Source organism: Streptomyces prunicolor, from assembly GCF_045162825.1.
Classification (GTDB): Bacteria; Actinomycetota; Actinomycetes; order Streptomycetales; family Streptomycetaceae; genus Streptomyces; species Streptomyces prunicolor.
On record NZ_CP108676.1, the window covers coordinates 7,347,306 to 7,404,976 of the forward strand.

49 protein-coding genes, 1 tRNA gene and 3 pseudogenes (2 of these 53 cut by a window edge) are annotated in these 57,671 nt (G+C 68.7%); 33 read left to right on the forward strand and 20 right to left on the reverse strand.

The genetic code is table 11. The features are described from left to right. The 4 genes from OG588_RS33960 to OG588_RS33975 form a co-directional block, all read right to left on the reverse strand. A protein-coding gene (locus OG588_RS33960; RefSeq protein WP_405950574.1) for a DEAD/DEAH box helicase crosses the window boundary here: on the reverse strand, positions 1 to 406 show its 5' portion. Its footprint begins 4,412 nt before the window's first position; 406 of the gene's 4,818 nt are visible here — the first part of the coding sequence; the start codon lies at positions 404 to 406; its stop codon lies off the left edge, out of view. After that, positions 406 to 1,452, reverse strand: coding sequence for a hypothetical protein (locus tag OG588_RS33965; RefSeq protein ID WP_405950575.1), 1,047 nt, complete (start codon positions 1,450 to 1,452; stop codon positions 406 to 408). The genes OG588_RS33960 and OG588_RS33965 overlap by 1 nt, the downstream gene beginning before the upstream one ends. Positions 1,453 to 1,544: 92 nt before the next feature. Then, a complete protein-coding gene (locus OG588_RS33970) occupies positions 1,545 to 3,077 on the reverse strand; it encodes a hypothetical protein (RefSeq protein WP_405950576.1) in 1,533 nt (510 codons plus the stop codon). Between the two features lie 83 nt (positions 3,078 to 3,160). After that, positions 3,161 to 3,994 carry a hypothetical protein gene (locus OG588_RS33975; RefSeq protein WP_405950577.1) on the reverse strand — a complete coding sequence of 278 codons (834 nt, stop codon included), beginning with the start codon at positions 3,992 to 3,994 and terminating at the stop codon, positions 3,161 to 3,163. A 649-nt stretch (positions 3,995 to 4,643) separates the two neighbouring features. Here OG588_RS33975 and OG588_RS33980 point away from each other — a divergent pair. Beyond that, positions 4,644 to 5,267, forward strand: a complete 624-nt coding sequence (locus tag OG588_RS33980; protein ID WP_405953278.1) for a DUF732 domain-containing protein — start codon at positions 4,644 to 4,646, stop codon at positions 5,265 to 5,267. Positions 5,268 to 5,577: 310 nt separating this feature from the next. On the opposite strand, the pseudogene OG588_RS33985 reads toward OG588_RS33980, so the two are convergent. Continuing rightward, positions 5,578 to 5,691 (reverse strand): annotated as a pseudogene (locus tag OG588_RS33985) (inorganic pyrophosphatase); the annotation flags it as partial. Positions 5,692 to 5,864: 173 nt separating this feature from the next. On the opposite strand from OG588_RS33985, the gene OG588_RS33990 reads away from it, so the two are divergent. Beyond that, positions 5,865 to 6,602: a hypothetical protein gene (locus OG588_RS33990; protein ID WP_405950578.1), complete on the forward strand. Its 738-nt coding sequence runs from the start codon at positions 5,865 to 5,867 to the stop codon at positions 6,600 to 6,602. A 109-nt stretch (positions 6,603 to 6,711) separates the two neighbouring features. Here OG588_RS33990 and OG588_RS33995 read toward each other — a convergent pair whose 3' ends face one another. After that, positions 6,712 to 8,112, reverse strand: a complete 1,401-nt coding sequence (locus OG588_RS33995; protein ID WP_405950579.1) for a hypothetical protein — start codon at positions 8,110 to 8,112, stop codon at positions 6,712 to 6,714. A 262-nt stretch (positions 8,113 to 8,374) separates the two neighbouring features. On the opposite strand from OG588_RS33995, the gene OG588_RS34000 reads away from it, so the two are divergent. From OG588_RS34000 to OG588_RS34015, 4 genes are all read left to right on the forward strand, one after another. Then, entirely contained in the window at positions 8,375 to 9,766 is a 1,392-nt protein-coding gene (locus OG588_RS34000; RefSeq protein ID WP_405950580.1) for a tyrosine-type recombinase/integrase, read from the forward strand. A 324-nt stretch (positions 9,767 to 10,090) separates the two neighbouring features. Continuing rightward, positions 10,091 to 11,179 carry a dsDNA nuclease domain-containing protein gene (locus OG588_RS34005; protein WP_405950581.1) on the forward strand — a complete coding sequence of 363 codons (1,089 nt, stop codon included), beginning with the start codon at positions 10,091 to 10,093 and terminating at the stop codon, positions 11,177 to 11,179. Further along, positions 11,169 to 11,747: a hypothetical protein gene (locus OG588_RS34010; RefSeq protein WP_405950582.1), complete on the forward strand. Its 579-nt coding sequence runs from the start codon at positions 11,169 to 11,171 to the stop codon at positions 11,745 to 11,747. The genes OG588_RS34005 and OG588_RS34010 overlap by 11 nt, the downstream gene beginning before the upstream one ends. Next, positions 11,744 to 13,663 carry a hypothetical protein gene (locus OG588_RS34015; RefSeq protein ID WP_405950583.1) on the forward strand — a complete coding sequence of 640 codons (1,920 nt, stop codon included), beginning with the start codon at positions 11,744 to 11,746 and terminating at the stop codon, positions 13,661 to 13,663. The genes OG588_RS34010 and OG588_RS34015 overlap by 4 nt, the downstream gene beginning before the upstream one ends. Before the next feature lie 238 nt (positions 13,664 to 13,901). Here the strand turns inward: OG588_RS34015 and OG588_RS34020 are convergent, their stop codons facing one another. The 4 genes from OG588_RS34020 to OG588_RS34035 form a co-directional block, all read right to left on the reverse strand. Next, the gene (locus OG588_RS34020; protein ID WP_405950584.1) at positions 13,902 to 14,315 is read right to left on the reverse strand and encodes a PIN domain-containing protein; all 414 of its coding nucleotides are present in this window, start codon (positions 14,313 to 14,315) and stop codon (positions 13,902 to 13,904) included. Then, on the reverse strand, positions 14,312 to 14,575 hold the full coding sequence (locus OG588_RS34025) for a CopG family transcriptional regulator (protein WP_405950585.1): 264 nt from the start codon (positions 14,573 to 14,575) through the stop codon (positions 14,312 to 14,314). The genes OG588_RS34020 and OG588_RS34025 overlap by 4 nt, the downstream gene beginning before the upstream one ends. 197 nt (positions 14,576 to 14,772) lie before the next feature. Next, positions 14,773 to 16,290, reverse strand: coding sequence for a nuclease-related domain-containing protein (locus tag OG588_RS34030; RefSeq protein WP_405950586.1), 1,518 nt, complete (start codon positions 16,288 to 16,290; stop codon positions 14,773 to 14,775). 198 nt (positions 16,291 to 16,488) lie between these two features. Next, entirely contained in the window at positions 16,489 to 17,508 is a 1,020-nt protein-coding gene (locus tag OG588_RS34035; protein WP_405950587.1) for a DNA-directed RNA polymerase subunit alpha, read from the reverse strand. A 72-nt stretch (positions 17,509 to 17,580) separates the two neighbouring features. On the opposite strand from OG588_RS34035, the pseudogene modA reads away from it, so the two are divergent. Next, positions 17,581 to 18,036: pseudogene (gene modA, locus OG588_RS34040) on the forward strand (molybdate ABC transporter substrate-binding protein); the annotation flags it as partial. 10 nt (positions 18,037 to 18,046) lie between these two features. On the opposite strand, the gene eno reads toward modA, so the two are convergent. Beyond that, positions 18,047 to 19,330 carry a phosphopyruvate hydratase gene (gene eno, locus OG588_RS34045; RefSeq protein ID WP_405950588.1) on the reverse strand — a complete coding sequence of 428 codons (1,284 nt, stop codon included), beginning with the start codon at positions 19,328 to 19,330 and terminating at the stop codon, positions 18,047 to 18,049. Positions 19,331 to 19,430: 100 nt separating this feature from the next. Here eno and OG588_RS34050 point away from each other — a divergent pair, with 100 nt between their 5' ends. Both OG588_RS34050 and OG588_RS34055 read left to right on the forward strand, forming a co-directional pair. After that, positions 19,431 to 20,300: a winged helix-turn-helix transcriptional regulator gene (locus OG588_RS34050; RefSeq protein WP_405950589.1), complete on the forward strand. Its 870-nt coding sequence runs from the start codon at positions 19,431 to 19,433 to the stop codon at positions 20,298 to 20,300. A gap of 64 nt (positions 20,301 to 20,364) precedes the next feature. Continuing rightward, positions 20,365 to 21,435, forward strand: coding sequence for a pyridoxal 5'-phosphate synthase (locus OG588_RS34055; RefSeq protein WP_405950590.1), 1,071 nt, complete (start codon positions 20,365 to 20,367; stop codon positions 21,433 to 21,435). A 227-nt stretch (positions 21,436 to 21,662) separates the two neighbouring features. Here OG588_RS34055 and OG588_RS34060 read toward each other — a convergent pair whose 3' ends face one another. From OG588_RS34060 to OG588_RS34070, 3 genes are all read right to left on the reverse strand, one after another. Beyond that, entirely contained in the window at positions 21,663 to 22,319 is a 657-nt protein-coding gene (locus tag OG588_RS34060; protein ID WP_405950591.1) for an O-methyltransferase, read from the reverse strand. A gap of 118 nt (positions 22,320 to 22,437) precedes the next feature. Beyond that, the gene (locus OG588_RS34065) at positions 22,438 to 23,409 is read right to left on the reverse strand and encodes a PDR/VanB family oxidoreductase (protein WP_405950592.1); all 972 of its coding nucleotides are present in this window, start codon (positions 23,407 to 23,409) and stop codon (positions 22,438 to 22,440) included. A gap of 17 nt (positions 23,410 to 23,426) precedes the next feature. Continuing rightward, complete coding sequence (locus OG588_RS34070) at positions 23,427 to 24,497, reverse strand: Rieske 2Fe-2S domain-containing protein (RefSeq protein ID WP_405950593.1); 1,071 nt, start codon at positions 24,495 to 24,497, stop codon at positions 23,427 to 23,429. Between the two features lie 563 nt (positions 24,498 to 25,060). Between OG588_RS34070 and OG588_RS34075 the strand changes: the two genes are divergently transcribed. Continuing rightward, positions 25,061 to 26,461 (forward strand): nucleobase:cation symporter-2 family protein, encoded by a 1,401-nt coding sequence (locus OG588_RS34075; protein ID WP_405950594.1) that lies wholly within the window; start codon positions 25,061 to 25,063, stop codon positions 26,459 to 26,461. A gap of 108 nt (positions 26,462 to 26,569) precedes the next feature. Here OG588_RS34075 and OG588_RS34080 read toward each other — a convergent pair whose 3' ends face one another. The 3 genes from OG588_RS34080 to OG588_RS34090 form a co-directional block, all read right to left on the reverse strand. Then, the gene (locus tag OG588_RS34080; protein ID WP_405950595.1) at positions 26,570 to 27,250 is read right to left on the reverse strand and encodes a cysteine hydrolase family protein; all 681 of its coding nucleotides are present in this window, start codon (positions 27,248 to 27,250) and stop codon (positions 26,570 to 26,572) included. Between the two features lie 60 nt (positions 27,251 to 27,310). Continuing rightward, positions 27,311 to 27,649, reverse strand: a complete 339-nt coding sequence (locus tag OG588_RS34085) for a nuclear transport factor 2 family protein (RefSeq protein WP_405950596.1) — start codon at positions 27,647 to 27,649, stop codon at positions 27,311 to 27,313. 374 nt (positions 27,650 to 28,023) lie between these two features. Further along, positions 28,024 to 28,260, reverse strand: a complete 237-nt coding sequence (locus tag OG588_RS34090; RefSeq protein WP_405950597.1) for a hypothetical protein — start codon at positions 28,258 to 28,260, stop codon at positions 28,024 to 28,026. A 409-nt stretch (positions 28,261 to 28,669) separates the two neighbouring features. Between OG588_RS34090 and OG588_RS34095 the strand changes: the two genes are divergently transcribed. The 6 genes and pseudogenes from OG588_RS34095 to OG588_RS34120 all read left to right on the forward strand — a co-directional run bounded on the left by OG588_RS34095 (position 28,670) and on the right by OG588_RS34120 (position 34,198). Then, positions 28,670 to 29,641 carry a hypothetical protein gene (locus OG588_RS34095; RefSeq protein ID WP_405950598.1) on the forward strand — a complete coding sequence of 324 codons (972 nt, stop codon included), beginning with the start codon at positions 28,670 to 28,672 and terminating at the stop codon, positions 29,639 to 29,641. Between the two features lie 98 nt (positions 29,642 to 29,739). Beyond that, a pseudogene (locus OG588_RS34100) lies at positions 29,740 to 29,802 on the forward strand (hypothetical protein); the annotation flags it as partial. 760 nt (positions 29,803 to 30,562) lie between these two features. Beyond that, entirely contained in the window at positions 30,563 to 31,180 is a 618-nt protein-coding gene (locus OG588_RS34105; RefSeq protein WP_405950599.1) for a nucleoside deaminase, read from the forward strand. 126 nt (positions 31,181 to 31,306) lie between these two features. Next, positions 31,307 to 32,515 (forward strand): molybdopterin molybdotransferase MoeA, encoded by a 1,209-nt coding sequence (locus OG588_RS34110; RefSeq protein WP_405950600.1) that lies wholly within the window; start codon positions 31,307 to 31,309, stop codon positions 32,513 to 32,515. 91 nt (positions 32,516 to 32,606) lie between these two features. Beyond that, complete coding sequence (locus OG588_RS34115) at positions 32,607 to 33,293, forward strand: M24 family metallopeptidase (protein WP_405950601.1); 687 nt, start codon at positions 32,607 to 32,609, stop codon at positions 33,291 to 33,293. A gap of 59 nt (positions 33,294 to 33,352) precedes the next feature. After that, entirely contained in the window at positions 33,353 to 34,198 is an 846-nt protein-coding gene (locus OG588_RS34120; protein WP_405950602.1) for an MOSC domain-containing protein, read from the forward strand. A gap of 158 nt (positions 34,199 to 34,356) precedes the next feature. Here OG588_RS34120 and OG588_RS34125 read toward each other — a convergent pair whose 3' ends face one another. Both OG588_RS34125 and OG588_RS34130 read right to left on the reverse strand, forming a co-directional pair. Further along, entirely contained in the window at positions 34,357 to 34,575 is a 219-nt protein-coding gene (locus tag OG588_RS34125; protein ID WP_390157079.1) for a hypothetical protein, read from the reverse strand. Positions 34,576 to 35,244: 669 nt separating this feature from the next. Further along, positions 35,245 to 35,316 (reverse strand) — tRNA-Arg (locus OG588_RS34130). 197 nt (positions 35,317 to 35,513) lie between these two features. Between OG588_RS34130 and OG588_RS34135 the strand changes: the two genes are divergently transcribed. The 7 genes from OG588_RS34135 (at position 35,514) to rho (ending at position 45,175) form a co-directional block, all read left to right on the forward strand. Then, positions 35,514 to 35,987: a response regulator gene (locus OG588_RS34135; protein WP_405953279.1), complete on the forward strand. Its 474-nt coding sequence runs from the start codon at positions 35,514 to 35,516 to the stop codon at positions 35,985 to 35,987. A gap of 268 nt (positions 35,988 to 36,255) precedes the next feature. Further along, entirely contained in the window at positions 36,256 to 37,587 is a 1,332-nt protein-coding gene (nrtL, locus tag OG588_RS34140) for an ArgS-related anticodon-binding protein NrtL (protein ID WP_405950603.1), read from the forward strand. A gap of 63 nt (positions 37,588 to 37,650) precedes the next feature. Beyond that, a complete protein-coding gene (gene lysA / locus OG588_RS34145) occupies positions 37,651 to 39,042 on the forward strand; it encodes a diaminopimelate decarboxylase (protein ID WP_405950604.1) in 1,392 nt (463 codons plus the stop codon). A gap of 155 nt (positions 39,043 to 39,197) precedes the next feature. Then, entirely contained in the window at positions 39,198 to 40,490 is a 1,293-nt protein-coding gene (locus OG588_RS34150) for a homoserine dehydrogenase (protein WP_266862315.1), read from the forward strand. Positions 40,491 to 40,496: 6 nt separating this feature from the next. Beyond that, a complete protein-coding gene (gene thrC, locus OG588_RS34155) occupies positions 40,497 to 41,555 on the forward strand; it encodes a threonine synthase (RefSeq protein WP_405950605.1) in 1,059 nt (352 codons plus the stop codon). Between the two features lie 257 nt (positions 41,556 to 41,812). Further along, positions 41,813 to 42,742 (forward strand): homoserine kinase, encoded by a 930-nt coding sequence (gene thrB, locus OG588_RS34160; RefSeq protein WP_405950606.1) that lies wholly within the window; start codon positions 41,813 to 41,815, stop codon positions 42,740 to 42,742. A 384-nt stretch (positions 42,743 to 43,126) separates the two neighbouring features. Next, entirely contained in the window at positions 43,127 to 45,175 is a 2,049-nt protein-coding gene (gene rho, locus OG588_RS34165) for a transcription termination factor Rho (RefSeq protein WP_405950607.1), read from the forward strand. 131 nt (positions 45,176 to 45,306) lie between these two features. Here the strand turns inward: rho and OG588_RS34170 are convergent, their stop codons facing one another. Next, positions 45,307 to 45,906, reverse strand: coding sequence for a hypothetical protein (locus OG588_RS34170; RefSeq protein WP_405950608.1), 600 nt, complete (start codon positions 45,904 to 45,906; stop codon positions 45,307 to 45,309). Positions 45,907 to 46,485: 579 nt separating this feature from the next. Between OG588_RS34170 and OG588_RS34175 the strand changes: the two genes are divergently transcribed. From OG588_RS34175 to OG588_RS34220, 10 genes are all read left to right on the forward strand, one after another. Beyond that, positions 46,486 to 47,811: a phospholipase A2 gene (locus OG588_RS34175; RefSeq protein WP_405950609.1), complete on the forward strand. Its 1,326-nt coding sequence runs from the start codon at positions 46,486 to 46,488 to the stop codon at positions 47,809 to 47,811. 147 nt (positions 47,812 to 47,958) lie between these two features. Continuing rightward, positions 47,959 to 50,766, forward strand: a complete 2,808-nt coding sequence (locus tag OG588_RS34180) for a S8 family peptidase (RefSeq protein ID WP_405950610.1) — start codon at positions 47,959 to 47,961, stop codon at positions 50,764 to 50,766. 314 nt (positions 50,767 to 51,080) lie between these two features. After that, positions 51,081 to 52,217: an LCP family protein gene (locus tag OG588_RS34185; protein WP_405950611.1), complete on the forward strand. Its 1,137-nt coding sequence runs from the start codon at positions 51,081 to 51,083 to the stop codon at positions 52,215 to 52,217. A gap of 184 nt (positions 52,218 to 52,401) precedes the next feature. Beyond that, positions 52,402 to 52,626 carry a 50S ribosomal protein L31 gene (rpmE, locus tag OG588_RS34190; RefSeq protein WP_328679043.1) on the forward strand — a complete coding sequence of 75 codons (225 nt, stop codon included), beginning with the start codon at positions 52,402 to 52,404 and terminating at the stop codon, positions 52,624 to 52,626. A gap of 105 nt (positions 52,627 to 52,731) precedes the next feature. Continuing rightward, complete coding sequence (gene prfA, locus OG588_RS34195) at positions 52,732 to 53,808, forward strand: peptide chain release factor 1 (RefSeq protein WP_366098241.1); 1,077 nt, start codon at positions 52,732 to 52,734, stop codon at positions 53,806 to 53,808. A gap of 44 nt (positions 53,809 to 53,852) precedes the next feature. Continuing rightward, positions 53,853 to 54,698, forward strand: a complete 846-nt coding sequence (gene prmC, locus OG588_RS34200) for a peptide chain release factor N(5)-glutamine methyltransferase (protein ID WP_019073183.1) — start codon at positions 53,853 to 53,855, stop codon at positions 54,696 to 54,698. Between the two features lie 55 nt (positions 54,699 to 54,753). Continuing rightward, positions 54,754 to 55,401, forward strand: coding sequence for an L-threonylcarbamoyladenylate synthase (locus OG588_RS34205; protein WP_019060715.1), 648 nt, complete (start codon positions 54,754 to 54,756; stop codon positions 55,399 to 55,401). Next, on the forward strand, positions 55,398 to 56,066 hold the full coding sequence (locus tag OG588_RS34210; RefSeq protein ID WP_043683118.1) for a low molecular weight phosphatase family protein: 669 nt from the start codon (positions 55,398 to 55,400) through the stop codon (positions 56,064 to 56,066). The genes OG588_RS34205 and OG588_RS34210 overlap by 4 nt, the downstream gene beginning before the upstream one ends. 233 nt (positions 56,067 to 56,299) lie before the next feature. Beyond that, complete coding sequence (gene glyA / locus OG588_RS34215; RefSeq protein WP_405950612.1) at positions 56,300 to 57,538, forward strand: serine hydroxymethyltransferase; 1,239 nt, start codon at positions 56,300 to 56,302, stop codon at positions 57,536 to 57,538. 129 nt (positions 57,539 to 57,667) lie between these two features. Next, on the forward strand, positions 57,668 to 57,671 hold the 5' portion of the coding sequence (locus OG588_RS34220; RefSeq protein ID WP_398852522.1) for an MraY family glycosyltransferase. The gene runs 1,316 nt beyond the window's last position; 4 of the gene's 1,320 nt are visible here — the first part of the coding sequence; the start codon lies at positions 57,668 to 57,670; its stop codon lies beyond the right edge, outside the window.

Here is a 57,671-nt window from a genome sequence, read left to right on the forward strand (position 1 = left end):
ACGGCAGGAAGGTGGATTTGCCGGAGCCGGTGCCGGCCACCACGACCGCGACCTGACGACTGGCCAGTTCGGTGAGTAGCTCGGCGATCTCCTCGTCGCGGATGCCGAAGGTGTCCGGCGGTGCGGGGACAAAGCCGTCAATATCGCGCTCCCGGTGGGGTCGCGCGGGTCTGTCGAGTCGCCCGAGCCGGCCGGCCTTGAGCCCGCCTGCCGGGACCGGCAGCCCCGGATCGAGGTCGAGGTACTTCACCGCCAGCCGGGAGATGGCTCGGCTGTGCCGGCCGCGACACGCCAGGCAGCGCTCGGGCGGTGACTGGCCGCGGACGAAGGCTTCCTGCCGCGAGCGGTCGGAGTAGAGCAGTTCGCCTCCGCATTCCTTGCAGACCACCTGCCAGTCGCGTGGCATCAGAGGCTCCCGGTCTCGGTGGGCAGTGCAGGCCATGGTGTGCCTGAGAGGGTGCCGTGGCCGGCCAGGTAGAACGGGCGTACGCGTAGGTCCGTGGTTGCTGTGACTTCGGCGACTGCCCGGTAGAAGCCGATGACGGCGGGTTCAAAGCCGGTGTGGTGCATCAGTAGATCGCTCACGCCAGATGCGGCGAGCCGGTGCAGCCTGGGTACGGAGTCGCGGTGGCAGTACGCCGCCACGTCCGCGAAGGACCGTCCCGGTACTGACACCAGGCGGTTGCGGAACCAGTAGCCCGCGACCTCGGTATCAAGCTCGGTGTGCCGCATGCTCATCAGCCCGAGGGTGAGAGCCCGGCCCCGGCCCGGCGGTCGGACGGGCAGAGGGCCGAATGCGAACGGCCGCGTCTCGGCGGACTCGGTGGCGAACAGCAGTCGCAGCCGACCGTTCGGCGCAGCCGGATGGTGGAGTTCGCGCAGCACCTCGGTGAGCACCTCATGCTTGGCCTGGGCGCCGATCGGCAGCGGCTGCCCAGCACGCAGCGCGTCGCAAAGCTGTCGGCGCAGCGTGGCGGCAGCCCGCAGCCGCGCCGGATCGGCGGCGAATACTTCGTCGGCTGTCCGTGGCAGGCCCCGTACTGTGGTGGCCAGCTCGGGGTCTGAGACTAGGTCGCGAACGGTCGCGGGCCGGTCGGGCCGACTGGCCGCTCGGGTCACCGCGACGGCGTCCGGGGCGATCGGCGCGAGCGTGATCACCAGGCCCGCCCCTGCGCCAGCCATCCGTCGCAGCGCGGCGTCCACCGCCTCGGCCAGCGGCCCGGACCCGGCCAGGGCCGGCCTCACGGCAGCCGCGAAGTCAGCGATCCCCTCCGGCGGCACCACAGTGGCCGACTCGATACCCTCCAGCCAGGCCAGCAGGTCGTTGGCGTCCACGTGTGCGATGGGTTCGCCCTGGATGCGTGCAGCACGCTCCACGGTGGCGCAGGCGATGCGGTAACGCGTGCGGTCGTCGACGCCCGCCTCGCCCGCCTTGATCCGCCGCCGCATCACGGCCGCGATGTCAGCGGAAGACCGGAAACCATACGGATCGGATCCTGGGCAGCCGGGCCACAGGCCGCTCCCGACGGCCCACATGGTTGCTATCACTGACGCGTCATCCTCGCCCGGTCTAGTCGCTTTGCGATGGCGACGTCCATGGTGGTCGTGTATTCCGGCGCCGCCAGCACGCAGATCCCGGCGCGGTCCGCGGCCGTGAGGAAGTCGGTGAGTTCACGGTGGCGGGCCGAGGCGTCCGCAGGCACGAGCAGCACCTCGCCGAGGTGGCAGCCGCGCAGCGCGGCCGGGCCGACCACGGCCAACAAGTCCGCGTCCACGGCGAGGGTGCGTATGACAAGCCGCCTGTCGGCCAGCGGTGCGGGACCGGCCAGCACCGGCCAGTCGGCCGTCACCGGGCCACCGTCGACGGCGGTGAACGCCACAGGCTCCGCGCTCGCGTCGCGGCCCGGTACGCTCCGCGCGCCGCCGAAGTCCACCTCGATCGAGCGGACCGTGTCGTCGTCATCCGACGCCGACGGCTGGTCGCCTCGTTGGAGATGCCGGTACAGCGTGGAGAGCATCATCGCGCCGCGCACCACCTGCTGGTCGGCGAGGTAGCGCAGACGGTCGGTGACCAGGACCGCGCCGGTCAGCACCCGGACCGGAGCGCAGGCCCGGCGTAGCACCGCCTCGGCGTCCAACGCCGGCCACGTCTGGGTAGCCACCGCCGCACACACCGCAGCTGGCGCCACCCCAGCGGACGGCAGCAGGGCGCGCAGCGAATCGGGGAGTCGGGTGGCCGCAACCAGCAGGCGTTCGCCGGTCTCGTGGTCCCACCGGCCGGAGCGTTCATCCAGCGCAATACCGCGGGACCGCGCCCACTCGGCGAACGGCAGCGGCACAGGCTGACGCCGGGACTCGATACGGAACGGGTGGTAGCCGTTCTGCCCATCGGTCCGCACCCGTCGCACGAAGTTGACCGCGAGGCTCCCGCCGGCCTGGTAAGACTCAACCAGGATGGTGGTCATCGCCCAGCGGGCCGGGGCGCCCTCGGCGAAGGAAGACAGGGTGGCGGTGGCGCACACCGCAACATCGTGCTCGTTGGTGTCCCGATTGTGCCGAGTCTGCAGTAACGCGACCACCACGTCTTGGGAACACAGACGCCGCGTCGACCACTCGTCGGGCCGCAGCAGAGTATCGGCCTCCGTACTGTCCCGACGGCCGAAATACTCGGTGACGGTCATCGCGATGGCATGCAGGTCCCGCTGCCACTGGGACAAGAAATTGCGCAGATTCGACGCGGCCCGGACCCGCAGTTCCGGGCGGTCGAGGTCCACCAGTACGACCGTGCCGGGACCCGCCGGGCCGACGCTGAGGCAGTGCAATTGCCGGTCGGGCAGCACTTCGAGGGGCAGCAGATCCGTGCCGAAACCGGGTTCGGTCAGCCGCAGCAGCATCAGAACGTCCAGCGCGTCCTCGGGTGCGTTAGCCGGTACGTCGGTGGTCCGCCGCCCGAGCCCCAGCAGCGCGCGACCATACCCACTCGGGGCGCCGCACTCGGTGACCCAGGCAGTCCAGGAAGCGGGCAGCCTGTCGGCGAAGAACTCCTGGACGACGGCAACGTCGTCGGCAGTCGCCAAGTCGCGTTCCGTGCTGATCAGCGGGTCGCGGGTCAACCACACCCAGGGGCTGGCGGGCCTGGACCGCGGCGGGTGGGCGGGCGTCACGGCTGCTCGTCGTCGAGAGCGGCGTCATCGCTCGGGAACGGCGCCGGCATGTCGTCGCGGTGGCGGGCGCAGACGGTGACGATGTCGTCCAGCACAGAGATAGGTTCACCGACCCGCACCATCGTCAGGTCATCTGCGATCTCGAAGAACTGGGCCAGCTTGGCGACCAAGTCCACCTCGATGACTATGGAGTACGGGTTGCCCTCGATGGGGCTGAGCAGGTTCGCTCGCTCCCTCGCATACGTCATCGCGCGCTGCGCCTGGCCAATGCTCGGTGAGCGGAGGTTGCCGTCGGCCAGCACCTTGCTGGATCGCTCGGAGTAGACGGCTTTGCTGTTGACGGTTGCCAGCCTCCCATCGGGAGTGACGACTACAAAGTCTTCGGCATTCATCCTGGTCGGCTCGCCGACGATGTCCCTGATACCGCCCTTCATGAGGGCCTGGGTCGCCATCACCTCATATCGCTGGCTCTGCAGCACCCGCAGTGCCACCTGCTCGCCCAGATTGCCCGCCTGCTCGTGTTGGTTGTTCGCCAACCAGTCCCGTAGCCGCTGGTCCACCGCCTGGACCGCCGCATCGTTGATCGCGGCGCGCCGGGAGGATGGTCCCTTCTTCGCAACGGCCAGGTCCTTCGGGGCCCGTCTGCTGGTCGCAGGCTTCTTGGCCGCCTTGCTGGGCGGTTGACGTTTCCGAGTTGGCGGCGCGGTTGGTTCTGCGGGCTTGGCCGGAGAACCGCCCTCGGCCGTCATCTGGACGCCGAGCCAGTCCTGATACCGCCCATTCAGCAAGGCATTGACCACCAGTGCACCGATCGGTTCGTCACACCCCATCTGGCCCCCCGTTCACCATGTTTCACGAAGTATCACCCCAAGAGGCCCTCCGTACACCGGTTTTCCACAGAGGTCTGCTCGGGACTGTCGGTGGGACGGGGAAGCGCCGCTTCTTCGATCTCGACGGCCATGGCTGGCAGGTCAACACGGAGGGGGAGACGTGCCACACCGTCGGCACCAGGCAGCCTCGGGTGTCACGGCGATATGTGGATCTGCGTGAAACTCTTAGGATGATCGCCTTCGGCCAGTGGGGGCCGTGAGGTGACAAGGGGAAACGCCGATCATGTCTGACGTGCGACCGAGACCGGACGAGGCAGGACCATCCCCCAGCGCTCGTGGCGCCGTCGAGCCCACATTGACGACCGGCGCCCGGCACCGCCGATGGTGGGTCGCCGGGGCCGGGGCGGCCGTTCTTGCGCTGGTCGCCGGCGTTGCCATGGTCGTCAACCGGCACACCGACGACGTCCGGCCTCAGCCCGACCCCGCTCCGCTGAGGACCTCCGCGTCCAAGAGAGCTGCTGTGCCGAGTGACGGGCCCCCGTATGTCGCGGTTCCGCAGTTCACTTCCGCTGCCGCCCGCGACACCGCGTTTGTCGGTGACGTCGCGCCGTTCTCTACCTGGCCCAGCGGCACCGTGTCCTACGGCGTCATGTCGTCCTTGCCTGGCGGCAGCGACGTATCCGACTTCCGTACAGCCGTCATCAAAGACGCGCAAGCCGTCTGTGCGGCACTTACCAACGGCACGGACATGAATGACGTGCCCGACGCTGTGGGGCTTCCGCTGACCGACCCGGTCGACCAGGCCGGGTTCATCGTGGAGGCAGCCACGTTCTACTGCCCGGACCAGATGGCCGCGGTGACCGACGGTGTCTACAGCGAGCCGGTGCCGACCAAACAGCAAGAAGACTGTCCGGCAGCCCGCGCCTTGGAGGTGACAGCCTCGCTCGGGAAAGAGTCGGGCGACGACCTGATTCACACGGCCGCGTACAGCGTCGAGGTCCACAACACCTCGTCGTACGCCGTCCGTGCTCAACTGCAACAGCGCTGGTTCGCCGACGGATTCCCGGACGAGGACGAGTGGGGGCCCTTCGGCGACGTGACGGCAGACCCGGCCGTCACCATAGAGGCGGGAGACACCTTCACCTACGAGGGTGAGCAAAGCGGGATCTACCGCTGGGAGCACACCGAAGTACGCGTCCAGCCCGGGCAGTTCGTGTACTTCGGGTGCGGATACCAGCCCGGCCCAGGTGCTGCCGGAACGGACGAGGAATAACCGTCATGACCGACGCCTCCGCCCTCCGCTCCCCGGTCTCGGAATTCGAGGACTACAGGTCACGACGGGGAATGACCTGCTCGCCGTCGGCCAGGACCGCACACTACTGAACCGTTGGTACGGCCGGACGGCTCACGGGGCGCATGACGCCAGAGGAGAGGCCACAGCCCCACCGTGCATCCCGCCCGCCCCGTTCGACGCCGGTCAGGTCGCGGCTTGCCTTCCACCGTCGTGCCGCGGAGGCTGAAATGGCGTGGTCACCGCAATTGGCCTGCGCCTACGGCCGGGTCGAGTGCGCCCGGACCGTGGGCTATGCGCCGGCGTTCTTGCCCTCCCAGTCGGAGTCCTCGACGGATTTACCCGGCTCAAGATCCGCGTCGTCCTCCGAGGAGTGTGTGATCTCCAGTCGGCCGAACTCGGGTACGCAGGCCATGCCCTTGGGCAACATCCCGAAGCAACGAAAGCCCCTGGGAAGCCTTGCCCTTCGACGAGCTGGCGAACTGTTGCAGAAACCTGGTCAGTTGGCCACATTGTGACCTAAGATACGCGTCCCGGTCAGGGTGGGGAGGCCGCATCGTGTGTATGAGAGGGGGAGACGTGAGCCTTGATACCGTCAATGAAGCTGACGGGGTAAGTCGGCGCAAGGCGCTCAGTTGGGGCGTGGCAGGAGTTGCGATTGGTACCGTTGGTCTTACCTCGTGCTCTGCCGCGGCGCGATCCGCCGTATTCAACCCCGCGACCACTGAGTGGCTCAAGGAGCTTGCTAGTTCAGTAGCCGCCACACAGATCGAGAAAGCCTTGGATGGTGGCCTGGAAGGGATATGGGGCAAATGGTCGGGTAGCACGGATAAGACGGTGGATAAAGTCACCGAGGGCCAGGATTTCTGGTACAGCGCTTGGGCTCACCATGTTCCCCCCGTGATAATGCTCTCCCTGAGTAAGAGCAAACAGGGCGACCCGATGGCAGACCGACTGTTGGCCTGTGTCAACTCTGGTAAGCAGGCTGTTGTCTTCGAGCCCTGGGCTTGGCAGGCGATGTCGATGTTCGTGCACGATCTGACGCATGACAAAACAGGTTCAGACCTGGCCATGGTTCAGTCTTTGTGTCTCTTGACTCTTATTCCCTCGGGAGTCGCCCCTCGGACTGGCGGCAGTCCCGGAGGGACTGTTGACTGGATGACCTACCAAGCCCGAAACGGAACCGTTGAGATAGCGAAGATCTCGGAGCCGGATGGTTCCATGAGTGCCATAATTAGCGCAGACGGCATACCGGATATAGGGCGCAAACAAATGAGGAAAAAGTTCACCTTGCCGACTAAAGCGGCTGAGTCGTGAGGGCGGGCTCCTGCCAGTGTGGCGGCGCGTTCCCGGCTCGCTCCGGCTTGGGGCGGTTGATCTTTGAGGTGGGGTACGGAGAAGAATCAAGATGCCGTGAGCTGTTGGTTTATAGCGTGCGTCGTTTGCGGATGGGCAGGATGCTCAGGGCCATGACGGTGCCGTCGTCCTGGAACGAGATCGGGGCGTTCCAATTCCCGGCTGCATGGGAGTCGTGTCGTTTGGACCGGAGTTCGTAGGCCGCTTGCCGATACTCTTCCACGCTGCCGTCTTTGATCAGCTTGTAGAGTCCTGAGTCCGTTCCGGAGAATGCCTCGATGCGCGCGGCTCCCATGCGGAAGACGTTGTCCGTGCCGAGGAATTTCGTGTCGCCGACCTCGATGTCCGCGTCGTCAATGCTCGATGTTGCGGCGAAGGCGGGGACGTCGTAGTGCTCTCGCCCTTGGCGGGCGGTGAGATACCGGGCTGTATATTTCCCTCCGCCCGAGAAGGTGGTCAGGCCGGCTGCTGCGGTACGGGCCAGGAGTTGGCCGAACCAGGCGAGGTCGTCCTCGCCAACCTGGAATCCGTCGACGGTCCGCGCCCGTCGGCCGTCGCGGGCGGGTATGCGAATGGCGTTGGGGTAGGGGGTTCCGGGCTTGTCCCTGATCTCCTCGTCGGCGTTTCCCGGACCGCCAGGTGTGCGCAGGGGGAGCAGAGTCTCGCCGGGGGACTGCAGCACATTGACCACGACCCCGCCCTGGCCCATGAGTTCGGTGGACAGCATCAGACACGGCGTGGAATTCCACGGACCGATCTGCATGCCCTCGGTCAGTTCGGCTCCCTTGGCCAGTTGCTGGATCGTGGTGCTGCGGGTTCGGCCGCTCCGCTTGCTCGGCTTCTGGTGATTTCCCCGGCAGGCCACGAACGTGACTTTCGACGGCTCTCCGGGCTTCCACGCCTCGATGATGTAGTCGGGCCGGGGCCGTGAGCCCTTGTTCCGCTGGGAGACGCTCAGGGGCCAGCCGGCTCGCAGCACCGTGTTCGTGTCCACGACCGAGACGATGTGGTCGGGGTAGCGCTGCTGCACGAGGTGTTCCGCCACCGCGAGCCCGAAGCCGACGGCCAGCTCCCGGGCCTGCATGCCCTTGTACCAGCGTTCGGAGGAGCGGCCCTTGTCGGTGAGGTCCATGGAACGGGCGCGATTGGCTTCCAGCGCCTCGCAGAACTTCAGGCTGAGCCAGTGTTCTGCCAGTCCGCGCCCCATTCCCTGGCCGGCCAGGACGTAGCCGCGTGCCACGGCGTGCAGGACCTGCCACGGCGTCAGGTCGATGGACCGGCCGTGCTCGGCCAGCACGACGGGCCGCAGGTCGGGCTTCCTGCGTACCGCTTCCTGGCCCTTTTCCCGGCGCTTCTTGTCGATGACCGCCGCCGCGGAGTCCACGTGAGCGGCCAGCTCTGCCGTCGAGTGGACGTGAACGGTCGTTGAGCGGCCGAGCGCGTTCAGGATCTGTCGCGCGGTTCTCGCCATACATTCCCCCACGGTGTCCGCGTGCCCCGGCTGGCCGGGAACGGTAGTTCGGAGCATTGGGGCGCATACAAGTGCGCATGGTGAGCCAAGAACCACAACCGGCCACACCGGGACCAGATGCGACCACTGGCGACGCAAGCCGTGCCGAAGGTCTGACAATCCGCGCTCGTCAACCGGATGCCGCCCGAGTGCCCTCTCGCAGGGGGATGTTGGAGTGGATGTGCCGGGCAGTCATGCTCCCGCCGATCAGAAGGAGGCGGGCATGGACTTGAAAGAGCGTCACGATGGTGCTGCACCGGACCCCGGTCAGATGCTGTACCCGTCCCCGGCCCAGCCGCACGGAGATGGACGGCCGGACGGCGGCAGCGCCGTTGCGAATCTGGCGGGCGAGTTCGGTGCGGAGCTGGTGCGGGCCATCCGCGTGGGCCTGGCCGAGGTGAGCAGCTCTGGTCACGGGTCACGGGGGCCGTCGCAGCTGAGCTGGTATGAGTTCGCGGCCGAGTATGCGCGGGCTCACTGGTCCGGTCGGGCGGCGAAGACCCGGGACGAGGTCAGCGATGCGCTGACTACCGTCACGGTGGCGATGCTGTGGGATCTTCCGGGGCGGCCGAGTGGGCAGCTGTTGCGCCGCGCTTTGCGGCACTGGGCGTTCGTCGTGCCCGGGCCGGGGCAGGGGGAGATGCCGGCGGAGGACCGGTTGGTGCTGCAGTGGGTGGCGAAGGCGTCTCGTCCCCTGGTGGACCTGAGTGATCCGGTCCTGGCGCGTGATGTGCTGGAGTCGCTGCGCCGGAAGCTGGACGGTGGTGAGGCGGCGGTGGAGACGATGCGCCGCAAGCGCAAGGTGCTGGTGCACGCGCTCCACTACGCCGTGGAGCGTGGCGAGTTGGGCAGCCACCCGTTGAAGAGGGTCCGCTGGCGGGTGCCCAAGCCGGCGGTCGCGGTGGATCCGCGGGTGGTGGCCAACCCCTACCAGGCTCGGGATCTGCTGGACGCCGTCTCCTACGTCGGCGGCTATCGAAGGGCGAGGGGCCGTCGGCTGGTCGGATTTTTCGCGGGCATGTACTACGCGGGTCTGCGTCCGGAGGAGGCGGTCGCGGTGGCGCTGCCGGACTGCCGCCTGCCCGCCACTGGTTGGGGGCGGTTGATCCTGCACCGCACCCGGCCGCAGGCGGGCAAACGGTGGACGGACAGCGGTGAGTTCCACGACGAGCGCGGGCTGAAGAACCGTCCGCCGGGGGAAACGCGGGTGGTGCCGCTGCCTCCGCATCTGGTGGCCATGTGGCGCGAGCATGTTGCCACGTTCGGCACGGCCGACGACGGTCGGCTGTTCTTCACCGAACAGGGGCGGGTTATCAGCTACGGCACCTACCACCGGGTCTGGCACGAGAGCCGTGACCTCGCCCTGCCGCCCGCCCTCACCGGCACTCCGCTCGCGAAACGGCCCTACGACCTGCGGCACTCGGCGCTGTCCACGTGGCTGTGCGCGGGCGCGGACCCGGCCGAGGTCGCCCAGCGGGCCGGCAACAGCGTTGAGGTCCTGCTGAGTCGGTACGCGAGGTGCCTGTACGACCGGCAGTCCATCAACAACCAGCGCATCGAGGGGTTGTTGAGCTCCTACGACCGGCCGCCGGAGCCCGACCTGGCGCACGATTAGCCTGGTATCGCTGACACGGGGTGGCTGTAGAGATCTGCTGTCCGACTGCTGCGGTGTGAGTTCACGCGAGAGCGCGTCTCCGACAGCTCCATTGCCGCGTCCAGGACTCCGCGACTGAGTCGCCGCCTTTACTTCTCCTGCCGTACTGCGTCTGTAGCGGTACGGACACGCAGCGAGGCCGATGTTCTGCGCGACCGTTGCTCTTCTGGGTGGGGCGGTGATCTACTGCATGCTCCGAAGTGGCTTATGGGGGAACTGTGCGGACAGGCCATTTTGCCGTGTATCGAGGGTCCAGTGCTGTGCGTCAGTGCACACGAGGCGGCCGTGGCGCTCGCGCCTGCTGACGGCGGCCGTCGAAGCAGGCGCGGGTTCGCCTATCAGGATGCCGTCACGTTGCTGGACTGCCTGGACATGCTCGAAGGGCAGTGGACCGCGGTCTCGTGGGAGGACCTGGAAGACATCCTGTGTCATCGGGACAGCGCCCCCGTATACCGGCAGGTCAAGACGATCGAGGAAGCCGGGACACGGCACAGTATCGCCAACATTTGCAGGCCAGAAGAGAAGAAGGCCGCAGACAGCAGCTATCTGGGCAAGCTATTTCTGGGCAAGCCGCTCCCGGACGGCACACGGTTCACCTTCATCGTCAACGAGACACCCCAGCGAGACCTCTACGAGTTTGTCGCGGAACGCGACCGCCCTCGCGGTCCGGTGGGCGCCGACGCCCGCGCGGACATCGTCAAGAGGCTCAGAGAGGTGCAACTGCCGGATGGCAGGGACATCGGATGGTGTGTCGACCGTCTGGACGTTCTGGTGGAGGCGCGCACCATCGACCAGGTCGAGGCGGAGGCCATGGCTCGACTAGCGCCACTGGTGGAAGCGTGCCTGGGCGAGAAACCGCTGTACGAGGAAGTCGAGGAGGTCATGATCTGGCTGATCTCCCGGTACATCGCCCGCAGCGCCCTTGAGCTGCGACCGAGAACCTTCACCGCGGACGACTTCGGCGCGGCCCTCGATGACAGCGTGCGCAGAGCAACTGGGCGGCGGCGAGACGGATCCACCGAACTGTTGACGAAACTCAAGCACAAGCTGCGGGCTGCCGAAATACCTGAGCCCGAGGCGGAAGCCCAGCATGATGCCATGCTCGCCTACCGTCGTACCTACCGCGCCAGTGTCGGTACCCGGCGCCGCGCGTACGACGATCTGGCCGATCAGATCAACGCCATCTGCACGCTCACGATGGCGAAGCGCCGCGCCGGGCGTCTCGACGCCGGCTCGGCGGCGTACTTCGAGACGCTCGTGGCCGTGAGCGAGATGCCCGAGGTGACCAGCCGGCAGTTCACCCTCGCCGAGGCCCACGCAGTGCTCTCCGACATCACAGCACGCTGCCAGAACAGGTACGCCGATGCCTCATAAGATCGGCAGCAGCGTGGTACCCCCGCTGTATCGCGCCTGGGACCCGGACGATTCTCCCGACTTCCACGCAGCACGGCTCTTGCTGCTCATCTACCTCTGCGGTGAGGAGCCCGGTCCCTACATCGAGGGACGGACGAAGTTCGCCAAACTTGATTTCTTCGTGCGCTACCCGGGGTTCCTGGAGCGGGCCCACGCCGCAATGCCGGAAGCCGTCGATGCCGAAACCGCGTTTCTCGCCCCCGACCCGTCCGAAGTCGAGGCACCGATGATTCGCTACCGCTACGGGCCCTGGGACCAGCGCTACCGGCAGTTCCTCGCCTTCCTCATCTCCCGCGATCTTGTCACCGTCACGAGCCACCGGGTCGAACGAGTAAAGCTCAAAGCCGCCGGCAAGAGGACAGCGCAACGTCTCGCCGAGGCCCGCGAGTTCCAGCCGCTGGTCCGGCGCTGTCAGGCCATGCGGGGGAATCTGGCCACCCTGTCGGGCACCGACCTGAAAAACCTCATCTACGACCTGTTCCCAGACGAGGTCGGAAACGCGCCCTTCCGCCAGGAGATCCGGCCATGACCAAGCCCGTGACCGCCCACCCCGACCGCGGAATCAGGATCGACTCCGTCAGGCTCGTCCACAACACCGCAGAAATCGACGAGTATGCCTTTGGGACCGGCATGCTGAACATCCTCAGCGGGCCCCGCAACAGCTCCAAGACAACCACGCTGAAGGTCATCGACTACTGCCTCGGCGACCGCGGCGGGATGATCGACGCTCTCGGTGCCGCCGTCTCCGACGAATACATCGAGGTCTCCACCGCTATCCGGCTCAACGGACGCCCTCGCGTCCTCACACGTCTCCTGAAGCACGGGCGCATGAACAAGGTGTACGTCGACGGAGATGAGCTGACCGACGCAGACTTCTCCGACTGGATCCTGCGCGAACTGGGATGGCCCAACCTGCGCATCCCCAAGGGCCTCCACCCGGCCACAGCCAGTGAACTGACGCCCTTGTCCTTCCGGAACCTTCTGCGCCACTTCTACCGCAACGAGGAGTCCTGGACGGGCTTCGCCGACAAGGAGCAGGAATTCATCCGGCGCGGCGTCGTCAGCATGCTCCTCGGCTTCGCCGGCTCCCGCTACGACACCAAGGATTTCGCCGTCGCCCAGGCCAAGCGGCGCCTTGCCGTAGCCCAGGCAGTGGAGCGGGACGTGCAGGACAGTACATTGCAGGCTGTCACCGCCATCTCCGAACGGCTCGGCATTCCCGTCGCCCGTACCCTCGACCAGGTAGCGACCGCACGGGAAGAGGTCACTTCCCAACTCGACGGGGTTCGCCAACGGCGTCTCGAACTGACGCAGGAGATCAACAGCCTCCTGCAGGGAACGTCCACCACGGAGGTGGCGGCCGGATACGACGCGTCACTGACGAGCGTCTACGAAGACATATCCAGGCGGCTGCAACTGGCGGTCGACGAGGTCGTTGCGCTCGAACAACTCGGCAGCGAACACGCCTACTCCGCCCAGACGGTCACCTCGGAGGTGACCCGCATGGAGCGCCTCATCGCCTCCGTGGAGATCTTCGACGCCCTTCCCGTACGACTCTGCCCAGCGTGCGAACAACGCGTGGACCCGCACCGAGAGCACGGCGAAGACGCCTGCTACCTGTGCTTCCAACCGGTCGACGACGACCAGCGCCGCCGACGGGCGCAAGTGGAGATCCGGTCGCTCAAGTCGGAACTTGCCGACCTGGATGACGTCACCGCCCGGACCGGCGCCGATCTGCAGACGGCCCGCGCGCGCCGAGTGGACCTCCAAGACGAACAGGCACGGCTCGCGCACCGCATCAACGAAGAACGCGCCGCGCAGCTGGCTCCCTTCATGGCCAGCCTCGAAAACCTCGCCGCCCAGATCGCCCAGCTCGAACAGAAGATGACAGCCTTTCCTGCCATTGAGGAGATCCTTCAACGTCGCGCGGTAGCGAGCCAGGCCGTCACCGCTGCACAACAAGCCGTCGACGCACTTGGCCAAGAGCCTGCGGGAGTTGCCACAACGGCGCTCGCCTCCGTCGAACGATGCGCCTTGTTCGCCGAGCGCATGAACGAGTTTCTCCACCGCTACCGCGAACGCGGCTGGGTCAAGGGCGCCATCACCATCAACGACAGTGACCTCACTTTTTACGTCGGCACCCGCCCCTGGGACCAAGCCCTGGGGGCAGAGACGAAGGTGCTCTTCTTCCTGGCCTACAGCTACGCCACCCTGTTCCTGGCATCCGACCTCGACGAAGAAGCCGCCTTCCCCGGCCTGCTGCTCCTGGACAACCCCTACCAGCAGGGCATCGGCACCACCGTGGTCGACGACGTCCTGCGAGATCTGGCAAACGCAGCCCAGGCCACGGGCACTCAGGTCATCAGCACCCAGGCCGTTCCAGCACCACGCGACCCGGCCACCATCGGAGAAATCCACATGCCCAGGGAGTACGAAGCGCCGTAGGCAGACCTTGGCGCAACGGAGTCCCACCAGCGGGAGTGGACCTTGGCCGCGCCCCGTTGGGGTGTTGCATCCTCGCGATGCCGAGAGCGGACCGTGATCATCAAGCGCAGGGAGGAGCTGGCTTGTGTGCTGAGGGCGCGCAGCATCGCGTGGCCGGCACCAGAAGACGAGCAGCAACGGAGCACTTGGCTCAGCCCAGATTGCGGGGCCATGGCTCGCACGCCCGTCCGCAGCAGGATCAGATTTTGATGACGGTGGTATGCCCACCGCACAGCGCTGCGAGGTCCTCGGGATCGGAGGTCAGGATCGTCACGGGTCCGGGGGCGGCGAGTGCGGTGGCGCTGAGCATGGCGTCGATGGCGTACTTGTGGCCATGCAGGCCGGCGTCGGCGAGGAGAGCGGCAGCGTGGCGGGCGATCGGCTCGGTGACCGGCTCGACGACTAGACGGGACAGCGTCCACTCCAAGGCCGGACGGTTGATCCGGGGGTGGACGACCTCGACCAGGGTGGCCGCGGAAGTGATTACGCGCAGGTCGTCGGCGCGGGCCAGGGCGAGCCATCCCGTGACTGACCGGTCACGCAGCACGGCCTTGGCAAGCCCCTCACTGTCCAGGACCAGAGTGCCGCCGGGAAGGGCGGGGGAGCGGGTCACGCGGCGTCGGCCCCGCCCTGCGTCTGCTGCTGTCGGGCCTGGTGGAGCTGGTCGCGCAGGGCCTGGATCTCATCGTCCATGACGGGTCCGTGCTCGGCCTCGGCGACGGCGATGAGTTCGTTGAGGTTGTCGCGCTCGATCTGGCGGGCCACGGCTGCGGCGACGTATGCGGACAGGCCGGAGGGGCCGCTGCGGGCCTTGGCGGCCTCGGCGATGTCGCGCGGCATGGTGATCGAGTACTTGCCGGTAGGCTCACCCATGCTAGCTATCCTACCGCTCATCCTCCCGGCCGGTGTGTGCGGAACTCAGGCTCGCTCAGACGAGGCCGCGGGTACTGACCGGTGGTGCCCCGTCCCCGCAGGAGTTCCTGGATGAACCGGTGCAACGGCCGGGCTCAGCCGCATTCGCTGCTGCGCGCAGAGCAGCCGCCGAGGCATGGGGACCCGCGACACATGGACTACGCCGCGTCCAAGGCCGGCAGTCGGCCGCTGGCCCAGGGATAGGAGGCCCACCCCTGGACGAGTACGGGGTTGAGGGAGTGCTCGTGCCCGGTCAGGCATTCGTTGAGTGCCCAGGTGGAGCGTTGGGGGTCGGCCGCCCGCTCCAGGAGCAGCGAGCTGGGTGTGGTGTCGGACAGGGTCACCAGGCGTTCGACTTCGTGGGCTGCGACGACCGTGGTCGGGATATCGGTGGTGGGCAGGTCGAGGTGGGGGAGGTCGGCGTTGGCGACGGGGAACGGTTCAAGGGTGACGATCAGTGCCTGGCGTGGACGGTCGGTCGGAATGCCGGCGAATGCCGGATGGCGCTGGTCGATCTGAGCCGAGGTGGCGTTGACCTGGCGGTAGGCGCGGGCCAGTTTGTTGTCGGTCTCGGCGACTCCGAGTTCCAGACCGAGCCGGGCGTTCTCGGTCGGCATCATGGACTTGACCTCCACGAGCAGCACGAGGTCGTCGAAGACAACGATCCAGTCGACGCTCTGCAGTTCGTTCCGCTTCACCCGGTACGTGATCTCCGAGATGACAACGGCGTCCGGTATCAGGCGGAGCTGTCGGCCGACGTACTCCTCGAAGAGGTAGCCGGTCTCCTGCAGGAAGTCGGTACCGAAGTGCTCGCGTCCTGTGTGGTAGATGCCGGACGGGGTCGCTTTGCGCCAGACCAACTGGGGGGAAGGGCACAGCAGGCCGGGCCCGAAGCCGGTGACCGCGGGCCGGCCGAGCAGCGGACTGTATGTGAAGCGCCGCAACTGAGCCGCTTTGCCGCCGACCACCCTCGCCAGGTTCTGCGTGGTCTGCTTCTCGACCGCTTTGACTGAGGCCACGTCGGTGGCGAAGTGCCGTTCGACGACCCGCAGCACCGTGTCCCGGCTGACCATGCGGCTGAACTTCTCGCCGTCCGGGCTGTCGAAGATCGCGGGATCGAAACGCCCGGCGTTGAACAGCGCACATCCCCACAGCAGTTGGGCGGTGCCCACGTAGTCGGGCAGCGAGCAGCCGAATACCTCGGTGTCCCAGCCGGGAACCATGCAGCGGGGTTGCCGGCGTGCGGGAAACGGTGTGTGCAGGTACAGCGCAGCGGTACGGGCGAGAGCGGCGAACTCCGGGGCCTGGAAGGCCATCTGCTCGCCGCCCAGGCGCATCATGAAGTCCCTCAGGCGGACCGGATCGTCGTCGGATCCGTGCAGGGTCGGTTCCTTCAGACTGGAGTACGCGGCCAAGATCTCCAGCAGGTCGCGTTCGGTGGCGTCGGAGCGCAGATGCTCGGTGCCGTAGGCCAGGCTGACGCGGGCCGCGTCAGCCAGTGCCCAGGGTGTGTACTTCAGTGAGGGGCTTTTCAGCCACGGGTGTGGCCGCTCGGGCGTGCTGTAGCGTGCCGCCGCCGCGGCGATCAGAGGCAGCAGCGAGCTGGGACGATGCCGCCGAATGCGCTGGCGGTACTCGTCCTCCGTCACCAGCCGGTCGTACAGGTACGCAGCCATCCCGCCATGATCCTTGCCACGAAGACATTGTTCGAGGGGTTTCTCCTGAGCCGGTGCGGAACGTTTTTTGCGGCACTTCGGCCGTGTCCGCGCGGCTGGGCGCGGGCGCGGCCGAAGTAGCCCAGCGCGCGGGCACCAGCGTGGAGGTCCTCTTGTCCCGGCACGCGAGGTGTCGCTATGCCTGGCGCGATGCGGCATTCAGTACTGCTCGGTCTCCACGAAGCCCGCGTCCACGTCGTCGGCGCCGAAGGTGTCGGCGGCGGTGGTCGGGTTGAATCCGGGCGGGGCGTCCTTCAGGGCCAGGCCCATGCCAGCGAGTTTTTCCTTGACCTCGTCGATGGACTTCGCACCGAAGTTGCGGATGTCCATCAGGTCGGCCTCCGAGCGGGCCAGTAGCTCGCCCACGGAGTGGATGCCCTCGCGCTTGAGGCAGTTGTAGGAGCGGACCGTGAGCTCCAGCTCCTCGATCGGCAGGGCGAGATCAGCGGCGAGCGCCGCGTCCACGGGGGAGGGGCCCATGTCGATGCCCTCCGCCTCGAAGTTCAACTCACGCGCCAGACCGAACAGCTCGACCAGGGTCTTGCCGGCGGACGCCATGGCGTCACGGGGACGCATGGCCTGCTTGGTCTCGACGTCGACGATCAGCTTGTCGAAGTCGGTGCGCTGCTCGACACGGGTCGCCTCGACCTTGTACGTGACCTTCAGCACCGGGCTGTAGATGGAGTCGACCGGGATGCGCCCGATCTCCTGGCCCACCTGCTTGTTCTGCACGGCGGAGACGTAGCCGCGACCGCGCTCGACGGTCAGCTCCATCTCCAGCTTGCCCTTGCCGTTGAGCGTGGCGAGAACGAGGTCGGGGTTGTGCACCTCGACACCGGCCGGGGGCGCGATGTCGGCGGCGGTGACCAGACCCGGGCCCTGCTTGCGCAGGTACATCACGACCGGCTCGTCCTGCTCGCTGCTGACGACGAGCTGCTTGATGTTGAGGATCAGGTCGGTGACGTCCTCCTTGACGCCCGGCACGGTGGTGAACTCGTGCAGAACGCCGTCGATCCGGATGGACGTGACCGCCGCACCGGGGATCGAGGAGAGGAGCGTACGGCGCAGGGAGTTGCCAAGGGTGTAGCCGAAGCCCGGCTCCAGCGGCTCGATCACGAACCGGGAACGGAACTCGTCGACGACCTCTTCGGTCAGGGACGGACGCTGAGCAATGAGCACGGGGTGTTGCCTCCATTTTCGGCGCCCGCTATTTGACGCCGTAGACACCACGAAGGGTACGGGGCGACACGAGGCGATACGGTCTCCGCCGTCCGCAACCAGCTGGAGATCGCCACGCTGCCGGGCAACCCCGACAAGGTGACCTCGCTGAAGGACCTCACGAAGTCGTCGCTGAAGGTCGTGCTGTGCGACAAGACGGTGCCGTGCGGCGCGGCGGCCCAAAAGGCCCTGACGGCAAGCAAGTTGAAGCTCACCCCGGTGTCGTACGAGGCGGACGTCAAGAGCGCCCTGACGAAGGTGGAGCTGAAGGAGGCCGACGCGGCGGTCGTCTACAAGACCGATGTGCACGCCGCCGGCAGCAAGGTGCAGGGCGTGCAGTTCCCGGAGTCCGCCGACGCCATCAACGACTACCCGATCGTCCTCCTCAAGAACGCGCCCAACGCCGTCGCCGCCAAGGCGTTCATCGCGCTGGTGCAGTCCGCCGAGGGCCAGAAGGTGCTGTCCACGGCGGGGTTCCTCAAGCCCTGACCCCACCGATTTAGCGGCGCAGTCCCAGCGCGTCCCGCCCGGCGTAGCGTGCCTGGGTGCCCAAGTCCTCCTCGATGCGAATGAGTTGGTTGTACTTGGCGGTGCGGTCGGCGCGGGAGAGCGAGCCGGTCTTGATCTGGCCGCAGCCGGTGGCGACGGCGAGATCGGCGATCGTGGTGTCCTCGGTCTCGCCGGAGCGGTGGGACATGACGACGGTGTAGCCGGCGCGATGGGCGCTGGACACCGTGGCCAGGGTCTCGGTGAGGGTGCCGATCTGGTTGACCTTCACCAGGATCGAGTTGGCGATCCCGTCCCGGATTCCGGCGCTGAGCAGTGTCTCGTTGGTGCAGAAGACGTCGTCGCCGGTGAGCTGGCAGCGCTCGCCGAGCCGTGCGGTCAGGTCGCGCCAGCCGTCGTGGTCGTCCTCGGCCATCGGGTCCTCGATGGAGGCGATCGGGTAGCGGTCGACCAACTCGGCCAGGTAGTCGGCGTGTTCGGCGGGGCTGCGGCGGACGCCCTCGCCCGTGTAGTCGTAGAGACCGTCGCGGAAGAACTCCGAGGTGGCCGGGTCCATGACGAGGGTGATGTCTGTGCCGGGCTTGTAGCCGGTGCGTTCGATGGCGTGCAGGACGAAGTCGAGGGCCTCGTCGGCGGTGCGCAGGTCGGGGGCGAAGCCGCCCTCGTCGCCGACGTTGGCGCTGTGGCCGGCGGCGATCAGGTCGCGGCGCAGGGTGTGGAAGACCTCGGAGCCCATCCGGACGGCCTCGGTGAAAGTGGCCGCGCCGATGGGCGCGATCATGAACTCCTGGAAGTCGAGCGGGTTGTCGGCGTGGGCGCCGCCGTTGACGATGTTCATCATCGGCACCGGCAGCAGGCGGGCGTCGACGCCGCCGATGTAGCGGTACAGCGGCAGACGGTGGGCTGCCGCGGCGGCCTTGGCGGTGGCCAGGGAGACGCCGAGCAGGGCGTTGGCGCCGAGCCGCGACTTGCTGTCCGTACCGTCCAGTTCGATCATCGTGTGGTCGACGGCCGCCTGGTCCTCGGCGTCGAGTCCGATCACGGCGTCCGCGATGCTCTCGTTGACGGCGTCGACGGCGCGTCGAACTCCCTTGCCGTGGAAGCGGGTCGGGTCCCCGTCGCGCAGTTCGACCGCCTCCCGGGCGCCGGTGGAGGCGCCCGACGGTACGGCGGCCCGGCCGAGTGATCCGTCCTTGAGCTCCACGTCCACCTCGACGGTCGGATTGCCCCGGCTGTCGATGATCTCCCGTGCGACGACCCGGCTGATGGCGGTCACGGTGCAACTCCTCACGCAGGGCCCGCGTCTCGGACTTCGGCGGGCAGTAAGTTCCAATGAGAAACAAAGTGAGTCCTGAAAGAGAACCTACTATGGGCGCATGAGGATGCACAACGCCGACGAGACCTGCGGCATCGCCCGGGCCGCCGTGGTTCTGGGGGACTGGTGGAACGTTCTGATCCTGCGGGAGATCGCCCGCGGCCACGTCCGCTTCGACGCGCTGGCCGCCGGGATCGGTCTGTCCCGCAACGTCCTCACCGAGCGGCTCGGCCGGCTCGTCGCGAGCGGGGTGCTGCACCGCAGCCTCTATCAGCGGCGGCCGGTGCGCTATGAATACCTGTTCACCGACGCTGGGTCCGCGCTGCTGCCCCTGCTCGTCGCCATGCAGGACTGGGGCGACCGGTGGGTACTGGGCGACGGCACCCTCACCGCGACCGTGGCCGAGGCCAGTGCCGAACATGCTCGCGTGCACGCCGTGGTGGGCACCCGTCTGCCCGACGACCTTCAGCTGCCCGACACTACAGGCGCCGACCTGCCCGTCGTCTCGCCGGACGCCGCCGCGACCGTGCTGTTCACCTACCCGGCCACGGGTATCGACTGGGGCGAGCCGCCGATCCCCGGGGCCGAGGGCTGCAGGCTGGAGAACCGGCTCTTCCGCGGCGCGTGGCCCGAGTTCCGCCGGGCGGGCGTGGACGTACGCGGCATCAGCACCCAACTCCCTCACGAACAGGCGGAGTTCGCCAGCGCGGAGGAGATCCCGTACCCGCTGCTCTCCGACGCCGCCGATCAACTCGCCGCGGCCCTGCGGCTGCCGACGTTCCGTGGCGCGGGCAGGCTGCGGCACAAGCGCCTGGTCCTGGTCGTCGACGCCGAACGGACCGTACGGCACGCGCTGTTCCCGGTCACCGACATCCCGCACGCGGTCGAGGAGAGCCTGCGCCTGGCCGCGGACTGCGCCCGCACGACGTGAGCGGCCCTGCCGAGTCCGCTCGCCAAGAGCCCCAAGACACATCCAGCGAAGGAGACCGTGCCCTGTGAGTAATCCGACCTCATCCACCCAGACCGTCCACCACCTCTTCTCCTACGGCACCCTGCAACAGCCCGAGGTCCAGCTCTCCCAGTTCGGCCGCCTGCTCGACGGCAGTCCGGACGCCTTGCCCGGCCACCGCATGACGACCATTCAGATCACCGATCCCGCCGTGATCGAGGCCAGTGGCACTGACAGGCATCCACTGGTCCTCGCCTCAGATGCCCCCGAGGACACCGTCGAGGGTCAGGTCTTCGCGATCAGCGACGCCGAACTGGCCGCAGCGGACGCCTATGAGGTCGACGACTACGCCCGCGTCAGGGTGACCCTGCGTTCGGGGACCCCGGCTTGGGTCTATCTGGAGCGCCCGAACGAAGGACCCGGCGCTACGGCGGACACGAACGACGGCGCCGAAGAGCCGGTGAGCGTGCGGGAGTGGCTGCGGAGTCTGGAGGTCTTTGCGGGACCGCTGGCGGACTTCGATCCTGCCGGTGCCCCGGCCGATCCGGTCGAGCTCTTCCTCGGCTGGCTGCGGGAGGCGGTCGCGGCGGGGGTGCCTGATGCGCATGCCATGACGCTGTCGACGGTCGGCGCGGACGGTGGCCCGGATGCCCGGGTGCTCATCCTCAAGAACGCGGACGCCGACGGCTGGCAGTTCGCCGTCCACGCCCACAGTCCCAAGGGCCGCCAACTGGCAGAGCGGCCCCGTGCGGCGCTCACCTTCTACTGGCCGCTCCTGGGTCGTCAGGTGCGGGTGCGGGGCGCTGTCGAGCCTGCTTCCCCCGAACGGAGCGCCGCCGACCTGCTCGCGCGTGCGCCCTCTGCCCGCGCCGAGGTGCTGCTGGGCCGCCAGAGCGAGCATCTGGAAAGCCCTGAGGAACGCGACAGCTCTTTCCGTACGGCACTGGCCCGCATCGAGTCGGATACCGCTTTGGTCAGCCCGGAGTGGATGCTTTACACCCTCGTGCCGACGGCGGTCGAGTTCTGGCAGGCGGACAAGGGCCGCCTGCACAACCGGCTGCGCTATGAACGCACCGATCCCCGCGGCCTGTGGGAACGCCACCTGCTGTGGCCGTAGCGCCCCAGGTTGAGAGGAGGCCGCGCACCGGTGGCGGTGCGTGGCCCTCCTCTCACGGATGCCCGGGGTTTGCGGGTGGCGGACCCGCAGAGCGTGTTTGGGATCGGTTCGGGGGGCTTGGCGTAGGGGTTCAGGCCGGCCGTTCCTCGCGTCCGTGCTGGACAAGCGTCGCGCATGAGCAGGTTGAGTGTGTCTCCTGGGTCGGCAGGTCGGCTGACGCGGGAGGGCTATTTCTTGCGGGCGAGGGTGAGTCCGTCGGCGATGGCGATCATGGTTGCCTCGACGCGGTCGTCGGTGCGGATGCGTTCGTTGAGTTCCCGCACTGCTTGGGTGGTGTCGGCGGTGTCGTCGGGGTCGATGACCCGGGCGTGGTAGAGCACGTTGTCGACGAGGATCGCGCCGCCGGACCTGACCCGGGGTACGACTTCTTCCCAGTAGGCGGTGTAGTTCAGGTAGTCGGCGTCGATGAATGCCAAGTCGTAGGCAGGCTCGGCGGGCAGGGAGCGCAGGGTGTCCAGGGCCGGGCCGATCCGCAGGTCGATCTGCTCGCTTACGCCGGCGGCGTCCCAGTAGCGGCGGGCGATCCGAGTCCATTCTTCGCTGATGTCGCAGCAGGTCAGCCGCCCGCCTGCTGCCAGGCCCCGGACGATTGCCAGGGCGGAGTATCCGGTGAAGGTACCGACCTCCAGCGCGGTCCTGGCTCCCATCAGTTTGGTCAGCAGGGTCAGGAACGTGCCTTCGTCCGGTGAGATCTGCAGGCGTGCTTCGTGTCCGAGGGTGGCGGTCTCGGCAATCAGCTCGGCCTGTACCGCATCGGGCGAAGATCCTTGTGCGACGAGGTAGTCGAAGAGTTCGTCCGACAGCGGGGTAGGTCGCAGCGTCATGTCCAAGATCTTATGGGCGCCGCCGTCGGCGGTCGAGGGTGCGCTGGTGGCGCGCACTCGACCGCCGACAGGGCTGGCCGCCTGAGTGCCACCTCGCATTGCGCGAAGCGCCCAGGCATCAGAGTCCGAGAACGAGTTCGGGGCTGCGGGCGCGCGAGCAGCAGATGGTCATCTGGTTGTTCGCGGCGCGTTCCTCGTCGGTCTGTACTTCGTCGCGGTGGTCGGGTTGGCCGGCGAGGACGGGGGTGAGACAGGCGCCGCACATGCCCTGCTCGCAGGAGAGCTCGACTGCGACGCCGTTGGCGGTGAGGACTTCGGCGATGGTCATGTCGGCCGGTACGGGGTAGCTGTCGCCGGTGCTGGCGACGCGGACGCGGAACTCGCCGTCGGTCGCGGGGTCGGGTTCGCGGGCGGCGGGGGCGAAGCGTTCGAGGTGGAGCTGGTCGGTCCGCCAGCCCTCGGCCGTGGCCTGGTCGGTCACGTGGGTCATGAAGCCGTCTGGTCCGCAGATGTATACGAGCGCGGTCGGATCCGGTGTCCGCAGGTCGGCGGGCAGCATGGTGCGCACGCTGTCGCCGGTCCGGCTGTGGTGGACGACTACGCGGTCGGCGAAGGCGCCGGCCCGGGCGCGTTCCAGCAGGGGTGCGTCGTGCTCGTCGGACGTGTAGTGGTGCAGGACGAAGTCGGCGCCGCGGCTGTGGAGTTCCTCCGCCATGGACAGCAGCGGGGTGATGCCGATGCCGCCCGCGACGAGGACGTAGCGCTGGGCCGGGAGGAGCGGGAAGAGGTTGCGCGGGGCGGAGACGCGCAGTTGCTGGCCGACGGTGATGTCGCGGTGCAGGGTGGCGGAACCACCCCGGCCGGTGTCGTCCCGGCGTACGCAGATGACGTAACGGCCGTTGTCCTGTGGGGAGTTGAGGAGTGAGTACTGGCGGATCAGGGATGTGCCCAGGTGGACGTCGATGTGCGCGCCGGCCTCGAACGCGGGGAGCGGGGCTGCCGGGTCGGCGGGGCGGAGTTCGTAGAGGCGGCTGGTGCCCGAGGTGCTGGCGAGGGAGATGGAGTGCACGACGGTGGCGAGGGTGCTCATTGCGTGGTGCCCCGCCCCTATGCCGTGAAGAAGTGGCTGAGGCCGAGGTCGCGCAGGCCGCGGCGGTAGGCGATGGAGCTGCGGTCGGCGGGGATGTGGACTTCGAGTTTGGGGTCGAGGGGGAGGTTCTCGGGTTTCTGGATCTCGACGACGGCGCGGTCTTCCTCGAAGACCGTGCGGTTGAAGTCGTATACGGCCTGGACGGGTTGGTTGGTGTCGAAGTTGCGGGCGATGGGCGCGAACATGCGGGTCTGGCGGGCGGAGACGGGGGAGGCGGCGTTCATGATGTTGAGGAGTCCGCCGTCGGGGAAGTGCACGACGAGGGTGGCCGTGAACGGCAGGTGTACGTCGAAGTGGCGCAGCCACTGGAAGCCGGGCGGGGCTTCCTTGGTGCCGTGCGGGTAGTTGCTGACGGTGCTCCAGTAGTCGACGGAGTGGCCGTACTGGTGGCGTACCGGTGTGTAGTCGGGGACCTCGGTGTTGTTCGGATCGCCGAAGGAGTCGAGGTGGACGAAGCCGAAGTGGGCGACGTCGAGGAAGCCCTCGACCTGGCGGCCGGCGAAGGCGGCGATGTCGATCCAGGGACAGGTGATCTGCTGGAAGCCCGCCTCGTCCCAGTGCGCCATGGCCGGGATCACCGGGGCCGCGTCCGGGTCGGGTCGCAAGCAGGTCCACACCAGGCCGTAGCGCTCGACGGCCAGGTAGCTGCGCAGGTTGAGCCGGGCCGGGATCTTGGACGCCGGGTGCGCGGGTACGTCGGTGCAGCGCCCGCCCGCGCCGAAGCGCAGGCCGTGATACGCGCAGCGGATACCGGTGCCGTCGCCGGCGCCGTAGCCCCTGCTGAGCGGGACGCCGCGGTGCGGGCAGATGTCGTTGGCGACGACGATGTGGCCGTCGGCGCGGTAGACGACGAGGGTTTCGTCGAGGAGGCGTACGGAGAGTGGCTCGTCGCCGATCTCGGTCGAGAGCGCGACCGGGTACCAGTGCTGGGCGAGGATCGCCCAGTCGTCGGGGTCGAAGGTGCACTCGCGGGGCAGCACGACGGGGGCGGCCTGCGTCGGGACAGGCCGGGGCGCGACGGTGGTCATGAAGAAGGACCTCTGGGGAACGCGGCCCAGCGGCGCGCGTGGGGCGGCCGGGCTCGGGAACGGTCGGGGGCACCGAGGGGAGGGCTCGCGGCGGCCTCAAGCAGGCGTACTGCTCGGGCAGTTCAGGCGCGGAAGCCCTCAAGGGCGCGTGGGACACCGTGGGCGACACGGCCCCGCGTCCACGCCGACTGGTGGACACGGCAACGGAGATCGGCGCAACGCCCGCGTACGAGAGTCATGGCGCCACCTCCTCGAAGTGTCCGGATTGCTGCGTTCTTGAGAGTGACGGTGACGCATCGCCGTATCGCGGCCGTTCCACCGTTGTTAACAGTGGATGTCCGGGCGTCATGGGCGATCGCGAACGCCGAGCCACAGTAAAAGCAACACCACTGTTCGGCTGTGGAAACGCGGGTGAAATGAAATCAACAAAAAGTTTGACCCGCTGATCTGGCTTCTGGTTTACGGGCCCCACCTTGCCCCGTCTCCGCTGCGCGCCCCCATCACGCGCTGCTGATTTCTCTCCTCCCTCTCCCCAAGCTCGGCTTCGCCTCCGGAGGCTCCCTGTGTCCCAGGCCCCTGACGCGCCCGCGTCCGCATCCACCGACAAACCCGCCCGGCACCCGGTCGACGAGATCCTGCCCGTCGGGCGGCTCGGGCTGCTCGGCCTGCAGCACGTGCTGGTCATGTACACCGGCTGCGTCACCGTCCCGCTGGTCTTCGGGGCGGCAGCGAAGCTGGACACCTCGACCATCGGGCTGCTGATCAACGCCGACCTGCTGGTGGCCGGCCTGGTGACGATGCTGCAGGCGCTCGGCATCGGCAAGATCCTCGGCGTACGGCTGCCGGTCGTCGCGGGCGCCACCTTCACCGCCGTCACCCCGATGATCCTCATCGCGGGCGAGTACGGCATGCAGGCCGTCTACGGCTCGATGATCGCCGCCGGCATCTTCGGACTACTGGTCTGTGTGCCCTTCGCGCGGGCGGTCCGGTTCTTCCCGCCGCTGGTCAGCGGGTCGGTGATCACCGTCATCGGGCTCTCCCTGATAGGGGTCGCGGCCGGCCTGATCGCCGGGCAGGACGCCACCGCCAAGGGCTACGCCGCCCCCAGCCACCTCGCCCTGGCCGGCGGCATCGTGCTGCTCATCGTTCTCGTCAACCGCTTCACGAGTGGCTTCGTCGCCCAACTCGGCGTGCTGCTGGGCCTGGTGGTCGGCACGCTGGTCGCGGTCCTCATGGGTCTGACGGACTTCTCCTCCGCGAAGGGCGCCGACTGGTTCGGACTCGCGGCGCCGTTCCACTTCGGCGCCCCGCACTTCCCGATCGCCGCGGTGATCTCGATGTGCGTGGTGATGCTGGTGACGTTCACCGAGTCCACCGCCGACATGCTCGCCGTCGGCGAGATGACCGGCCGCCCGCTGAGCAAGGCCGACCTGGCTCGCGGCCTCGCCGGTGACAGCGTCTCCGGCATCTTCGCCGGTGTCATGAACGGCTTCGTGGACACCGTGTTCGCCCAGAACGTCGGCCTGGTCGGCATGACCAAGGTCCGCAGCCGCTACGTCGCCGCCGTCGCCGGAGGCATCCTCGTCGTCCTCGCCCTCATCCCCAAGCTGGGCGAGATCGTCGCTTCCCTGCCGGGCCCGGTGATCGGCGCGGCCGGGCTGGTCATGTTCGCCACCGTCACCGCGGTCGGCATCAACACCCTGCGCAAGGTGGAGTTCGAGGGCACCAGCAACCTGCTGATCGTCGCCGTCTCGATCGGCATCGGCATGCTGCCCGTGGCGGCCCCGACGATCTACCACGCGTTCCCGACCTGGGTGCAGATCATCGGCGGCAGTGCCATCACCAGCGCGACCCTCGCCGCGTTCCTGCTCAACCTGCTCTTCAACCACACGCCCGGCCGGAAGAAGACCGAGTCGGAGTCGGTGCCGGAGTCGGCCGTGCCCGAGGCTGCACCCGCGACCTGAGCACAGCACACGACAGCGGCCACCGACAGGGGCTCCGGGAACACGCCCCGTACCCGGAGCCTCCTGCCCTGTGCCGGGTCCTTCCCGGTCTCGGCACAGGGCCAGTCGTCAGTCCGCCTGAGCCTCGGGCTCGGCCAACAGTGCTTCCAGTGCGGCGGTGTCGAGGATTCCGACGCCGATACCTGCGAGTTCCGTCCAGGCCGAGTCCGTCACCGGCGAGACCGCGTCGCGCACCAGCGCCACCCGGAAGTCCCGCTCCGATGCCTGGACGATGCTCGCCCGTGGGCAGTTGGGCAGGTTGCACCCGGCGAACACCAGGGTGTCGACGCCGAGTTTGCCCAGCAGTTCCTCCAGGCACGTCCGGTAGATGGCACCCCAACGCGGCTTGAAGACCGCGTGGTCGTACGGCCCCAGCCGCTGCGGCCTGCCCGACAGGAGCAGCTCGGGATCCAGGGCGGACGCCCCCTCGGGAAGGAGGCCGTCGGCCGGCTCACTGCCCGGCGTGCCCGGAGCGGCGATCCGCACCCCCCACTCCAGCAGCCGCCGACGTACCAGATCGGCGTTGCCCCCGCCCTCCTCGTAGAGCCGTACGACATGCACGACCGGGCGTCCCGCGGTGCGGAAGGTGGACACGCTCCGCCGCAGCGCGGGAAGGATCTCCGTGGTGCCCGGCACGCCGTACGAGGCTTCGGAGAGGAAGTCGCGCTGGACATCGATCACGATGAGGGCGGAAGTGGCGAAGTTCGGTGCGGTGTAGGCGTCTTGGAGACCGGGTTCCGCCGTAGTCATGGCATGCCCCTATGGGGCCTCGGCAGCCCGGGCTGTGACTGCGTGGGTTCGCCAGTCCGCTCACACTTTGCCGCCGAAGTAGACCTGCACCTCTTGGATGAGCCCGTCCCGGACAGTGATCGCCTCGACGTTGCGGTACCTGCCGCCCGTCGTGAGCTCGTACTCGTACTGGACGAAGACAAGTTCCTCGTTCGCGGGAGTGACGTGCAGCAGCCGCTGTTCCTTGAACCGGTCGGCGGTCGGGAAACACCGCTCGAAGAAGGCCGCCTTGTCGATGTGATCGTCCTGCGGACTCGTGAACGTGAAATCGGCGGCGTAGAGCGGGAAGGCCGCGGCGCGGTCCTGTGACCTGTAGTACTGAAACGCCGCTTCTACGACGGCTGCCGGGCTGTTGGTCATTCGGGCTCCCCGGTCGGACGACTGGCCCCGTTCCGCCACCGTACCCGTGTGCGTCGATCAAGCCCCGCGGCTCTGAACGCCACAAGTGTTCGGGCTCCGGTACGCCGTCGGCGGTAGGCCGAGGCCATGAGGGCGTCGGGTGAAGTGACGTCGCTGAGTCGGAGGTGGGCGGAGTGGCCGTACTCCGCCCAGGCCATGACGTGCGTGACTTCGGCGGCCGACGGGACCAGGTCCAGGACGGGTCGAGGTGGCGAAGGTCGCCACGCACGGCACGATCCTCGTCGTGCGGCGCGTCGCGGGGCCGCTACTCGGTCCACGAACCGTCGCAGTTCTTGACGGCCGATACTGGCTTGACGGCTACGACCAGCGGCAGCTCAAGAGCTGTTGCGGCCCTTGCGGAGCCACTTGACGACCGCGGCGGTGCAGGTGCCGAGCAGCGTAGCTGCTGCCGCGGATGCAATGGTCATTGCAGGATTCTGGACGGCAAGTTCATACGCCATCAGGGTTGTTGCTCCTGCGCTGCCGGTACCCAGCAAAGTTGCCGCGGCGCGACCGGCGATCCGCGCAGTCCGCTGGAACGGGCAGTTCGGATCCGTGCAGTAGAAGGTCATGGTGATTCCCTGCTCGTCGCTCGTGCCGGCGCGGGGCGAGGAGCCCCGTGGCTCTGGGCGGATACGAACCAGGTCCGGGCCAGGCCCACGAAAACGGCAACACCCCGGGCGCCGATCGCTCCGTCTTACACCCACCACTCGTCCGGATCAGGGGCAAAGTCCCTCAGTCAAGCGATGGACGCCACGTCGCGTCCGGTACGGACGGGACGACGCCCCTGCCCCAAGTGGCCACCCACGGCACCGTCCGCGTCGGCGGCTGGCGTCGCTATCTCCGCACGCCTGCACGCCCCTGTCCGTTCGTCTGTTTCAAGTGCGCTGTCGGTGGATGCTCGTAGGGTGTGCTGCACAGCCGACCTTCGGGGGGAGAGGCGTGACTTCTGCGGCCGAAAGGTCATGGGCGCATCCGCTGTTGCGGATGCACCACCGTTACGTCGAGAAGCGTGTGTCTGAGGGAGAAGCTGCGGCGGCCGAGCTGGGGTTCGAGCTGGAGACCGACACCATCCGCACCGCGCTGGCGTACGAGCGGGGGCAGTTCCCTCGGGAGGCGCTCAAGGGCATCGTCATCCTGAACGTCGTCGTGCTCCTGGCGATCGCCGTGAACCACGGGGCGTGTACGCCTGGCGGAACGTTTGAACCGACTCCCACCACGGACTGCCATTGGGCGCAGAGTGGCTGGCTCACCCCCGTGTGGGAGATGGATGTCGCGGTGCCGCTTCTCTACCTCTTCCACTGGGTTCACGTAGCCACACTGGGCGAGACCATGCCGCGTTGCTCAAAACCCATATATCCCCTGCTCAACGTCCTGACTCTCAGCGCAACCGTTGCACGTCCCGGGACCCGGTACACAGAGGCCATCAAGCTCAGCCGGCAGGTTTCCCACCTCGGGGTGACATTACGGGAGCTCGCCCAGCACGCCGCCGCGGACTTCGGTAAACGTCGCGCGCTCCGCGCCGCCCTGGCCGCACACCTCAACCGTGTCGATGCCGCCTTCCTCGAGGCCGCGGACCAGCTGGCCGGCGACCGCGAGGCATCCGCGAAGAAGCTGGCCGAACTCGCAACGGTCGCCACCAACAACATCGCTGCCGGCCACTTCACCGCCGTGCTGCCCCCGGGCGCCCTAGCCGAGGACGCACCGCTGGAGCCCGACCGGCTCGACGGGCGCCGTCTCGCCACCGCCTGCCTGTGGGCGGCGGCGATCCTCACCGCGTCCTTCCTTGCCCTGTCCCCCTTTGGAGCACCCGTGGAACTGCTCGTGCCAGTGGCCCTGGTGGGGTTCCCCGTGCTGGTCTACACACTGCTCGCGTTTCGTTACGGGCTGTCGGAGGCAACCCGGCTGACGCGGAGCATCGGTGGTTTCTTCTCGGCGAGCCCTCCCGTGTGAGCAGTGGCCATCGACGCCGCCCCATGCCCAACAGGCCGCTCACCAGAGCGGCACCTCGGCTACCAGCCGTCGTGCTCAGCCACGAGCGCGACGTCGACATGCCCACCCTGCGCACCGCCCTGACCGCCGGCGTCATCTACGTCGGAGACCTCGGCTCCCGGCGCACCCAGGCCCGCCGCGCCGCCGCCCTGGTCAAGGCCGGCGTGGACGAGGACCTGCTGCGCCTCACCACGGCCCGATCGGCCTGGACCTCGGCGCCCGCACCCCGGCGGAGACGGCCCTGGCCATCTGCGCGGAGGTACTCGCCGCACTCGACCGGCGCGAGCCGCGCACCCTCCGCGACGGCGACAGACCGATCAACGCGTAGCGCCGCACCAGGCCGACGCGAAGACATCCCATGCACCGAGCGGCCGGTTCCGTCGGCGAGCCGTACGCATACGACGCGTACGGCTGCCCGAACCCGTCGCGGTCCTCTCTGCGCCACGTCCGACCAGGCCACCGACCCTACGCCGTGCCACGGGTGGCCACCGGACCCGGCCTCGCCGCCAGGCCCATCGGTCGACCGTGAAGTGATGATCAGGAAACCGGCGGGCAATTTCGCAGACACCGTCCTGTGGGAAAGTGCGGGTTCCTCTCCAGTAGAGGGTTTCCGGTTCGACAGCGGAAGGGAGGTCGGCATGAGAGCCGTCATCAACGGCACCACCGACCTCCGGCGCGGTGCACGCCAGCGCGCGTGGACGCGAGGCCGTATCGCCCACGGCCGACGGGACGCCTGAGTCCGTCACGGCCGCGTATCGCCTCGTGACGGCGAGCCCGTCTTTCCGGCCCCGCCCTCAAGCCACCGAACCGCTGCCCCACGCCCCGGCCACGATCACGAAGGCCAGGCAGGGGCAGGCGCATTCCCCGTCACTGGAGTACTCCATGCCCTCCGCCCTGCCCACCCAGTTCGGCGTCCAGCTCCCCGACTGGGTCCTCTCCGAACTCGCCGACGTCCCCGACACCCTTCCCACCGACGAGGACCGCGTCCGCCTCGTCAACCGCCTCGCCGCCCGCAACCACCAGGAAGGCACCGGCGGCCCCTTCGCCGCGCTGGTGGTCGAGAGCGACACCGGCCGCATCCGCTCGGCCGGCGTCAACCTGGTCCTGGCCTCCGGCCTGTCCTCCTCCCACGCCGAGGTCGTCGCTCTCTCCCTCGCCCAGACCGCCCACGGCACCTGGGACCTGGGCGCGCCCGGCGGCCCGGCCCTGGAACTCGTCGTCAACTGGCGTACCTGCGTGATGTGTTACGGCGCCGCCATGTGGTCCGGGGTACGGCGCCTGCTCATCGCCGGACACGGCCCCGAGGTCGAGGACCTGACCGGCTTCGACGAAGGCCCCCTGCACGAGGACTGGATCGCCGAGTTCGACCGCCGAGGCATCAAGGTCGTCACCGACGTCCTGCGGGACGAGGCACTTGAGGTCCTGCGCGCGTACGGCGAACGCCCGGACGTCGTGGTCTACAACGCACGAGGACGCGGCTCGATCCACTCGCCCGCGTGAAGTCGCCCGCGGTGAGGCGGTCTTCGTTCGCCTCACCGCCCGCCCCGACTACGGGTGAGCGGACCGGAGCACGCCCGCAATCCCACGGGCGGCCAGGGGCAAAGCGGCGGCGGCACACTGACCGCCATGACCGCCCTCCTCGTCGCAGACCCGGTGACCGCCCCGTACCGCGACCTGCCGTGGGCACGCGCACGGGAACTCGCCCACACGGCCCCGGAACCGCTCCTGGCCCGGCACGTTCCGCTCGCCGAGGCCGCCGGACTGACCCTGGCCGACGCGCTGCGCACGCACCAGCCGCTGCCCGGCTTCGACACGGCGGCCATGGACGGCTACGCCGTCGGTCCCGGCCCCGGTCCATGGCGGCTGCGGGGCGCGGTGCGCGCCGGTGCCGCGTGGTCGGGCGGGACGTTGGGGGCGGGGGAGGCGGTCGAGATCTCTACCGGCGCGGTCGTGCCGTCCGGTGCGCGGGCCGTGCTGCCGCTGGAACACTCCGAACGCGTCGCCTCGACGATCTGTGGCCCAACTCCGGCCGAGGGGCGGCACATCCGCCGCGCGGGCGAGGACGCCCCGGCGGGCGCGGCGCTGGCCCCGGCCGGTACCCGGATCGGCCCCGCCCTGCTCGGCCTGGCCGCCGGCTGCGGCTACGACACGCTGCCGGCACGACCGCGCCCTCGCGTCCGCGTCCTGGTCACCGGCGACGAACTCACCCACACCGGCCGCCCTGCACCCGGCCAGGTCCGCGACGCCCTGGGCCCGCTGCTGCCGTCCCTGGTCCACACGCTCGGCGGCGGGGTCACCGACCTGCACCACGTGCCGGACCGCCCGGCCGGCTCACTGGCCGACGCCGTGCGCCACACGCCATACGACTCGGACGTGATCGTCGTGACCGGCTCCACGTTGGTCGGCGTCACCGACCAACTGCGCGCCTTCCTGACCAGGGACGGCGGCGCCCGGTGGATCGTGGACGCGGTCGCCTGCCGCCCAGGACATCCGCAACTCCTCGCCCAACTCCCGGACCGCCGCTGGATCCTGGGTCTGCCCGGCAATCCGTACGCAGCCTTGGTGGCCGCTCACACCCTGCTCGCCCCGCTGCTGACCGGTCTCACCGCACGCCCGCTGCCCGCCCTGCCCCGTATCCCGCTGGTCGGAGACGTCCGTACCGCCCCGGGGCGCACCCGCCTGATCCCGGTGACCTGGGACGGCGTCACCGCCCGTACCGTCGGTGGTCACGGGTCGGCGTTCCTGCGCGGCGCGGCCCTCGCGGACGCGCTGGCCGCCGTACCGTCGCACTGGCAGCCCCGCGCCCCGGTGCCGGTGATCCTGCTCGCGGGATGAGGTGCGCCCGGCACAGGGCCGCCGCCTTGACCGGGGCCGGAGGGCGCAACGCGCTTGCAGGTGCCGGAGCCGAATACGTACGGTCGGCGGCATGACGGACGAATCCCTTCGCGCGGCGCGGCTGCTCGATGCCCAGGCCAAGGCCGCCGAACTGTTCACCGAGATCGAGGCTCGGGGCCTGGTCGTCGCGGGCCGGGGTGAGCGCGAGGTGAGCGACCACATCCGCGACCTGGCGAACGAAATGTTCGGGACCACGCACTACTGGCACAAGCGGATCGTGCGCTCCGGACCCAACACCCTCCTGCCGTACAGGGAGAACCCGCCGGACCGCACCATCGCGGCCGACGACATCGCCTTCGCCGACTTCGGACCGATCTTCGAGGAGTACGAGGCCGACTTCGGGCGGACCTTCGTACTCGGCGACGACCCCGTCAAACACCGCCTGCGCGACGACCTCTCGACCGTCTTCGCCGCAGGGCGCCGCGCCTTCGACGCGGACCCGGACATCACCGGCAAACAGCTCTACACCGAGATCGAGCGACTGGCGGCCGAAGCGGGCTGGCAACTGGGCGGCTGGCACGCCGGCCACCTGGTGGGCGAGTTCCCGCCCGAGCACAACAACTGGGAGGACGTCGACTCCCACATCGTGCCCGCCAACGACAAACCACTGCGGCGCACGGACGAGGCCGGGCGACTCCTCCACTGGATCCTGGAGATCCATCTCATCGACCAGGAGCGGCAGTTCGGCGGCTTCTACGAGGAACTGCTGACCCTCTGACAGCGAAGGCATCCGGGAATTTTCTGCCGCATCGCGGGGCCGGCAGCCATGATTGATCAATGGGAACTGTCGCAGCGCTGTACCGATACCCGGTGAAGTCGATGCTCGGCGAGGCCGTGATCGCCGTGACGGTCACGGAGAACGGTCTCTCAGGCGACCGGATATACGCCGTCCTCGACGAGACAGGCGCGGTCGGCAGCGCCAAACACCCCCGGAAATGGGGCGCGTTGCTGCGCTGCCGGAGCCGTTTCGACGACTCCGGCATGGTCCGGGTCGTACTGCCGGACGGCACCGCACTGCCGGTGGAGGACCCCGACCTGGACGTGGAGCTGTCCAAACTGCTGGGCCGCCAAGTGTCCATCTCGGCCGTCGTACCGGAGCACAGCAGACTCGAGCGCGCCGTGCCCGAGTACGAGGGCGGTGTCCCGGAGACGGTGCGGGAGTCGGCGGTCGTCGACTCCACCGGGGCAAGCATCACGTCGGGCGGCGTGGCCCCGGGGACCTTCTTCGACTTCGGCCAGGTCCACCTCGTCACCACGGCCTCCTTGGCCCGTATGCGGACGGTGTATCCCGCCGGGGACTTCGACGCGCGCCGCTTCCGCCCGAACCTGGTCGTGGACACCGACTCAGGGACGGGATTCCCGGAGGACGCCTGGCTGGGCTCACGCCTGCGTGTGGGGGAGGCCCTGTTCCGCGTCGTGGTGCCCACGCCGCGCTGCGTGATACCCACCCTCGGCCATGACGAACTGCCGCCGGATCCCGGCATCATGCGCGCGGTCGCCCGCGAGCACCGCATCCCGGTGTTCGACCTGGGCCGGCTGTCATGCCTCGGCGTCTACCTGGACGTTCTGGAAGCAGGGACAGTTCGCGTGGGCGATGTGATCACACTGCAGGAGGCCGCCTGACCACCTGCCGAAGCAGCCGATGCCGCCGGCAGGCATGGCGAGAGGCCCTCATTCGGCCGGCCTCCGGGAGGCACCGGAACTCTCGGACCGGCCGTGGGCAATGGTGACCGGGGAAGACCTCTGAGGGGCAGCCGGTCCAGGCCGCCCCTCCCGGGTTACTACGCGGTGCGCTTGAGGTGGGAAAGTACGCCCATGCCTCCGCTGAAGGCAGCAGCGAAGGCGCTACCACTCGCACCGAAGGTCGCGAGGGGGTTGCCGTGGAAGGCCATCACCACGATGACCGCGACGAGAGAAACCACAACAGCACACAGACTGACGATCGCGACATCGCGCCCGGGGTGCGTACAGGCGAGCTGCTGCGTCGAGTTGGCCGGCACTCGGTACCTCCATTGACTTGTTCGCTATCTCCGCTGGATCCGGACGCACTTGACCTGGGTCAAGTGGTCTCCAGCGGTACGCGGCGGGGCTTAGATCGCCCCGGAACAGCCGTCCGGCTGTGTCCACGTGTGAAGCGATGAAGTCAAGGAGCCTCCTGTGAGTAGTTGGCAGAGTGACTCTAGCGATCCGTCAACTCCGCTGCAACGGGCGGTCGTTCAGTACTTTGGGCGGAGGCGAGGCGTCCGGCTCCGCCGCCAGGCCGGACAGACCCAACGCCGGGTCTCCACCCTTCGAACACCAACTACGAGCACACAGTGATGACGAGCGGAGCGAGCACGGAGAAGCCGGCGTTCAGGCGGAAGCGGCAACGACCCACCAGACCGTGTGCGCTTTGGTGTGCTCTTTGGCACGTTCAGGCAGGTCGCATGGGGTATTCGAGCGAAAGTGGCACCGGTGCCCGAGGTATTCGGCGCGGTCGGTATTTGGTGACGTGTATCGCCAACCGGTCCTTGGTGAAGGGCCTTTGAACTGCGGAAACGCGTCAGAAGGAGAGCGCGGAAGTCGGTACATCGCTCAGAAAGAGCAACGGTCAAAAGGCCGTGTGTGTTTTGACGTGAACGCAAAAACTCCCGACCTGTATTTCTGCAGGTCAGGAGCTTTTCCCGGAGTGCCCCCGGCAGGATTCGAACCTGCGCACACGGCTCCGGAGGCCGTTGCTCTATCCCCTGAGCTACGGGGGCGTGTCCGTCGCGGTGATCGCGGCGACGGGTAGAACCCTACCAGCTACTTACGGGTGTCCATGAACAGGTTTCTCGGCGATCAGGAAGGCGGTCGGGGAGGTGTGCCGGGTCGCTCGCAGGGGGTGGAAGTGGGGAAAACCCGGACGCGGTGGCCGGTCCGGACCTACTCTCGAGTTGTGCCAGGCGCGTCGGGTCGGGTGCTTGTTGTGGACGACAACAAGGTCATCCGGCAGTTGATCAGGGTCAATCTCGAGCTGGAGGGTCTCGAGGTCGTGACCGCGGCCGATGGTGCCGAGTGTCTGGATGTCATTCACCAGGTTCAGCCTGATGTGGTCACCCTCGATGTCGTCATGCCTCGACTCGACGGGCTCCGTACCGCCGCTCGGCTGCGTAGCGATCCCCGTACCCGTGATCTGCCCCTCGCCATCGTGAGCGCCTGCACCCAGTACGAGGTCGACAGCGGGCTCGACGTCGGCGTGGACGCGTTCCTCGCCAAGCCCTTCGAACCTGCCGAACTCATCGCTCTCGTACGGCAGTTGATCGAGCGGGGGCGGCGACGCGAGCCGCAGGACCCGCGTGATCCGGCCGATGGCCGCTCCCTCGGCAGTGCCCTCGGTGCCAGTGCCAGTGAGGGCGAGCGGGCCGGGCGGGGTGGACGTAGCGGCGGCTGAGGCCGCCGCCTCCCTTGCTCCGCCTCCCTTGCTCCGCGCCACTTGCCCCGCGTGCCAGTTGCCCCACGCCACTTGCTCCATGTGCCACTTGCCCCGCACCACTTGCAGGTGCCCCTTACCTCCTCAACCTCCTTACCTCCTTACGTGCACGTCCCCCTATATACGGGCCCACCCTGCGGATGTCGCCGCACCCCCCCCGCGTCCACATCCCGGACCCCCACCCAAACCGACTGGCCTACCCACCCCCCTCCTCCCATACGCTTGTCCCGTGACCCCCGTCGAGCTCTCCCGTACCGTGCTGCGCGCAGTGCGCCGTGCTGTCGACGGCGGGGAGCTGAGCGTGACCGTGCCGGAGAAGGTCTCGGTGACCGTGCCGGGGGCCGGCGGGTGGGGGGACTACGCCACCAACATCGCCCTCCAGCTGGCACGGCCCGCCGGGGAGACCCCCCGCCGTGTCGCCGAGCTGCTGCGGCCGCATCTCGTCGGCGCGCACGGCGTCAGTGGCGTCGAGATCACCGGGCCCGGTTTCCTCAACATCAGGCTGATGCGGGGGAGCGCGGCGTCCGTCCCTCTCGTCGAGGAGATCCTGCGGCGCGGACCGCGGTACGGGTTCGTCGACGAGGCCGCGGCCGGCGTCAGTCGTGACGCCCTCGCCGGGCAGGGCGCCAGCCATGACGCCCTCCCCGGGCAACACATCTCCAGCAGCCCGGACGCGCTCACCCGCGAACACGCCTCCAGCAGCGCAACGACGCTCACCCGCGAACACGCCCCCATCCCCTACCTCGTGCAACTGCACGCCCCTCACGAGCCCCGCGCCCTCGTCGTCATGGAGGTCGTCGCCCGCCTCCTGCGTTCGCAGGGCTCCCTCGTCCGCACCAGTTGCGCGGCCCGGCCCGAGCCCCAGTGGGTGGCGGTCCTCGGTGTCGAGGTCGACGCGTACGGCACCCCGGCGACACCGGCTCCGCTCGACGTGAACGTACGGCCCGTGCCGGTCCCCGACCCCGCCGCCCTCCTCACCCTCGGCCGCGACGCCGCCCGCTGGGCCCTCCTGCACCCCGCCGCCCACGACCGGCCCCGCCTCACCGCCGAGCACCTCGTGCAGCGGGAGAGCAACCCCCTCTTCCGGGTCCGTTACGCCTATGCCCGCACCCGGGCCGTCAGCCGCAACGCCGCCGACCTCGGCTTCACCGCCCAACCCGGCGACGTACAACAAGACGTACAAGAGGACACCACCCCCCTCACCTCAGAGGACACCACCCCCCTCACCTCAGCGGACACCACCCCCCTCACCTCAGCGGACGCGAGCCCCCTCACCTCAGAGGACGACACCACCCCCCTCGTCGCGCCCCTCCTCACCCACCTTGCCGACCACCCCCGCCTCCTCACCCGCGCGGCAGCCCACCGCACCCCGGATCTGCTCGCCCGTCACCTGGTCGCCGTAGCCGACGCGACCCTCGCTTTTCTGCCGGCCACGCTTCCGCTCGGGGACGAGAAACCCTCGGCCGCCCACCGTGCCCGGCTCGCGCTCGCCGAAGCCGCCGGGGTGGTGCTCGCCGGTGGCCTCTCCCTGCTCGGCATCGATGCCCCCGAACACCTCTGAGCGCCAAGACCGAACAAGACACCGCACGATCTGAGCGCCAGGAAGAGACAGAAGAGACACGCCATGAGCCGTTCCGCACACCCCGCCGGTCCCCGGCACGCCGACGTTCTGCCCGAGGGGCACTACTCCGCCCCGGCCGCCGACCTCAACGAACTCGACCCCAAGGTGTGGGCGCAGACCGTCGGCCGGGACGCGGACGGTGTCGTCACCGTCGGCGGTGTCGACGTGAAGACCCTCGCCGAGCAGCACGGCACCCCGGCCTACGTCCTCGACGAGGCCGACTTCCGGGAGCGCGCCCGTGCCTGGCGTACCGCCTTCGGGCACGACGCCGACGTCTTCTACGCCGGCAAGGCGTTCCTGTCCCGTGCCGTCGTGCGGTGGTTGCACGAGGAGGGGCTCAATCTCGATGTGTGTTCCGGTGGTGAGCTCGCCACGGCCCTCTCCGCCGGGATGCCCGCCGACCGCATCGCCTTCCACGGCAACAACAAGTCCGTCGGCGAGATCACGCGGGCTGTCGAGGCCGGCGTAGGACGCATCGTTCTCGACTCCTTCCAGGAGATCGTCCGCGTCGCCCACATCGCGCAGTCCTTCGGCAAGCGGCAGCGGGTGCAGATTCGGATCACCGTGGGCGTGGAGGCGCACACCCACGAATTCATCGCCACCGCCCACGAAGACCAGAAGTTCGGGATTCCGCTGGCCGGCGGGCAGGCCGCCGAAGCCGTGCGCCGTGCCCTTCAGCTCGACGGGCTCGAACTCATCGGGATTCACAGCCACATCGGGTCGCAGATCTTCGACATGTCCGGCTTCGAGGTCGCCGCCCATCGTGTGGTCGGGCTGCTGAAGGACATCCGCGACGAGCACGGTGTCGAGCTTCCCGAGATCGACCTCGGCGGCGGGCTCGGGATCGCGTACACGAGTGACGACGATCCCCGCGAGCCGCACGAGATCGCCAAGGCGCTCACCGAGATCGTGACCCGTGAGTGCGACTCCGCGAAGTTGCGGACCCCTCGTATCTCCGTCGAGCCGGGGCGCGCCATCGTCGGGCCGACCGCCTTCACGCTCTACGAAGTTGGCACCATCAAGCCCCTCGACGGGCTGCGGACGTATGTGTCGGTCGACGGTGGCATGTCCGACAACATCCGGACCGCGCTCTACGACGCGGAGTACAGCGTCGCGCTCGTCTCCCGGCGCTCCGACGCCGAGCCCATGCTCGCCCGGGTCGTCGGCAAGCACTGTGAGAGCGGGGACATCGTGGTCAAGGACGCCTTTCTGCCGGGGGACCTGGCACCGGGTGACCTGATCGCCGTACCGGCCACGGGTGCGTACTGCCGTTCCATGGCCAGCAATTACAACCATGTGCTCCGGCCGCCGGTCGTCGCCGTGAAGGATGGGGAGTCGCGGGTCATCGTCCGTCGCGAGACGGAGGACGATCTCCTGCGTCTCGACGTCGGCTGAGTAAGCCGAACGAAAGAAAAGAGGGGTGGAAGATCTTCGGTCTTCCACCCCCCTAGAAATGAAATCGATGTCTCACGATCCGGACCATGGATAGAAACTCCCGTCCGGTGAGTGAGACTGGTCCAACCGATGACGGTATGAGGAAACGAGGTCGGATGATGCGTACGCGTCCGCTGAAGGTGGCGCTGCTGGGCTGTGGAGTGGTCGGCTCAGAGGTGGCGCGCATCATGACGACGCACGCCGACGACCTCGCCGCCCGGATCGGCGCACCCGTCGAGCTCGCGGGCGTCGCCGTACGACGGCCCTCCAAGGTCCGCGAAGGCATCGACCCCGCCCTCGTCACCACCGATGCCACGGCTCTGGTGAAACGCGGCGACATCGACGTCGTAGTAGAGGTCATCGGGGGGATCGAGCCCGCCCGCTCCCTCATCACCGCCGCCTTCGAGCACGGCGCCTCCGTCGTCTCCGCCAACAAGGCGCTGCTCGCCCAGGACGGCGCCGCGCTGCACGCCGCCGCCGAGCAGCAGGGCAAGGACCTGTACTACGAGGCCGCCGTCGCCGGGGCGATTCCCCTCATCCGGCCGCTGCGCGAGTCCCTCGCCGGTGACAAGGTCAACCGGGTGCTGGGCATCGTCAACGGGACCACCAACTTCATCCTCGACAAGATGGACAGCACGGGCGCGGGTTATCAGGAGGCCCTCGACGAGGCCACCGCCCTGGGATACGCCGAGGCCGACCCCACCGCCGACGTCGAGGGCTTCGACGCCGCCGCCAAGGCCGCCATCCTCGCCGGAATCGCCTTCCACACGCGCGTGCGTCTCGACGACGTCTACCGCGAGGGCATGACCGAGGTCACCGCCTCCGACTTCGCCTCCGCGAGGAACATGGGCTGCACGATCAAGTTGCTGGCCATCTGTGAGCGGGCCGAGGACGGTGGCAGCGTCACCGCGCGCGTGCATCCCGCGATGATCCCGCTCAGCCACCCGCTCGCCTCCGTCCGCGGTGCCTACAACGCCGTGTTCGTCGAGTCCGACGCCTCCGGGCAGCTGATGTTCTACGGCCCCGGCGCGGGCGGCGCCCCCACCGCCTCCGCCGTGCTCGGCGACCTCGTCGCCGTGTGCCGCAACCGGCTCAACTCGACCACCGGGCCCGGCGAGTCGGCGTATGCCGCGCTCCCCGTGTCGGGCATGGGCCAGGTCGTCACGCGGTACCACATCAGCCTCGACGTCGCCGACAAACCGGGTGTTCTCGCCCAGGTCGCCACCGTGTTCGCCGAGCACGGTGTCTCGATCGATACGGTTCGGCAGCAGGGGAAGGACGGCGAGGCATCCCTCGTCGTCGTCACGCACCGCGCGTCCGACGCCGCCCTCACCGGGACCGTCGAGGCGTTGCGCAAGCTCGACACCGTGCGGGGTGTCGCCAGCATCATGCGGGTTGAAGGAGAGTAACCAGCAATGACCCACCAGTGGCGCGGAATCATCGAGGAGTACCGGGACCGGCTTCCGGTGTCCGACAGCACGCCGGTCGTCTCCCTCCGCGAGGGCGGCACGCCCCTCGTGCCCGCGCAGGTGCTCTCCGAGCGCACCGGCTGCGAGGTCCACCTCAAGGTGGAGGGCGCCAACCCCACCGGGTCCTTCAAGGACCGCGGTATGACCATGGCCATCACGCGGGCCAAGGAGGAGGGCGCGCAGGCCGTCATCTGCGCCTCCACCGGCAACACGTCGGCCTCCGCCGCCGCCTACGCCGTACGCGCCGGGATGGTCTGCGCCGTCCTCGTGCCGCGCGGCAAGATCGCGCTCGGCAAGATGGGCCAGGCCCTCATCCACGGCGCGAAGATCCTCCAGGTCGACGGAAACTTCGACGACTGCCTCACCCTCGCCCGTGAGCTGAGCGACAACTACCCTGTGGCGCTGGTGAATTCGGTCAACCCGGTGCGCATCGAGGGCCAGAAGACGGCCGCCTTCGAGATCGTCGACATGCTCGGCGACGCCCCCGACATCCACGTCCTGCCGGTGGGCAACGCGGGCAACATCACCGCGTACTGGAAGGGCTACAAGGAGTACGCCGGGGACGGCATCGCCGCGAAGACGCCCCGCATGTGGGGCTTCCAGGCCTCCGGTTCCGCGCCCATCGTGCGCGGCGAGATCGTCAAGGACCCCTCGACGATCGCCACCGCGATCCGCATCGGCAACCCCGCGTCCTGGCAGTACGCGCTCGCCGCGCGGGACGAGTCCGGTGGGTTCATCGACGAGGTGACGGACCGTGAGATCCTGCGCGCCTACCGGCTGTTGGCCGCTCAGGAGGGCGTTTTCGTCGAGCCTGCGTCCGCCGCTTCCGTCGCCGGTCTGCTGAAGGCGGCCGAGCAGGGCAAGGTCGACCCGGGCCAGACCATCGTATGCACGGTGACCGGAAACGGTCTGAAGGACCCCGACTGGGCCGTCGCGGGCGCCCCGCAGCCCATCACGATCCCGGTCGACGCGCCGACGGCGGCCGAGCGGCTCGGCCTGGCGTAAAGCCGCCTGGCGGGTATGCGCCACGGGGGGTGCACAGGGGGCTTACGACACGCATCGTGCGCCTCCTGTGCGCCCTATGTCGCCACAGAACCTTCCTTCGATAGGCTGTACCGAACCCGCCCGCCGCATATGCCTGCGCGCATGGCTCGGCACCGCGCCGTCTCCACGGCCCGAGGGTCTTCACGTACCTATCGGATGTCATCGAATTCCATCGAATGTCTTCGACAATCACGCAGCTCAAGGAGAGTCATCGAGCGATGGCCGGTCCAGCCTTCCGCGCCGCCGCCGTCCGGGTGCGCGTCCCCGCCACCAGCGCCAACCTCGGCCCGGGCTTCGACGCCTTCGGCCTCTCGCTGGGGCTCTACGACGACGTCGTCGTCCGTGTCGCCGACTCCGGGCTGCTCATCGACATCGCCGGCGAGGGCAGCGAGACCCTCCCGCGCGACGAGAACCACCTCCTCGTACGGTCCCTGCGCACCGCCTTCGACCTGCTCGGCGGACAGCCGCGCGGCCTCGAGATCGTGTGCGCCAACCGCATTCCGCACGGCCGCGGCCTGGGCTCCTCCTCCGCCGCCATCTGCGCCGGCATCGTCGCCGCGCGCGCCGTGACCATAGGCGGGGACTCCAAGCTCGACGACACGGCCCTGCTGGAGCTCGCCACCGAGATCGAGGGCCACCCCGACAACGTGGCGGCCTGTCTGCTGGGCGGCTTCACGCTCTCCTGGATGGACGGCGGAGCCGCGCGGGCGATCAGGATGGCCCCCGCCGATTCCATCGTTCCGGTGGTTTTCGTGCCCGGGAAGCCGGTGCTCACCGAGACCGCGCGCGGCCTGCTCCCGCGCAGCGTCCCGCACGTCGACGCCGCCGCCAACGCGGGCCGCGCCGCCCTGCTCGTCGAGGCCCTCACCCGCCGCCCCGAGCTGCTGCTGCCCGCCACCGAGGACCGACTGCACCAGGAGTACCGCGCTCCGGCGATGCCCGAAAGCGCCGCGCTCGTCGAGCGGTTGAGGGCGGACGGCGTTCCGGCCGTCATCTCCGGTGCCGGGCCCACCGTGTTGGCACTTGTCGACGCCGACAACGCCGACAAGGTGTCCCACCTCGCCGGTGAGGGCTGGGCCGCCAACCGGCTCGATCTCGACGCACACGGAGCCTGCGTACTGCCGCTCGCGGCCCCGAGTGCCAATTGACTACGTACCGTCGCCGGATTTCGAGAGGGGGAATGTTTGTTGGATCCGGTAGTGTTAATCTCAAGTCTGCACCCGACCCCACCATGGCGAGGTGCTTGTTGTCCCCGTCAGGGACAGACATTCTTCCGGGAGCCTCCCAAGCCGCACCGTGTTCTGTAGGGGCACAGAGCGGTTCGCCGGGCACGCTCCGGAATTGGTGCGACCAAGCCACGTGACACAGACACTCGGTGCCACTGCTTCGGGAAGCGCCGTCACCAGCAATCTCTTCCGCCGCTTAGGCGGACCACCGCCCCGGCACGGTTCACACAGCAAGAACCGAAGCCGGACAGCACAACCGGTCGCCGAGCCAGACAGGCCGACGTCCGCTCCAGGGAAGGACCCTTCGTGAGCGACACCACCGATCTGATGGGCGCGCGTGTCGAGGAGACCGCTGCCGCGCCCGCCACGGACGCCTCCGCGCCTGCCACCGGTGCCGGCTCCCGGCGGCGCCGCGGTACCGGCCTCGACGGCATGGTGCTGGCCGAGCTTCAGCAGGTCGCATCCGGCCTCGGCATCAGGGGCACCGCGCGGATGCGCAAGAGCCAGCTGATCGAGGTCATCAAGGACGCGCAGGCGGGCGGAGGTGCTCCGGCCAAGGCCGAGACCGCCACCGAGACCAAGCCGAAGCGCCGCGCCACCTCCAAGACCCGTACGGGCGACGAGGCGGCCACTCCGGCCGAGCAGAAGGCCGAGAAGGTCGCCGCCGAGAAGGCCGTGGCCCAGCAGCAGATCGAGATCCCCGGCCAGCCCGCCAGCGACGACGCGCCCGTTGAGCGCCGTCGTCGCCGCGCGACCGCCGAGGCCGGCAGCCCCGAGACGATCACCGCCGAGGCGAAGAGCGAGCCGAAGGCCGAGACGCCCGCCGCCGCGCAGGGCGAGGCCCGGGGCGACGCCGGTGACGACGGCCGGCAGGGCCGCCGGGACCGTCGCGACCGCGACCGCGGTGGCCGTCAGGACCGCCAGGACCGCGACCGCGGCGACCGCCGCAAGGACAACGAGCAGCAGGGCGGCGGCGGCCAGCAGCAGAGCGGCGGCCGTCAGGACCGTCAGCAGGGCGGTCAGCAGCAGGACCGTCAGCAGCAGAGCGGTGGCCGCCAGGACCGTCAGGACCGGCAGCCGCGCGACAACGGCCCGCAGGACGACGACGACTTCGACGGCGGACGCCGTGGCCGTCGCGGCCGTTACCGGGACCGTCGTGGCCGTCGTGGACGCGACGAGTTCGGCGGCACCGCCGCGGGCGAGCCGCAGGTCGCCGACGACGATGTCCTGATCCCCGTCGCGGGCATCCTCGACATCCTCGACAACTACGCGTTCATCCGGACCTCCGGCTACCTGCCGGGCCCGAACGACGTGTACGTCTCCCTCGCCCAGGTCCGCAAGAACGGCCTGCGCAAGGGCGACCACGTCACCGGCGCGGTCCGGCAGCCCAAGGACGGCGAGCGTCGCGAGAAGTTCAACGCGCTGGTCCGCCTCGACTCGGCGAACGGCATGGGTGCCGAATCCGGGCGCGGGCGGCCGGAGTTCAACAAGCTGACGCCGCTGTACCCGCAGGACCGGCTCCGTCTGGAGACCGACCCGGGTGTGCTGACGACCCGCATCATCGACCTCGTCGCGCCCATCGGTAAGGGCCAGCGCGGTCTGATCGTGGCCCCGCCGAAGACCGGCAAGACCATGATCATGCAGGCGATCGCCAACGCGATCACGCACAACAACCCCGAGTGCCACCTGATGGTCGTCCTGGTCGACGAGCGTCCGGAAGAGGTCACCGACATGCAGCGGTCGGTGAAGGGCGAGGTCATCTCCTCGACCTTCGACCGTCCCGCCGAGGACCACACCACGGTCGCCGAGCTCGCCATCGAGCGCGCCAAGCGCCTGGTGGAGCTGGGCCACGACGTCGTCGTGCTGCTCGACTCGATCACGCGTCTCGGCCGTGCGTACAACCTCGCGGCGCCCGCCTCCGGCCGCATCCTGTCCGGTGGTGTCGACTCGACGGCGCTGTACCCGCCCAAGCGCTTCTTCGGTGCCGCGCGCAACATCGAGGACGGCGGTTCGCTGACCATCCTCGCCACCGCGCTCGTCGACACCGGGTCCCGCATGGACGAGGTCATCTTCGAGGAGTTCAAGGGCACGGGCAACGCCGAGCTGAAGCTCGACCGGAAGCTCGCCGACAAGCGCATCTTCCCGGCGGTGGATGTCGACGCGTCCGGTACCCGTAAGGAAGAAATCCTGCTCGGCAGCGACGAGTTGGCTGTCACCTGGAAGCTGCGGCGGGTGCTGCACGCGCTCGACCAGCAGCAGGCGATCGAGCTGCTCCTCGACAAAATGAAGCAGACGAAGTCGAACGCGGAGTTCCTGCTCCAGATCCAGAAGACGACTCCTGGCAACGGTGACTGAGGGTCGGTCTGAGAGCTGTCATACCAGAGAAGAGGGCCGTCCCTTCAAGGGGGCGGCCCTCTTCTCTGTGTGCTTTTTGAGCGGCACGATCCGCCTCTGTAGTGATCTAGGTCACGTGCATCTGGGGGTGTTTAGCTCCGCTTTGCCGGGATGAAAGGGCCGGTGGGGGGTGCTGCGAACGCTGTGACGACGGTGGTTGTGCTGGTCACCGAGCCGTCCAGACACAGCGACCCGCCCAAGACCCGCAGGTCAACGTAGAAACGCGTGGTCGCCCCGGACTTCCGCAGGTTGTGGATGCGCTCATTGATGTAGCCGAGATCGTTGAGAGTTGTCCTGATCTCGCCGGGCGTCGGGGCCGTCGGGCGGCTGAGTGCCTTGGTGATGCGCTTGGAGTGGAGACGGCCTTCGCACTTTTCGACCGCGCTCAGCGTTGCTTCCTGTGGCGACTCGGAGGTGTGCGACGTCGGTTCGGTGCTGCCAGGTGCGGACCCGTCGACCGGCAGCGGCTCCACGGGCGCGGTCGGCGGCTTCTCGCCGGCGGGGGTCGGTTCCTCTTCGGGCGGAGCGTCCGGTGCGCACGGCTGCCCGACCGTGTTGAGCATGTCCATGAAGACAACGCGCTGATCCGGGATGGGTAAACCACCGCTCGAACCGGCGTCGACGGTGTCGGCGGACGTCTTCCGGGCGTCGTCGCCAGGTGTCTCCTCGGTGCCGCAGGCGGTGAGCGTCAATGCGGCGAGGGCGGTTATCGCGAGGGTGAGTCTTGAACCGTACGGAGAGTGGGTGAATCCGCTGGACCGGGCAGGGTTTCGTGGCATGCGGACAGTCTCCGAACAGGCCGACCGGTGCACATGAGTACGCGTACTCAATGGTTATCGGCCAACGTACTCAAGGGTATTCACGGTCCTTCACCGACGCAAAGAAGCGGACTATTTGATTCCCCATAAAGTCTCTTGTGGACGTGTTGGTCAGTTCTTTATGGTCTGCAGCGATCAAGTGAGTTGATCTACACGAGGGGGATTTGTGCGCAAGCTAGTCGTGCCGGTCATAACGGCGCTCGCTCTGTCGTTACTGCTTCCGCTGCAGTCCGCGGCGGCGGACACCGTCGACCCGCCACTCGCCACGGGTGAGATCCAGCAGATAGGCCCCGGCCTGTATTTCTCCGAGGCTCAGTCCTTCCAGATCGCCGAAAGCGACGTGGCTGTCGGCGGGATCGGCCGCAGACACAGCGTAGTCGCCCAGGCGGGCAGTGTCGCCCAGCCGGAATCGGCACCCGCGTCCCGCGCCGACATGGGCGCATTCGGCCCCGGTTGGGAAGGGAATTCCTCGGCGGCACCCTCAATCGCAAGCTGGAACAGCAGGACGGCGACATCGTGGTCACCGACCTCGGGGTCGGCGAATCATTCCACTACGACCTGACGAGCAGCATCGCCTATCCGAGCGGCGGCGGGGTCAATAAGTACCAGACCACCGACGGCTCCAAGATCACCGAAACCACGAAATGGGACACCACGGCCGGCGCCATGGTCACCACCATTGTCGAAAGCCTCGGCGCGGACCTGTCCGCGACGGGGGCGGGGGACGACACCTTCACCGACGCGGCCGGAAACCCGGTGCCGGCCGCGGACCTCAAGCCCACCTTCGCGTGGAGTCAGGCGGCGCCCGGCAGCGACAAGTGGCGGGTCACCAGCTTGGGCAGCACGTCCAACGGCACCTCCACCGTCGCCTACGACACCCAGGGGCGCGTGTCCACGATCGACGAGCCGGCCGCCGGGGAGACCCCGCAGCAGTCCCTGAAGGTCACCTACGCGTCGAACACGACGGCCTCAGGGACAGCGCTCGGTGACTACACGGGGCGCACCCGCGAGATCACCCTCACCACGGGCTCCACCACGCAGACGGTCGCCCGGTACGCCTACGACGCCTCGGGCCTGCTGCGGACCATGACCAACCCCGTCGAGAGCGCCGACCCGGTGGCGTCGTACTCCTACGACACGACCGGCCGCGTCTCCGAGATCAGCTCCCCGGCCAACGGCTCCTGGGACCTCACCTTCCCGGCGGAGTCGGCCGCTCCGAACGTCGAGGAGTCCGGCCTTTCGCGCCCGGCCTCGCAGTCCGTGTTCCAGGGCGCGGCCGGAATCAACGACCCCAGCGTCTCAGGCCCGCCTGCCACCGACATCATCCCCGGTGAGATCTCCGACCCCCAGGCGTACCCGCGCCAGTGCAACACCGCCACATCCTGGCTGTGGTATACGAAGAGCGGCTGCGCCGCGTGGGCCGCGCACTACGGCTGGCACGCCCCGTACTGGAAGAAGCTGCCCAGCGGCTACTACGTGGTCGGCATCAACCACGACCACTGCACGAGCTCTCCGGACAAGCCCTCCGGCTACGACTTCCGGTCCGCCTGCGACATGCATGACTACGGGTACGGCCTGATCGGCAACACCTACAAGGGCTACAAGTACTACCTCGACCGAAACAAGAAGTCGAACGTGGACAACGCCTTCCACACCACGCTCCGCGACTACACCTGCTCGGCCTACCGGTTCAAGAGCCTGTGCCGCAGCATCGCGTACACCTACCTCAAGTTCGTCCAGCGCTACGGGAACCCGAAGAACGGAGCCAACGCCACGTGACCCGCGGCACCGCTTTCTGACGGATCACGCCTGCGAGCGGCCGGGCCGGACGGCGGAACCTTTCGCCGTCCGGCCCCTTCGCGCTCGGCCCCTTTCCCGCACCTACGCCACAGGGCTCAGTCCTGCCCGCTTCCCACGGGAGCTTCAGTGAGAAAACCCCTCTGGACCACGGTCGTCACGGTGGTGCTGGCCATGACGCTCGGCGCCGTGCCGGCCCAGGCCGCGGCGTCGCACGTTGCCACAGCCGAGGCCGCGACGACCGGCGACCCGGTCGATCCGCCGCTGTACGACGCGGCGTCGGGCGGCGGCACCGTCCGTGTCAACGTCGTCACCGAGAACCGCACCGACCTCTCGGCCGCGGCGTCGGCCGGTGAGACGGTGCAGTCGTTCGCGACCATGCCGGTCGTCACCCTCAAGGTCGACCGGAGCGGGCTGGACCAACTGTCCGCCCAGCCGGGCGTGGTGAGCGTCACCGAGGATGTCGCGGTCCCGCCGTCGCTGGACGAGAGCGTTCCCATCATCGGCGCCGACCAGGCCTCCGCCCAGGGCATGACGGGTGCGGGCAGCGTGGTGGCCGTCTTGGACACGGGGGTTGCGACCCACCACCCGTTCCTCAAGGACCGGGTCATCTCCGAGGCGTGCTTCTCGCCGATCGACCCCGACCTCACCGCGACCAGCCTGTGCCCCGACGGGACCGATCACCAGGAGGGGACGGGCACGGGCGACTCCGGGACGGGCCCTTGCACGGCCATCGCCGACTGCGATCACGGAACCCACGTGGCGGGCATCGTCGCCGGCAACGGCGAGGGCATTACCGGAGCACCCAAGCGCGGTGTCGCCCCCGGTGCGAACATCATCGCTCTCCAGGTGTTCAGCAAGTTCACCTCGGAGGACATCTGCGGACCCGGCGCCGCACCATGCGTGCTCAGCTTCACCAGTGCCCAGCTGTCCGCCCTGGAGAAGGTGCTGCAGCTGCGGCAGTCCGGGACACCGGTGGTGGCCGCGAACCTGAGCCTGGGCGCCGGCCGGTATGCCACCGCCTGCGACGGTGACGCGCGCAAGCCGGCCATCGACAACCTGCTCGCCGCCGGAGTCGCCACCGTGGTCGCGGCCGGCAACAACGGATACACCGACGCGGTGAGCGCCCCCGGCTGTGTCGCCTCCGCGATCACGGTCGGCGCCACCACCGACGACGACCAACTGTCCGCGTTCACCAACCGCGGCCCGCTGCTGGACCTCCTCGCCCCCGGTACCAGCATCGTCTCCTCGGTTCCCGGCGACGGATATGCCTCGAAGAACGGTACGTCCATGGCGGCGCCGCACGTGGCCGGCGCTCTCGCGATCCTGCGGCAGGCGTTCCCCAACGACAGCATCGCGAGCCTTGAGTCACGGCTGAAGACCGGGGGGAGGACCATCAGCTACACGGGCGCCGCCACGCCCCGCATCGACGTCGCTCAGGCGCTCGGCGCGACCGCCCAGCCGCTGGCCGCCGGCAACGACTTCAACTGCGACAAGAGAGAGGACATTGCCGTCGCCGACCCCGAGGCGACCGTCGGCGGTGACGCCAAGGCCGGCCTCCTGCGCGTCGTCTACGGCGGTGGCAGGGGCACGTCCGAGCTGAACCAGGACCTTGCCTCGGTACCCGGTGACGCCGAACCGAACGACTACTTCGGCGACTCCCTCGCCACCGTCGACTACGACAAGGACGGCTGCACCGACCTGGTCGTCGGCACGTCCCGCGAGGACGTCGGCAGTGCGACGGACGCCGGCACCGTCGACGTTCTCTATGGGGCAACGGGCGGCCTTGGTACCGGCAAGGCGGCGCTGCACCTCGAACAGGGCACCGGCGCGGAGGGCATCCTCGCCGCGGCCTCGGAATCCGGGGACCGTATGGGCGCCGCCGTCGCCGCCGGCCTCACGCTCGAGCAGGAGCCGTACCTGGTCATCGGTGTTCCTGGTGAGGACATCGACGGCAAGGCGGACACAGGGGCTGCCTTCTACCTTCGCGGCATCGTCAACCGGACGCTGATCCAGGGGAGTTCGGGGGTAGCAGGCACTCTGGAGGCGGGCGACAAGTTCGGTTCCTCCGTGACCGCGAGTCCCGAGTACCTCGCGGTCGGCATACCGGGCGAGGGCATCGCGCTGCCGGGCCCGAACGCATCCGAAGTGACAGCAGGTCAGGTCGATGTGATGTCCCATGAACTGAACAGCAGTGGCGTCCCGGCCCACGTGGGATCCGTCGACGAGTCCAGCCCGGCCGTGAGCGGTGAGGCCGATGCAGGGGACCAGTTCGGTGCATCGGTCTCGGCCACCCAGGCTCTCTTCGTGCAGGGTTTCCCGTGGCCCAGGCGAGCCACGTACATCGCCATCGGTGTACCGGGGGAGGACATCACCTACGGGGGAGCGGCCAAGGCCGATGCCGGACGTGCCGTCGTGGTCAGGGTGGAGAAGATCGCCAATCCGGTGATCTCGGAGATCAACAGTGGCTACGACCAGGGACCCGACGACGTCTCCGGAGCACCCGAGGCCGGTGACCGCATGGGCGCCCAGGTGTCTGTCGTCAACCGGGACCCGGGGGCGACCGCGACCGACGCCAGCCTGGTGATGGCTGTCGGCCTGCCGGGCGAGGACATCGGCACGGTCGCCGACGCGGGCGCCGTGGAGGTCTTCGGTCTGCGCAGCGCACCGGGTGTCACCGACCGGTGGATCGAGGCCGGCAACGCCTCCGGCATGCCGGGATCCCCGACCGCGTCGCAGAGCGCCGGCACCAGTCTGTACGGCACACAGGCCAACCTCTATATAGGTATGCCCTACGGACCGGGCGCCTACGGCTCCCTGTACGCGATGCCCTGGGCGAACGCGACCGGAGGCACCGTGCAGCCGGTCACCACCTACGCACCGGGCACAGGCGGCCTCCCGGCAGCCGGGCTGCGGTTCGGCACGTCCGCCCGATGAGCGACGGCGGGAGTACCGGCAAGGCAACCAGCGAGATGTTCGGCACACCGAAGTCGCTCGGCACCCGTTTCCAGCAGGACGACATCTTCGGCTGAAATCGCAGGTGAGCGGAGCATAACCCGCTGACGCGACTACGCAGAGTGCCCATCGCCGTACGCGATGGGCACTCTGCGTTGTGCAACCCTTTCCCGAGTTTCCCTGTCTGACCTGGCGGAGCGACCATGGAGCGAGGAATGAGCGGTATCGGTCGCTTCGGCCAGGCCTGAACCCTGAAAGCAGGGGGTAACCGACCCGGAACGAGATGCGAGGAGCCCATGTCCGCCGAGAGCACGCCGGAGCCCGTCATACCGGGCAAGGACGGCAACAACGGCCCGCGCCACCGCGCCGGAGGCCGTAAGAAGGAGCGCAGCCCGCACAGCAAGGCCCTGTTGCTCATGGCCTGGACCGCCGCGGGCGTCGTGGTGCTGGGCGGCGCAGGCGCCGGGTACGTGTACTTCAAGCTCAACGGCAACATCAAGACCGTCGACATCAACCAGGCCCTCGGCACCGACCGGCCGGTCAGGGTCGACAACGGCTCCGAGAACATCCTGGTGCTGGGCTCCGACAGCCGCTCCGGCACCAACAAGAAGCTCGGCGGCGGCACCGACGACGGCAGTGCCCGCTCCGACACCGCGATGATCATCCACGTCTACAAGGGCCACAAGAAGGCCAGCGTGGTCTCCATCCCGCGCGACACCCTCGTCGACCGCCCCGAGTGCACCGACACCAAGGGCGTCACCCACGACGCGGCGTCCGGCGTGATGTTCAACGAGGCGTACTCCACGGGCGGCTCCGCCTGCACGGTGAAGACCGTCGAGTCCGTCACCGGCCTGCGCATGGACCACTACCTGGAAGTGGACTTCGCCGGCTTCGAGAAGCTCATCGACGAACTCGGCGGCGTCCCGGTCACCACGACCAAGGCCATCAAGGACCCGCAGAGTCACCTCGACCTCAAGGCCGGCACCCACACCCTGAACGGCAAGCAGGCCCTGGGCCTGGTCCGCACCCGGCACGGCGTCGGCGACGGCTCCGACCTCGGCCGCATCCAGCTCCAGCAGGCCTTCATCAAGGCCCTGGTCAACCAGGTCAAGCACATCGGCGTCCTCACCAGCCCGACCAGGCTCTACGACCTCGCGAACACCGCCACCAAGGCCGTCACCACCGACTCCGACCTCGGCTCGGTGAACTCCCTCACGTCCTTCGCCAACGGCCTCAAGAGCATCAGCTCGAAGAACATGAACATGGTGACGATGCCGGTCGAGTACGACCCGGCCAACCCGAACCGCGTGATCGTGGAGAAGTCGAAGGCACAGCTGGTCTGGAACGCCTTGAAGAACGACCAGCCAATCCCGGCGGCGGCGACAAAGGGCACAGCAACAGGCGAAGCCAAGGGCGTCGTAACAACTGGTTAGGGCGCAACTTCCCAGGGGCGCGGGGAACTGCGCGCTCAGCCCCCACGCACCCGCAGGGAATAGATCACAGACGGACCCGGTTTTGGGGGATGGCCCCAGTCCTGGCAGACTGGTACGTCGGCCCCGGTTCACGCCCCGCAACCCGCGGAGCGACCCGGCGCCCTCCCGAAACTAGGAGACACCCTTGAAGCGCGAGATCCACCCCGAGTACGTCGAGACCCAGGTCAGCTGCACCTGTGGCGCGTCGTTCACCACCCACAGCACGATCACCAGCGGAGCGATCCGCGCTGACGTCTGCTCCGAGTGCCACCCGTTCTACACGGGCAAGCAGAAGATCCTCGACACCGGTGGCCGCGTGGCCCGCTTCGAGGCCCGCTTCGGCAAGGCTGCTGCCGGCTCCACGAAGTAGCGAGCTCCATTTCGCCGGTCCACGGCCACGCCCTTTTTTCGGCGTGCCGGGACCGGCGTTTTTGGTCGCCCGCCTTCCCTTCCGTACGCATTTCAGGAGCCCAAGATGTTCGAGGCTGTCGAGGACCTCATCGGCGAGCACGCCGACCTTGAGAAGAAGCTCGCCGACCCGTCGGTCCACGCCGACCAGGCCAACGCGCGCAAGCTGAACAAGCGCTACGCCGAGCTCACCCCGATCGTCGCCACGTACCGCTCCTGGAAGCAGACCGGCGACGACATCGAGACCGCGCGTGAACTCGGCGCCGACGACCCGGAGTTCGCGGCCGAGGTCAAGGAGCTGGAGAAGACGCGCGAGGAGATCACGGAGAAGCTGCGGCTGCTGCTCGTGCCGCGTGACCCCAACGACGACAAGGACGTGATCCTTGAGGTCAAGGCGGGCGCGGGCGGCGACGAGTCCGCCCTGTTCGCCGGTGACCTGCTGCGCATGTACCTGCGGTACGCGGAGCGCGTCGGCTGGAAGACCGAGATCATCGACGCCACCGAGTCCGAGCTGGGCGGCTACAAGGACGTCCAGGTCGCGGTGAAGACCAAGGGCGGCAACGGCGCGACCGAGCCCGGCCAGGGTGTCTGGGCGCGGCTGAAGTACGAGGGTGGCGTGCACCGCGTGCAGCGCGTCCCGGCGACCGAGTCCGCGGGCCGTATCCACACCTCGGCGGCCGGTGTCCTGGTCACCCCCGAGGCGGAGGAGGTCGACGTGGAGATCAACCCGAACGACCTCCGCATCGACGTCTACCGTTCGTCCGGTCCCGGCGGGCAGTCCGTCAACACGACCGACTCCGCGGTGCGCATCACGCACATTCCGACCGGAGTCGTCGCTTCCTGCCAGAACGAGAAGAGCCAGCTGCAGAACAAGGAGCAGGCACTGCGTATCCTGCGCTCCAGGCTGCTCGCCGCGGCACAGGAGGAGGCGGAGAAGAATGCCGCCGACGCCCGCCGCAGCCAGGTCCGCACGGTCGACCGCTCCGAGAAGATCCGTACGTACAACTTCCCGGAGAACCGCATCTCGGACCACCGCGTCGGATTCAAGGCGTACAACCTTGACCAGGTCCTGGACGGCGACCTCGACGCGATGATCCAGGCTTGCGTGGACGCGGACTCGGCCGCCAAGCTCGCGGCGGCGTAAGCACTGCACGTATCGCACGGACGAGTACGACACGGAGGACTTGCGTGAACCTGCTGCTCGCAGAGGTGGCCCAGGCCACCCAGCGGCTGGCCGACGCCGGCGTGCCCTCGCCGCGCAACGACGCGGAGGAGCTCGCCGCGTTCGTGCACGGTGTGAAGCGGGGCGAGCTGCACTCCGTGAAGGACGTGGACTTCGACGCCCGCTACTGGGAGACCATCGCCCGGCGTGAGCAGCGTGAGCCGCTCCAGCACATCACCGGCCGCGCCTTCTTCCGGTACCTGGAACTCCAGGTCGGGCCGGGGGTGTTCGTGCCGCGCCCCGAGACCGAGTCGGTGGTCGGCTGGGCCATAGACGCGGTCCGCGCGATGGACGTCGTGGAGCCGCTGATCGTGGACCTCTGCACCGGATCCGGCGCCATCGCGCTCGCCCTCGCGCAGGAGGTCCCGCGCTCCCGGGTGCACGCCGTGGAGCTGTCCGAGGACGCCCTCCAGTGGACCCGCAAGAACATGGAGGGGTCGAGGGTCGACCTGCGGCAGGGGAATGCCCTGGACGCCTTTCCCGACCTCGACGGCCATGTCGACCTGGTCATCTCCAACCCGCCGTACATCCCACTCACCGAATGGGAGTACGTCGCCCCCGAGGCGCGGGACTACGATCCCGAACTCGCCCTGTTCTCAGGGGAGGACGGCCTCGACCTGATCCGCGGCATCGAACGCACCGCACACCGTCTCCTCCGTCCCGGCGGTGTCGTCGTCATCGAGCACGCCGACACCCAGGGCGGGCAGGTGCCGTGGATCTTCACCGAGGAGCGTGGCTGGGCCGACGCGGCCGACCACCCCGATCTCAACAACCGCCCGCGCTTCGCGACCGCCCGCCGGGCGACGCCATGACCAGCGCCCCGACTTTCGACCCGCAGCAGTACGTGTACGAGGAGGCCCGCTAGACATGGCACGGCGATACGACACCAATGACGCGACCGACCGCACGACGGGTCTGCGCGAGGCCGCGTCCGCCGTCCGCCGGGGCGAACTCGTGGTCCTGCCGACCGACACGGTCTACGGCATCGGGGCCGACGCGTTCTCCTCGGAGGCGGTCGCCGATCTCCTGGACGCCAAGGGCCGGGGCCGCAACATGCCCACCCCCGTCCTCATCGGCTCCCCGAACACGCTGCACGGCCTCGTCACGGACTTCTCCGAGCTGGCCTGGGAACTCGTCGACGCGTTCTGGCCGGGCGCCCTCACCCTGGTCGCCAAGCACCAGCCGTCCCTCCAGTGGGACCTGGGGGACACCCGGGGCACGGTCGCCGTACGGATGCCGCTGCACCCCGTCGCCATCGAGCTGCTGACGGAGGTCGGCCCGATGGCCGTCTCCTCGGCGAACCTCACCGGGCACCCCGCGCCGGAGGACTGTGACGCGGCCCAGCAGATGCTCGGCGACTCGGTCTCCGTGTACCTCGACGGCGGTCCGACGCCCGGCAACGTGCCGTCCTCGATCGTCGACGTCACCCGCGAGGTGCCGCTGCTGCTGCGCGCGGGCGCGATCTCGGCGGAGGAGCTGCGCAAGGTCGTACCCGACCTCGAGGTGGCGAATTGACAGCCCCTGACGCGGGGCGTGGCATAGGCAACGGGGAAGTGACGGGGACCTTCGGGCTCCCCATGGACAGCTTCCGCATCCTCCACGTCAGCACCGGCAACGTGTGCCGCTCGCCGATCACCGAGCGGCTGACCCGTCATGCCCTGGCGGACCGGCTCGGCGACCCGCTGTGGGGCGGGCTGATCGTGGAGAGCGCCGGCACGTGGGGCCATGAGGGCGCACCCATGGAGACCAACGCGGCGACCGTCCTCACCGACTTCGGCGCGGACCCCTCCGGCTTCACCGGCCGCGAGCTGCTCGACGACCACGTGATCCGCGCCGACCTGGTCCTGACGGCCACCCGTGACCACCGCGCCCAGGTCATCTCGATGGGCCACTCGGCGGGCCTGCGCACCTTCACCCTCAAGGAGTTCACCCGCCTGGTGAAGGCGATAGACCCCGCGACCCTGCCCCCTCTGGAGGACGGCATGGTGGCCCGCGCCCGCGCCCTGGTCCGCGCGGCGGCGGCCCTACGAGGCTGGCTCCTGGCCCCCACGGCGGAAGCGGACGAGGTCTTCGACCCGTACGGCGCCCCGCTCCCGTTCTTCCGCTCCATCGGGGACGAGATAAACCAGGCGATCGACCCGGTGGTGACGGCCCTTACGGGTGTACCTGCGCGGACTTGATCCGGCGGAAGCACAGCCGGCGGACGGAGTCCGCCGCAGCGGCTCGAAGCCTGGGAGGCCCGCTGGGGCCGAGCAGTGCGAGAGGCGCGTCGGGGATGGGGCCAAATCAGGCGATCGACCCCGTGGTCACCGCCCTCACAGGCGTACCCGCGAAGACCTGACAACGACCGCGCGCCCCACCCGCCCCGGGCCTACATTGGACGTACGTCACCGTCGACGCCCCGGAGCCCACCATGTCGGTCACCCCTGTCCTTGAGGCCGATGTCCTGCGTCGGCAGGACCCCGAGCTGGCCGAGATCCTGCTCGGGGAGCTGGCACGGCAGTCGACGACTCTCCAGCTGGTCGCCGCCGAGAACTTCACCTCGCCCGCCGTACTGGCCGCGCTCGGCTCCCCGCTCGCCAACAAGTACGCCGAGGGATACCCCGGCGCCCGCCACCACGGCGGCTGCGAGATCGTCGACGTCGCCGAGCGCGTCGCCGTAGAACGGGCGAAGGCGCTGTTCGGGGCCGAGCACGCCAACGTGCAGGCGCATTCCGGGTCTTCGGCCGTGCTCGCCGCGTACGCCGCGCTGCTGCGGCCCGGTGACACCGTCCTCGCGCTCGGGCTGCCGTACGGCGGGCATCTCACGCACGGGTCGCCCGCGAACTTCTCCGGGCGGTGGTTCGACTTCGTGGGGTACGGGGTGGACGCGGAGACCGGGCTCATCGATTACGAGCAGGTGCGCACCCTCGCCCGCAGCCATCGGCCCAAGGCGATCGTGTGCGGGTCCATCGCTTATCCCCGGCACATCGACTACGCCTTCTTCCGCGAGGTCGCCGACGAGGTGGGCGCCTATCTCATCGCCGACGCCGCGCATCCCATCGGCCTCGTCGCAGGGGGAGCGGCGCCGAACCCGGTGCCGTACGCCGATGTCGTCTGCGCGACCACGCACAAGGTGCTGCGCGGGCCGCGCGGCGGGATGCTGCTGTGCGGGAGCGAGCTGGCCGAACGGGTGGACCGGGCCGTTTTTCCGTTCACGCAGGGTGGCGCGCAGATGCACACCATCGCGGCGAAGGCCGTCGCGTTCGGCGAGGCGGCGACGCCGGCCTTCACGGCGTACGCCCATCAGGTGGTCGCCAACGCACGGGTGCTCGCGGCGGGGTTGGCGGCGGAGGGGCTGGTCGTCACGACGGGCGGGACCGACACCCATCTGATCACCGCCGACCCGCTGCCCCTCGGCGTCGACGGACGGGCCGCTCGCGGTCAACTCGCTGCCGCCGGAGTGGTGTTGGACTGTTGCGCGCTGCCGCACGGAGACTCGCGCGGGCTGCGGCTGGGTACCGCCGCGGTGACCACGCAGGGCATGGGGGAGGGCGAGATGGCGGGGATCGCGGCGCTGGTCGCGGGGGTGCTGCGCGGGCGGGTGGATGCCCGGCGGGCCCGTGACGAAGTGCGGGATCTTGTGGGTGGATTCCTGCCGTATCCGGGCTGAACGGGGGTACCCGGACCGAGGTGCACAGCCACACGTGCAACCATCGTCGCTACCCGGAAGTCCCCAACCATATGCGTCCCTCGCTAGGGTGTGGGGCTGTGATGGCCAGCGAGACCTGTGGGGAAGCCTGTGC

Bases quoted from the DNA above. Each gene is read 5' to 3' on its own strand.
- thrB (WP_405950606.1), top strand. From the start codon at position 41,813: ATGGCCGGTCCAGCCTTCCGCGCCGCCGCCGTCCGGGTGCGCGTCCCC.
- OG588_RS34105 (WP_405950599.1), top strand. From the start codon at position 30,563: ATGCCCTCCGCCCTGCCCACCCAGTTCGGCGTCCAGCTCCCCGACTGG.
- OG588_RS34080 (WP_405950595.1), bottom strand. From the start codon at position 27,250: ATGACTACGGCGGAACCCGGTCTCCAAGACGCCTACACCGCACCGAAC.
- OG588_RS34185 (WP_405950611.1), top strand. From the start codon at position 51,081: ATGTCCGCCGAGAGCACGCCGGAGCCCGTCATACCGGGCAAGGACGGC.
- OG588_RS34120 (WP_405950602.1), top strand. From the start codon at position 33,353: ATGGGAACTGTCGCAGCGCTGTACCGATACCCGGTGAAGTCGATGCTC.
- OG588_RS34085 (WP_405950596.1), bottom strand. From the start codon at position 27,649: ATGACCAACAGCCCGGCAGCCGTCGTAGAAGCGGCGTTTCAGTACTAC.
- lysA (WP_405950604.1), top strand. From the start codon at position 37,651: ATGAGCCGTTCCGCACACCCCGCCGGTCCCCGGCACGCCGACGTTCTG.
- OG588_RS34090 (WP_405950597.1), bottom strand. From the start codon at position 28,260: ATGACCTTCTACTGCACGGATCCGAACTGCCCGTTCCAGCGGACTGCG.
- glyA (WP_405950612.1), top strand. From the start codon at position 56,300: ATGTCGGTCACCCCTGTCCTTGAGGCCGATGTCCTGCGTCGGCAGGAC.
- OG588_RS34150 (WP_266862315.1), top strand. From the start codon at position 39,198: ATGATGCGTACGCGTCCGCTGAAGGTGGCGCTGCTGGGCTGTGGAGTG.
- thrC (WP_405950605.1), top strand. From the start codon at position 40,497: ATGACCCACCAGTGGCGCGGAATCATCGAGGAGTACCGGGACCGGCTT.
- OG588_RS33975 (WP_405950577.1), bottom strand. From the start codon at position 3,994: ATGGGGTGTGACGAACCGATCGGTGCACTGGTGGTCAATGCCTTGCTG.
- OG588_RS34110 (WP_405950600.1), top strand. From the start codon at position 31,307: ATGACCGCCCTCCTCGTCGCAGACCCGGTGACCGCCCCGTACCGCGAC.
- OG588_RS34060 (WP_405950591.1), bottom strand. From the start codon at position 22,319: ATGACGCTGCGACCTACCCCGCTGTCGGACGAACTCTTCGACTACCTC.
- OG588_RS34000 (WP_405950580.1), top strand. From the start codon at position 8,375: ATGGACTTGAAAGAGCGTCACGATGGTGCTGCACCGGACCCCGGTCAG.
- prfA (WP_366098241.1), top strand. From the start codon at position 52,732: ATGTTCGAGGCTGTCGAGGACCTCATCGGCGAGCACGCCGACCTTGAG.
- OG588_RS34015 (WP_405950583.1), top strand. From the start codon at position 11,744: ATGACCAAGCCCGTGACCGCCCACCCCGACCGCGGAATCAGGATCGAC.
- OG588_RS34205 (WP_019060715.1), top strand. From the start codon at position 54,754: ATGGCACGGCGATACGACACCAATGACGCGACCGACCGCACGACGGGT.
- OG588_RS33980 (WP_405953278.1), top strand. From the start codon at position 4,644: ATGTCGTCCTTGCCTGGCGGCAGCGACGTATCCGACTTCCGTACAGCC.
- OG588_RS34010 (WP_405950582.1), top strand. From the start codon at position 11,169: ATGCCTCATAAGATCGGCAGCAGCGTGGTACCCCCGCTGTATCGCGCC.
- OG588_RS34025 (WP_405950585.1), bottom strand. From the start codon at position 14,575: ATGGGTGAGCCTACCGGCAAGTACTCGATCACCATGCCGCGCGACATC.
- OG588_RS33995 (WP_405950579.1), bottom strand. From the start codon at position 8,112: ATGGCGAGAACCGCGCGACAGATCCTGAACGCGCTCGGCCGCTCAACG.
- OG588_RS34070 (WP_405950593.1), bottom strand. From the start codon at position 24,497: ATGACCACCGTCGCGCCCCGGCCTGTCCCGACGCAGGCCGCCCCCGTC.
- OG588_RS34065 (WP_405950592.1), bottom strand. From the start codon at position 23,409: ATGAGCACCCTCGCCACCGTCGTGCACTCCATCTCCCTCGCCAGCACC.
- OG588_RS34030 (WP_405950586.1), bottom strand. From the start codon at position 16,290: ATGGCTGCGTACCTGTACGACCGGCTGGTGACGGAGGACGAGTACCGC.
- OG588_RS34115 (WP_405950601.1), top strand. From the start codon at position 32,607: ATGACGGACGAATCCCTTCGCGCGGCGCGGCTGCTCGATGCCCAGGCC.
- OG588_RS34050 (WP_405950589.1), top strand. From the start codon at position 19,431: ATGAGGATGCACAACGCCGACGAGACCTGCGGCATCGCCCGGGCCGCC.